Source organism: Paraburkholderia kururiensis JCM 10599 = LMG 19447, assembly GCF_003986935.1.
Taxonomy (GTDB): Bacteria; Pseudomonadota; Gammaproteobacteria; order Burkholderiales; family Burkholderiaceae; genus Paraburkholderia; species Paraburkholderia kururiensis.
The window spans coordinates 1-55293 of the sequence record NZ_RJZE01000019.1; the positions used below are offsets into that span (position 1 = coordinate 1).

54 protein-coding genes and 1 tRNA gene (1 of these 55 only partly in view) are annotated in these 55293 nt (G+C 65.5%); 28 read left to right on the forward strand and 27 right to left on the reverse strand.

Going from position 1 to position 55293, the window contains the following annotated elements:
* Window positions 1–127, forward strand: a 127-nt coding sequence (locus PKKP23_RS22045; RefSeq protein WP_138721040.1) for an AAA-associated domain-containing protein, incomplete at its 5' end; no start/stop codon positions are given.
* Between the two features lie 200 nt (window positions 128–327).
* Here PKKP23_RS22045 and PKKP23_RS22050 read toward each other — a convergent pair.
* The 3 genes from PKKP23_RS22050 to PKKP23_RS22060 form a co-directional block, all read right to left on the reverse strand.
* A complete protein-coding gene (locus PKKP23_RS22050; RefSeq protein ID WP_240659095.1) occupies window positions 328–912 on the reverse strand; it encodes a hypothetical protein in 585 nt (194 codons plus the stop codon).
* Window positions 909–1421, reverse strand: coding sequence for a hypothetical protein (locus PKKP23_RS22055; RefSeq protein ID WP_240659104.1), 513 nt, complete (start codon window positions 1419–1421; stop codon window positions 909–911). Before PKKP23_RS22055 ends, PKKP23_RS22050 begins: the two co-directional genes overlap by 4 nt.
* Before the next feature lie 310 nt (window positions 1422–1731).
* Complete coding sequence (locus PKKP23_RS22060) at window positions 1732–2772, reverse strand: sigma-54 interaction domain-containing protein (RefSeq protein WP_126878441.1); 1041 nt, start codon at window positions 2770–2772, stop codon at window positions 1732–1734.
* A gap of 493 nt (window positions 2773–3265) precedes the next feature.
* Between PKKP23_RS22060 and PKKP23_RS22065 the strand changes: the two genes are divergently transcribed.
* The 6 genes from PKKP23_RS22065 to otsA all read left to right on the forward strand — a co-directional run bounded on the left by PKKP23_RS22065 (window position 3266) and on the right by otsA (window position 8069).
* The gene (locus tag PKKP23_RS22065; RefSeq protein ID WP_126878442.1) at window positions 3266–3583 is read left to right on the forward strand and encodes an ElaB/YgaM/YqjD family protein; all 318 of its coding nucleotides are present in this window, start codon (window positions 3266–3268) and stop codon (window positions 3581–3583) included.
* 96 nt (window positions 3584–3679) lie between these two features.
* Complete coding sequence (locus tag PKKP23_RS22070; RefSeq protein ID WP_126878443.1) at window positions 3680–3943, forward strand: hypothetical protein; 264 nt, start codon at window positions 3680–3682, stop codon at window positions 3941–3943.
* A gap of 344 nt (window positions 3944–4287) precedes the next feature.
* Window positions 4288–5691: a sigma-54-dependent transcriptional regulator gene (locus PKKP23_RS22075; protein WP_126878444.1), complete on the forward strand. Its 1404-nt coding sequence runs from the start codon at window positions 4288–4290 to the stop codon at window positions 5689–5691.
* A gap of 166 nt (window positions 5692–5857) precedes the next feature.
* Window positions 5858–6070 (forward strand): hypothetical protein, encoded by a 213-nt coding sequence (locus PKKP23_RS22080; protein ID WP_240659096.1) that lies wholly within the window; start codon window positions 5858–5860, stop codon window positions 6068–6070.
* Between the two features lie 150 nt (window positions 6071–6220).
* Complete coding sequence (locus tag PKKP23_RS22085) at window positions 6221–6448, forward strand: hypothetical protein (protein WP_026121335.1); 228 nt, start codon at window positions 6221–6223, stop codon at window positions 6446–6448.
* A 184-nt stretch (window positions 6449–6632) separates the two neighbouring features.
* Window positions 6633–8069 carry an alpha,alpha-trehalose-phosphate synthase (UDP-forming) gene (otsA, locus tag PKKP23_RS22090; protein WP_026121336.1) on the forward strand — a complete coding sequence of 479 codons (1437 nt, stop codon included), beginning with the start codon at window positions 6633–6635 and terminating at the stop codon, window positions 8067–8069.
* A 224-nt stretch (window positions 8070–8293) separates the two neighbouring features.
* Here the strand turns inward: otsA and PKKP23_RS22095 are convergent, their stop codons facing one another.
* From PKKP23_RS22095 to PKKP23_RS22120, 6 genes are all read right to left on the reverse strand, one after another.
* The gene (locus tag PKKP23_RS22095; protein ID WP_126878445.1) at window positions 8294–9799 is read right to left on the reverse strand and encodes an MFS transporter; all 1506 of its coding nucleotides are present in this window, start codon (window positions 9797–9799) and stop codon (window positions 8294–8296) included.
* Between the two features lie 71 nt (window positions 9800–9870).
* Window positions 9871–10374 carry a YbhB/YbcL family Raf kinase inhibitor-like protein gene (locus PKKP23_RS22100; RefSeq protein ID WP_017774289.1) on the reverse strand — a complete coding sequence of 168 codons (504 nt, stop codon included), beginning with the start codon at window positions 10372–10374 and terminating at the stop codon, window positions 9871–9873.
* 318 nt (window positions 10375–10692) lie between these two features.
* Window positions 10693–11175: a very short patch repair endonuclease gene (locus PKKP23_RS22105; protein WP_126878446.1), complete on the reverse strand. Its 483-nt coding sequence runs from the start codon at window positions 11173–11175 to the stop codon at window positions 10693–10695.
* A gap of 54 nt (window positions 11176–11229) precedes the next feature.
* A complete protein-coding gene (dcm, locus tag PKKP23_RS22110) occupies window positions 11230–12504 on the reverse strand; it encodes a DNA (cytosine-5-)-methyltransferase (protein WP_168724590.1) in 1275 nt (424 codons plus the stop codon).
* A 153-nt stretch (window positions 12505–12657) separates the two neighbouring features.
* Complete coding sequence (locus tag PKKP23_RS34600; RefSeq protein WP_240659097.1) at window positions 12658–12987, reverse strand: hypothetical protein; 330 nt, start codon at window positions 12985–12987, stop codon at window positions 12658–12660.
* A 221-nt stretch (window positions 12988–13208) separates the two neighbouring features.
* On the reverse strand, window positions 13209–13451 hold the full coding sequence (locus PKKP23_RS22120) for a hypothetical protein (protein WP_126878447.1): 243 nt from the start codon (window positions 13449–13451) through the stop codon (window positions 13209–13211).
* Window positions 13452–13757: 306 nt separating this feature from the next.
* Here PKKP23_RS22120 and PKKP23_RS22125 point away from each other — a divergent pair, with 306 nt between their 5' ends.
* The gene (locus PKKP23_RS22125) at window positions 13758–14006 is read left to right on the forward strand and encodes an energy transducer TonB (protein ID WP_126878448.1); all 249 of its coding nucleotides are present in this window, start codon (window positions 13758–13760) and stop codon (window positions 14004–14006) included.
* A 55-nt stretch (window positions 14007–14061) separates the two neighbouring features.
* Here the strand turns inward: PKKP23_RS22125 and PKKP23_RS22130 are convergent.
* Window positions 14062–14136: transfer RNA gene (locus PKKP23_RS22130), tRNA-Arg, on the reverse strand.
* 107 nt (window positions 14137–14243) lie between these two features.
* Between PKKP23_RS22130 and PKKP23_RS22135 the strand changes: the two genes are divergently transcribed.
* Window positions 14244–15008, forward strand: coding sequence for a class I SAM-dependent DNA methyltransferase (locus tag PKKP23_RS22135; protein ID WP_240659098.1), 765 nt, complete (start codon window positions 14244–14246; stop codon window positions 15006–15008).
* A gap of 61 nt (window positions 15009–15069) precedes the next feature.
* On the opposite strand, the gene PKKP23_RS22140 is transcribed toward PKKP23_RS22135, so the two are convergent.
* Window positions 15070–15282, reverse strand: coding sequence for a rubredoxin (locus PKKP23_RS22140; protein ID WP_017774302.1), 213 nt, complete (start codon window positions 15280–15282; stop codon window positions 15070–15072).
* 229 nt (window positions 15283–15511) lie between these two features.
* On the opposite strand from PKKP23_RS22140, the gene PKKP23_RS22145 reads away from it, so the two are divergent.
* From PKKP23_RS22145 to PKKP23_RS22160, 4 genes are all read left to right on the forward strand, one after another.
* Window positions 15512–17437, forward strand: a complete 1926-nt coding sequence (locus PKKP23_RS22145) for an ATP-binding cassette domain-containing protein (RefSeq protein ID WP_126878449.1) — start codon at window positions 15512–15514, stop codon at window positions 17435–17437.
* A 327-nt stretch (window positions 17438–17764) separates the two neighbouring features.
* On the forward strand, window positions 17765–19750 hold the full coding sequence (locus tag PKKP23_RS22150) for a DNA topoisomerase IV subunit B (protein WP_017774304.1): 1986 nt from the start codon (window positions 17765–17767) through the stop codon (window positions 19748–19750).
* 68 nt (window positions 19751–19818) lie between these two features.
* The gene (parC, locus tag PKKP23_RS22155) at window positions 19819–22149 is read left to right on the forward strand and encodes a DNA topoisomerase IV subunit A (protein ID WP_126878450.1); all 2331 of its coding nucleotides are present in this window, start codon (window positions 19819–19821) and stop codon (window positions 22147–22149) included.
* Between the two features lie 136 nt (window positions 22150–22285).
* Window positions 22286–22744, forward strand: a complete 459-nt coding sequence (locus tag PKKP23_RS22160) for a DUF4149 domain-containing protein (protein WP_017774306.1) — start codon at window positions 22286–22288, stop codon at window positions 22742–22744.
* Window positions 22745–22819: 75 nt separating this feature from the next.
* Here the strand turns inward: PKKP23_RS22160 and PKKP23_RS22165 are convergent, their stop codons facing one another.
* The 7 genes from PKKP23_RS22165 to PKKP23_RS22195 form a co-directional block, all read right to left on the reverse strand.
* Entirely contained in the window at window positions 22820–24046 is a 1227-nt protein-coding gene (locus PKKP23_RS22165; RefSeq protein WP_126878451.1) for a chromate transporter, read from the reverse strand.
* Between the two features lie 210 nt (window positions 24047–24256).
* Window positions 24257–26617 carry a bifunctional diguanylate cyclase/phosphodiesterase gene (locus PKKP23_RS22170; RefSeq protein ID WP_126878452.1) on the reverse strand — a complete coding sequence of 787 codons (2361 nt, stop codon included), beginning with the start codon at window positions 26615–26617 and terminating at the stop codon, window positions 24257–24259.
* Window positions 26618–27270: 653 nt separating this feature from the next.
* Entirely contained in the window at window positions 27271–28167 is an 897-nt protein-coding gene (locus PKKP23_RS22175) for a PhzF family phenazine biosynthesis protein (protein ID WP_126878453.1), read from the reverse strand.
* A gap of 3 nt (window positions 28168–28170) precedes the next feature.
* A complete protein-coding gene (locus PKKP23_RS22180) occupies window positions 28171–28635 on the reverse strand; it encodes a RidA family protein (RefSeq protein WP_017774310.1) in 465 nt (154 codons plus the stop codon).
* A 67-nt stretch (window positions 28636–28702) separates the two neighbouring features.
* On the reverse strand, window positions 28703–29899 hold the full coding sequence (locus PKKP23_RS22185) for an aminotransferase-like domain-containing protein (RefSeq protein ID WP_126878454.1): 1197 nt from the start codon (window positions 29897–29899) through the stop codon (window positions 28703–28705).
* Between the two features lie 118 nt (window positions 29900–30017).
* Entirely contained in the window at window positions 30018–30902 is an 885-nt protein-coding gene (locus tag PKKP23_RS22190; RefSeq protein WP_126878536.1) for a DMT family transporter, read from the reverse strand.
* Window positions 30903–30979: 77 nt separating this feature from the next.
* Window positions 30980–31687 carry a VOC family protein gene (locus tag PKKP23_RS22195; RefSeq protein ID WP_126878455.1) on the reverse strand — a complete coding sequence of 236 codons (708 nt, stop codon included), beginning with the start codon at window positions 31685–31687 and terminating at the stop codon, window positions 30980–30982.
* 120 nt (window positions 31688–31807) lie between these two features.
* Here PKKP23_RS22195 and PKKP23_RS22200 point away from each other — a divergent pair, with 120 nt between their 5' ends.
* From PKKP23_RS22200 to PKKP23_RS22215, 4 genes are all read left to right on the forward strand, one after another.
* On the forward strand, window positions 31808–33280 hold the full coding sequence (locus PKKP23_RS22200; RefSeq protein WP_126878456.1) for an aminotransferase-like domain-containing protein: 1473 nt from the start codon (window positions 31808–31810) through the stop codon (window positions 33278–33280).
* A gap of 81 nt (window positions 33281–33361) precedes the next feature.
* Window positions 33362–35260, forward strand: coding sequence for a molecular chaperone HtpG (htpG, locus tag PKKP23_RS22205; RefSeq protein WP_126878457.1), 1899 nt, complete (start codon window positions 33362–33364; stop codon window positions 35258–35260).
* A gap of 103 nt (window positions 35261–35363) precedes the next feature.
* On the forward strand, window positions 35364–36140 hold the full coding sequence (locus PKKP23_RS22210) for a chorismate--pyruvate lyase family protein (protein WP_126878458.1): 777 nt from the start codon (window positions 35364–35366) through the stop codon (window positions 36138–36140).
* A 12-nt stretch (window positions 36141–36152) separates the two neighbouring features.
* Entirely contained in the window at window positions 36153–36653 is a 501-nt protein-coding gene (locus PKKP23_RS22215; protein WP_126878459.1) for a DNA-deoxyinosine glycosylase, read from the forward strand.
* Window positions 36654–36861: 208 nt separating this feature from the next.
* Here PKKP23_RS22215 and PKKP23_RS22220 read toward each other — a convergent pair whose 3' ends face one another.
* Complete coding sequence (locus tag PKKP23_RS22220; protein WP_126878460.1) at window positions 36862–37146, reverse strand: hypothetical protein; 285 nt, start codon at window positions 37144–37146, stop codon at window positions 36862–36864.
* Between the two features lie 504 nt (window positions 37147–37650).
* Here PKKP23_RS22220 and PKKP23_RS22225 point away from each other — a divergent pair.
* The 7 genes from PKKP23_RS22225 to PKKP23_RS22250 all read left to right on the forward strand — a co-directional run bounded on the left by PKKP23_RS22225 (window position 37651) and on the right by PKKP23_RS22250 (window position 43553).
* Entirely contained in the window at window positions 37651–38190 is a 540-nt protein-coding gene (locus tag PKKP23_RS22225; RefSeq protein ID WP_126878537.1) for a hypothetical protein, read from the forward strand.
* Window positions 38191–38509: 319 nt separating this feature from the next.
* On the forward strand, window positions 38510–38782 hold the full coding sequence (locus PKKP23_RS34605; RefSeq protein WP_240659099.1) for an O-linked N-acetylglucosamine transferase family protein: 273 nt from the start codon (window positions 38510–38512) through the stop codon (window positions 38780–38782).
* Entirely contained in the window at window positions 38721–38927 is a 207-nt protein-coding gene (locus PKKP23_RS34610; protein WP_240659106.1) for a hypothetical protein, read from the forward strand. Before PKKP23_RS34605 ends, PKKP23_RS34610 begins: the two co-directional genes overlap by 62 nt.
* A 170-nt stretch (window positions 38928–39097) precedes the next feature.
* Window positions 39098–40066, forward strand: a complete 969-nt coding sequence (locus PKKP23_RS22235; RefSeq protein WP_126878461.1) for a class I SAM-dependent methyltransferase — start codon at window positions 39098–39100, stop codon at window positions 40064–40066.
* 297 nt (window positions 40067–40363) lie between these two features.
* Window positions 40364–40603, forward strand: a complete 240-nt coding sequence (locus PKKP23_RS22240; protein WP_017774320.1) for a DUF3311 domain-containing protein — start codon at window positions 40364–40366, stop codon at window positions 40601–40603.
* Window positions 40600–42150, forward strand: a complete 1551-nt coding sequence (mctP, locus tag PKKP23_RS22245) for a monocarboxylate uptake permease MctP (protein WP_017774321.1) — start codon at window positions 40600–40602, stop codon at window positions 42148–42150. The genes PKKP23_RS22240 and mctP overlap by 4 nt, the downstream gene beginning before the upstream one ends.
* A gap of 242 nt (window positions 42151–42392) precedes the next feature.
* Complete coding sequence (locus PKKP23_RS22250; RefSeq protein WP_168724591.1) at window positions 42393–43553, forward strand: FUSC family protein; 1161 nt, start codon at window positions 42393–42395, stop codon at window positions 43551–43553.
* A gap of 108 nt (window positions 43554–43661) precedes the next feature.
* On the opposite strand, the gene tal is transcribed toward PKKP23_RS22250, so the two are convergent.
* From tal to PKKP23_RS22265, 3 genes are all read right to left on the reverse strand, one after another.
* Window positions 43662–44615 (reverse strand): transaldolase, encoded by a 954-nt coding sequence (gene tal / locus PKKP23_RS22255; protein WP_017774323.1) that lies wholly within the window; start codon window positions 44613–44615, stop codon window positions 43662–43664.
* 208 nt (window positions 44616–44823) lie between these two features.
* On the reverse strand, window positions 44824–45999 hold the full coding sequence (locus PKKP23_RS22260; RefSeq protein WP_126878462.1) for a vWA domain-containing protein: 1176 nt from the start codon (window positions 45997–45999) through the stop codon (window positions 44824–44826).
* Between the two features lie 63 nt (window positions 46000–46062).
* A complete protein-coding gene (locus PKKP23_RS22265; RefSeq protein ID WP_126878463.1) occupies window positions 46063–46905 on the reverse strand; it encodes an AAA family ATPase in 843 nt (280 codons plus the stop codon).
* A gap of 369 nt (window positions 46906–47274) precedes the next feature.
* Between PKKP23_RS22265 and PKKP23_RS22270 the strand changes: the two genes are divergently transcribed.
* The gene (locus tag PKKP23_RS22270; RefSeq protein WP_017774326.1) at window positions 47275–47640 is read left to right on the forward strand and encodes a c-type cytochrome; all 366 of its coding nucleotides are present in this window, start codon (window positions 47275–47277) and stop codon (window positions 47638–47640) included.
* A 46-nt stretch (window positions 47641–47686) separates the two neighbouring features.
* On the forward strand, window positions 47687–48073 hold the full coding sequence (locus tag PKKP23_RS22275; protein WP_126878464.1) for a c-type cytochrome: 387 nt from the start codon (window positions 47687–47689) through the stop codon (window positions 48071–48073).
* 151 nt (window positions 48074–48224) lie between these two features.
* Here the strand turns inward: PKKP23_RS22275 and PKKP23_RS22280 are convergent, their stop codons facing one another.
* From PKKP23_RS22280 to rsxB, 3 genes are all read right to left on the reverse strand, one after another.
* Complete coding sequence (locus tag PKKP23_RS22280; protein ID WP_126878465.1) at window positions 48225–48659, reverse strand: DUF1841 family protein; 435 nt, start codon at window positions 48657–48659, stop codon at window positions 48225–48227.
* Window positions 48660–48785: 126 nt separating this feature from the next.
* Window positions 48786–49430, reverse strand: coding sequence for an endonuclease III (gene nth / locus PKKP23_RS22285; RefSeq protein ID WP_126878466.1), 645 nt, complete (start codon window positions 49428–49430; stop codon window positions 48786–48788).
* Between the two features lie 50 nt (window positions 49431–49480).
* The gene (gene rsxB, locus PKKP23_RS22290) at window positions 49481–50377 is read right to left on the reverse strand and encodes an electron transport complex subunit RsxB (protein ID WP_275094584.1); all 897 of its coding nucleotides are present in this window, start codon (window positions 50375–50377) and stop codon (window positions 49481–49483) included.
* A gap of 297 nt (window positions 50378–50674) precedes the next feature.
* Here rsxB and PKKP23_RS22295 point away from each other — a divergent pair, with 297 nt between their 5' ends.
* Complete coding sequence (locus PKKP23_RS22295) at window positions 50675–51307, forward strand: TetR/AcrR family transcriptional regulator (RefSeq protein WP_126878468.1); 633 nt, start codon at window positions 50675–50677, stop codon at window positions 51305–51307.
* A gap of 92 nt (window positions 51308–51399) precedes the next feature.
* On the opposite strand, the gene PKKP23_RS22300 is transcribed toward PKKP23_RS22295, so the two are convergent.
* Both PKKP23_RS22300 and PKKP23_RS22305 read right to left on the reverse strand, forming a co-directional pair.
* Window positions 51400–52677 (reverse strand): polyhydroxyalkanoate depolymerase, encoded by a 1278-nt coding sequence (locus tag PKKP23_RS22300; protein WP_017774332.1) that lies wholly within the window; start codon window positions 52675–52677, stop codon window positions 51400–51402.
* A 224-nt stretch (window positions 52678–52901) separates the two neighbouring features.
* Window positions 52902–54782, reverse strand: coding sequence for a glycoside hydrolase family 15 protein (locus PKKP23_RS22305; protein ID WP_126878469.1), 1881 nt, complete (start codon window positions 54780–54782; stop codon window positions 52902–52904).
* Window positions 54783–55125: 343 nt separating this feature from the next.
* Here PKKP23_RS22305 and PKKP23_RS22310 point away from each other — a divergent pair, with 343 nt between their 5' ends.
* Window positions 55126–55293: the 5' portion of a hypothetical protein gene (locus PKKP23_RS22310; protein ID WP_017774334.1), read on the forward strand. Its footprint extends 72 nt past the window's final position; the window shows 168 of its 240 coding nt (coding positions 1–168); it begins with the start codon at window positions 55126–55128; its stop codon lies off the right edge, out of view.

Consider the following 55293-nt stretch of genomic DNA (forward strand, 5'->3'; position numbering starts at 1 on the left):
AGACTTCCTGTCGGACCAGGCGGCGGAGGAGACGCTCGATACGGTGATCGACTGGAGCCGTTATGCGGAGATCTTCTCGTATAACGACCAGACCGAAATCTTCAGTCTGGAGGATGTGGAGGCTTGAGGGGGAGGCTAAGGCCGGACCCGCGCGGCGATGCGCTCACCCGTAGCGAACGCGAACCGCGCGTGCTTCGTGTGGCACGGCACCAACCAGGGAAGGGCTGCACGCCGTAACGTCGTACACGAGCAGCCCCTTTGCTCTATCCGGCTCTTCGCGGAGTGGTCACCATCGGCAGGACTGCGGACCCATCGAAGTGGGCCTCGTTATTGCAACGCGCCCCAGCGCTCCACAGCCGGTTCTGCCGACGCCCATTTCCAACCCTTGTCTTGCAGACATGCGCTGCCGGTGAACCAGTGCGTCGGCGCGTTCGCGTCGTCGCCGTCCACCACCGAGAACACGAACTCCTTGCAGATAGCGAGCGCCGACGTGAACGCCCGCGTGACGCGTACTTCGCCGTGACCATTCTCGATGGGCAGCGTGTGCTTCACGCGCCATGGCTTCGCATTGCCGACCGGCATCGAACCCACGAGCGACGCAATCATGTTCTGCTGGTCGCCGTGCATTTCGCGCAGGTAGCGGTTCACGGCTTCGTCGGTGGCCGCCTGAACGGCAATGCCCACACCGATACCCACCGCCGGGTTGGCCGTGACGAGGCCCGACGCGGCACCCGCCGCCGCACCGCTCGCGGCGCCAATCGATCCGCAGCCGCTTACGACCAGCGTCGCGCCTGTGCATAACGCGGCTGTGGCCGCGATGCGAGCGAGGCGTATCGCGCGCGCCGTGCTTCCTCTTTCTTCGTGTCCGGCCGCAGGTGCCTGACGATGCCATCGGGGCAGGCCGCGCGTCATTGCAGCGCGCCCCAGCGTTCGGTGGCGGGCTCGGCAGAGGCCCACTTCCACGTGTTGCCGTCGCGGCAGATAGAGGCCACGTAGAACGCGCTTGACGCAGGCGCATTCTGTTTCGCCTCCGTATCGACCGAGAACACGATCTCCTTGCAATCGAGCGTGCCGCTGCTGATGGTGCGGCTCACCGTGACGCGGCCACGCTCGTCGTCTTCGATGGGCACCGAATGCGTAGCCGACCACGGCGCGACGGCGCCCACGTCGAGGCCGCCTGCTGCACGTGCAATGGTGTCCTGCGTGTCGCGATGGACGATGCGTTCGGAGTACTGGACGCCTGCCTTCGCGGCTGCCACGGTGCCGAGGCCGATGCCCGTCGCGACGGCCGCGTTGCGCGTCACCTTGCTGGCGAGCGCGGCACCTGCGATACCGGCGCCCGCTGTGGCGCCTTCGGAATACATCGAGCTGCAGCCGCTGAGCATCGCGGTGCCGAGTGTGGTGCAGAATGCGCCGGCCATCAGGGCGCGGCGCAGGGCGTGCGGCGTGTTGCGACAGCGCGTGATGCGCTGCATTGGAAGGTTTCTTTTTAACATTTCCCGTGGCCGTATCGTGCGCGCGGGCCTTGTTTTACAGGCTCAAATGCATGAGCCGGTATGCCGCGCACTTCTCACGGTGCAGCATTGTGCAATACGCGAAGTGTGAGCGACATAGAAAAAATGCAAGCAATTGCAAAAGGGCGTGCATTGCACACGCGCGTGTGACCGCGGACCGCTGCGTTTCACAAAAGTGCGGCGCGGTGGGCAGCCGCTCCGCATCTTTTAAACACCTTTACGCTTCTTCTTCGCCCTCGCGTTCCTCGCTGCCGTACGCGCCGAGCCGGTTGTAGAGCGTCTTCAGACTGACACCGAGCGCGCGCGCCGCGCGCCGCTTGTCGCCGCCGCAATACTTGAGCGTGCCGAGAATGATCTGCTTTTGCGCGTCGGCGAGCGGCGTGCCGATCCACACGCTCATCGCGTCGCCCTGCGTGACGGGCTTCTTGACCCGCGATACGAGATGCGGGTGCGGAATCTCCACGACCTTCTCGGCGAGGATGAATGCGCGATACACCGCGTTCTTGAGTTCGCGCACGTTGCCAGGCCACGACCAGCTGCGCACCGTCTCGAGCGCCCGCTTGCTGAACACCTTCTGCGTGTTTTCGCGCTCGTTGAGTTCGTTGAGGAAGTGCTGGGCGAGCAGTTCGCGATCGCCGTCGCGTTCGCGCAGCGGCGGCGCGCGCAGCGGGAACACGGCGAGCCGGTACATCAGGTCCTCGCGCAGGCCGTTCTCTTTCACCGCCGTCACGGGGTCGCGGTTGGTGGCCGCGATCACGCGCACGTCGCTGTAACTCGCCTCGCTGCTGCCCACGCGATAGAACGTGCCGGTTTCCAGCGCGCGCAGCAGCTTGACCTGGCGCACCGGCGTCATTTCCGTGACCTCGTCCAGAAACAGCGTGCCGCCGTTCGCATGTTCGAAGTAGCCCACGCGGCCCTGAATCGCACCCGTGAAGCTGCCCTTCTCGTGGCCGAACAGTTCGGCCTCGATGAGCTCGTCCGGAATTGCGCCGCAGTTCACGGCGATGAAGGGCGCGTCCTTGCGCGTGCTCTGCTCGTGGATCGTGCGCGCAATCAGTTCCTTGCCCGTGCCCGATTCGCCGATGATGAGCGCCGTCGCATCGGTGCTCGCCACGCGTTCGATCTGCTCGTACAACTCCTGCATTGCCGGCGACGAGCCGTACAGCAAGCCGTACGACTGCAGCGCTGCGGCGCGCGGGTTCGCCGACCCGGCCGCTGCGCGGTCGGTGATGGGCGTTTCCAGCTCGATTGACGGCATGGTGAAGGTATTCCGCATAAAAGGGTTCTTGCCGCGACGCATCGTCACTGTCGTTTCTTCGTGGCGTCTGCGCGGCATTCGCGGGCGCGGCGGCGGGCCGGGATCGTTCCTTGCCTCTTCGGCATGGGCGGCTTGCCGCGCGAATCTCGTAAACATTTAACCACTGGCCAGACGCGCGCCGCAACGTACCGTCTCCGCGGCGCGAACGAAAGGCGACGCGCGAACGCGAAAGGCCGAATCGTTGCAGCGCGGTGCGGCAACATTGACTGCGCGGCGTTCTGCGCTTAGGCAAGGTTTGCCGTTTTGGCGTGCCGCACAGGGGTGAGGGTGCCCTCGTGCGGAACTCGTCACGCGCAAAACGATCGACAGAAAAGTACCGGACACGTTCGCCGGCACATGTGGCAGGCGCAGGTTCTGCTGCAACGCGGCTACTGAAACAACGACTGAAACCGAACGAAGGAGGAGCCCGATGTCCGCCACGATGTCATCCCCGATGTCCCCAACCACCGAGCAACTCGCGCTGGGCAGGCAGAAGGTCGTCGACGACCTTCGCGTTTTGCTGACCGACTCGGAGGAGATGCTGCGGCTCACCGCGTCGCTCACGGGCGAAGGCGTGGAGGCGCTGCGTGAACGTCTGCGCATGCACGTCGAGTCGCTGCAGGACACGCTCGCCACCACGCAGTCCGCGGCGCAGCGCCAGTATCGGGCGGCCACGGTGCGTACCGAGCGCTATGTGCGCGGCAACCCGTGGCAGTCGCTGGCCATGGCGGCCGGCGCCGGCTTTTTGCTGGGCGTGCTCGTGGCGAGTTGAGTGCGTGTCGGCAAGGCCGGTTGCTTCCGGCTCACCGCTACATGCACGCGGGCTCATCCGATATCGCACACGAAGGAGCAAGCGATGGCCAGACCCATGGCTCGACAGAAAATCGGCATATTCGGCGCCCTGGTTGCCGTGGGCGGCGTGCTGGCGTGGCGGTGGGCGCAGAAGCATCGCGCCTCGCAGGCGTGGCTCAATCGCGACCTGAGCCGCTGGGAGGAAGAGGGCGGCGCGCTCGTCAATACGACGGACGCAACCCAGCAGGCGCCAGCCCATTCGATGGCAGCGCAGCACGCGATGGCAAACGGCGAAGATCACTCGGCGCGCAGGGACGCATGGCCGTTCCCGCGCGGCTGAACGAGCGCTGCGACAACATCGCGAGAACGCAGCGCCGTTCGGTACGCGGGGTTGTTACAGCCCCGTCGATATCGTCTTACAATGTTTGAGTTCGTGGCGCTGCATGCTGTGGTGCATGCCGTTTTCGCGAATTCATTGCTGAAGTGATGCGCCGAACGGGGCGAATTTTCGCAAATCGCGACGTCCCGAAACCGCCGCGCGGCCACCGCTGCCGCGCGTTTCAAGAGCCGAAGGCGGCAACGCTTCAGTTGGGCGTGGAAGCATCCGGAGCCTGTCCGGATGGCAGGTTTCCGCGCTGCCGCCGCATCCCGGTTCGCTCATGTTCACAACACTGACGAGAAGCGATGTCACACGTACTGATTGTCGACGACGATTCCGATACCCGCGAGGCGCTGGCCGCCATCATCGCGCAAGACGGTCTGACGACCGCGCTTGCCGGCGACCTGCGCGAGGCCCGCATCCAGCTCGTGCGCCAGACCCCGGACGTGGTGTTCACCGACCTCAAGCTGCCCGACGGCAGCGGCGTCGATCTGTTCGAAGACCTCGATCCCACCTCGGGTGTCGAGGTCATCGTCATCACCGGCCATGCCACGGTGGAGTCCGCCGTGAGCGCGCTGAAAATGGGCGCGACCGACTACCTGGTCAAGCCCATCAACATGCAGCGCGTGAAGGCGATTCTGAGCCGCCTGCCGCGGCCCGGCGACCTCAAGGCCGAAATCGGCACGCTGCGAGGCGAACTGCGCCGCATGGGCCGCTTCGGGCTGATGCTCGGCAGCTCGCCCGCCATGCAGGAGGTCTACGACCAGATCAGCCGGGTGGCGCCCACCGCCGCGTCGGTGATGCTCGTGGGCGAGTCGGGCACCGGCAAGGAAGTGGCCGCGCAGACCGTGCACCAGTTGAGCCTGCGTCGCAAGCATGCGTTTCTCGCCGTGAATTGCGGCGCCATTTCGCCGAACCTCATCGAGTCCGAGATGTTCGGCCACGAGCGCGGCTCGTTCACGGGCGCGGACCGCCAGCACAAGGGCTACTTCGAGCGTGCCAACGGCGGCACGCTGTTTCTCGACGAGATCACCGAGATGCCCGTGGAGCTTCAGGTGAAGCTCTTGCGCGTGCTCGAAACGGGCATGTTCATGCGCGTGGGCACGACAAAGGAAATCGAGACGGACGTGCGGCTGATCGCGGCCACCAACCGCGACCCCGAGCAGGCCGTCGTGGAGGGCAAGCTGCGGCTCGATCTCTACCACCGGCTCAACGTGTTTCCAATCAGCCTGCCGCCGCTGCGCGAGCGCGGCAAAGACGTCGAGCTGCTCGCCCAGGCGTTTCTCGACGAGCTCAACGAGCGGTACGGTACGCGCAAGCACTTTCCGCCCGCGGTGAAGGAGATGCTGCTTTCGTACCCGTGGCCCGGCAACGTGCGCGAACTCAAGAACTACGTGCAGCGTGCCCACATCATGTCGAGCGCGGATTCGGACGCCACCGCCGTCGTGCCGTTGCAGATCTCCATTGCGAAGCCTTCGGCGGGTACCGCGATCACGATTCCGTTCGGCACGTCGCTCGCCGAAGCCGACCGGCAACTGATTCTTGCCACGCTCGAGCAGTGCGGCAGCGTGAAGACGCGCGCGGCAGAGATTCTCGGCATCAGCCTGAAGACGCTTTACAACCGGCTCGTTGAGTACGGCAACGACACGAAGCCCGCGGAAGGCGAAGCAGGCGACGAATCGCAGACGGTGGGGCGCGCCAACGTGTGAGCGTTGCGCGCGGCACGTTTGCATGAGCAGCGTGCCGCGCGTCGTCTGGGGCACGCGTCGTGCATCGCTCAGTTCACCGACGACGGACACGACGAAGGAGCCCGACATGCTGCGTCACCTTCCATTGCCTCGCATGCCACAACCGGCGTGGTGGCCAGGATCCGCATTGGCCACAACGCCCCTGCGTGCGCATACCCCGCAGCCCGAAGACCCGCCCGAGCCCGGCGAGCCCTCGCCCATGCCGCCTGAACCCGCCCACGAGCCCGACGAACCCGAGGCGCCGCCCATCGGCGACCCGCCCGCCCAGCCGGGAGAGGTGCCGCACGCTGCGCCGACAATCGGCGGAGTCGATAGGGGCGCTGAACTTCGCGTTGTGTAAATGCTGGTGTGGCCCCATCGGCCCTCGGATGCGAATTGATGTACTTGTTACAAAGCAGCCCAACTTTTTTACCGGCAATTTCGCGTGCCGCACCTAGACTGAAAGGATGTCACCCGCGTGGGTGACCGCTTCCATCTGGAGGCTTCAATCATGAGACACCCTGCATTGCGGCGTTCCGCACGCCATTCGGGCAAGCGCAACGCGCGCGACGGCGCACAACAAGGTGTACTGGGCGGCCCGCCGCCGGAGCTGAGCGACCCGGCGGCGCAAAACCGCCCCGCGCCCGGTGTACCTGCGGACGGCGAGCACAACCAGGGCGGGGCACGCCCCGAAGGTCTCGACTACCAGCGGGATCTGGGCTCCGAGCAGGACGCCTGAGCTGTATTCGCGTTTCAGTCGTACCCGTAGAAAATTATTGTCACCCTGCGCGGCGGCGCGGCACGAATCCGCTTGGGCGTGCCCGCGCCTTGGGGTTTTATTTTTCTTTCTCGGGCAAGGCGGCACGCGAATTGCGTGTGTTCGGCGGGCATCCCGCATGCAACGAGAAAGGAGGTACTGCTGCATGGGCAGACTAATCGTGGTATCGAATCGTGTTGCGCCGACTCAGGAGGGGCGACCTTCCGCCGGCGGTCTTGCTATCGGCGTGCTGGACGCGCTCAAGGAAACGGGCGGCGTCTGGTTCGGCTGGAGCGGCGAGATCGTCGGCGAATCGTCGGAGCCTGTCATCGAGCAGCAGGGCAACGTCACGTACGCGACCGTGGGACTCACGCGGCGCGACTATGACCAGTATTACCGCGGCTTTTCCAATACCACGCTGTGGCCGACGTTCCACTACCGGAACGATCTCTCGCACTTCGAGCGCGAGGACTACGCGGGGTATCTGCGCGTCAACGAAACGCTTGCGCGACGCCTCGTCGCGATGATTCGCCCGGACGACATCATCTGGGTGCACGACTATCACCTGCTGCCGTTCGCTCGCTGCCTGCGCAATCTGGGCGTGACCAACCCCATCGGCTTTTTCCTGCATATTCCGTTTCCCGTGCCCGAGGTGCTGCGCACCGTGCCGCCGCACGAGGAACTGGTGCACTTCATGTGCGACTACGACGTGGTCGGCTTCCAGACCGAGGCGGACCGCCAGTCGTTCATCGACTTCATCGAGCGCGGACATCACGGCTCCGCGAGCGAGGACGGCATGCTGCACGCCTACGACCGTCTGCTGAAGGTGGCCGCGTACCCCATCGGCATCTATCCGGATGCGATTGCGAAGGCCGCCATGCAGTACAGCGACCGCAAGGCGGTGCGCAGCCTGCGCGACGGCTTGCGCGGCCGCAAGCTCATCATGAGCGTGGACCGGCTCGACTACTCGAAGGGTCTCGCGGAGCGCTTCCAGGCCTTCGAGCGGCTGCTGCAGAACGCGCCGGGCTGGCATGGGCGCGTTTCGCTCGTCCAGATTGCGCCGCCTACGCGCTCGGACGTGCAGACCTACCAGCGCATCCGCCAGAACCTGGAGGGCGAGGCGGGACGTATCAACGGACGTTTCGCGCAGCTCGACTGGACGCCGATCCAGTACCTCAACCGCAAGTACGAACGCAACCTGCTGATGGCGCTCTTCCGTACCTCGCAGGTGGGCTACGTGACGCCGCTGCGCGACGGCATGAACCTCGTCGCGAAGGAGTATGTGGCGTCGCAGGATCCGTCGGACCCAGGCGTGCTCGTGCTTTCGCAGTTCGCAGGTGCGGCCGAGCAGATGCCGGGCGCGCTCGTGGTAAATCCGTTCGATCTCTCGCAGACGGCCGAGGCGCTGGAACGTGCGCTCTCGATGCCGCTTGCCGAGCGTCAGGCGCGGCATGCCGACATGATGACTTCGCTGCGCGAGAACAATCTCTCGGTGTGGCGCGATACCTTCCTCGCGGACCTGCGCAACGTGGCGACGGCGGCGTCGGTGACGGCGAAGGCAGTCAAGCAGCCCATCAAGCTCGCTCACGCCAAAGCGGCTTGACGCTCGCGTGATGGTCGCTTGATAGATAGGCGCTTGATAGGCGCTCTATAGCCACGTAACGGCCAGCAACGGGCTACCCAAAGCCCCAGCGAACAGCCGGCACGATGAAAGGCCAGGTGCCTTCCACCGTGCCGGCTCTTTTCATCTTTGTGTTGCCTTTCACTCAGTCCGCCGCGCGCGGTCGCGACAACTCGGCCGCCGCGACAACCCGCCCCCCGACCGTGTCATGCCCCCGCGCCGTTCGCCGGTTGCCGCAACCGCAGCAGGCTCACCATAGCGGCGAGCACCGAAAAGCCCGCCGCGAGATACAGCGCGATGACGGGCCCATGGGTCGGCGACACGCCGAAAATCAGCGCGACCAGCGCGGCGCCGAGCGTCTGCCCCGTGAGCCGCGCGGTGCCCAGCATGCCGCTCGCGCCGCCGCTGCGTTCGCGCGGCGCCGAGGCGAGCATCTGCCGGTTGTTCGGTGACTGGAACATGCCGAAGCCCGCGCCGCAGAGTGCCATGCGCCAGGCGATGTCGACGGCTGAAGGATGGGCCACGAGTGTGGCGAGCAGCAGCAGGCCCACCGTCAGCGTGGCAAGCCCGATGCCGCCGAGGATGCCGGCCGGGTAGCGGTCCGAAAGAATGCCCGCGAGCGGCGCGGCGCCCACGATCACGAGCGGCCACGGCGTCATGAGAAAACCGGTCTCGACCTGCGAGAGCCCGAACGTTTCCTGCATCAGGAACGGCAGCGAAACGAAGGCGAGCATCTGGGCACAGAACGAGCAGACCGACGTGCCCACCGACAGCCCGAATGCGGGAATGCGCAACAGGTCGACGGGCAGAAGCGGCGCGGGGCGTGTCAGTTGCCGGCGCACGAAGAACCAGCCGGTCACCGCGGCCACGACGAATTGGGCAGCCACCCACGCGCGCGACTCTCCGTGGCCCAGACCGTCCACCGCGAAGATCAGGAGCCCGAATACGACCGCGTTCATCACGGCGCTCACGTAGTCGTAGGGCGCGCGGTGTTTCACGTTGACGGGCAGCGCGCGCAGGCCCAGCGCGAAGGCCGCAATACCGATCGGCACATTGATGGCGAAGAGCCACGGCCATGGCGCCACCGAAAGCACTGCGGAGGCGACGGTTGGCCCCACGGCCGACGAAATGGCCACCACCATCGCGTTGATCGACACGCCGCGTCCGAGCAGCTTCGGCGGATAGATCATGCGCACGAGCGCCGTGTTGACGCTCATGATGCCGGCCGCGCCGAACCCCTGGATCACGCGCGTCATGGCGAGCACCGGCAGCGAGCCCGACACCGCGCAGCCCAGCGACGCAACCGTAAACAGCGCGAGCCCCGCGAGATACACGCGCCGGTAGCCGATGCGGTCGCCTAGCGAGGCGAGTGGCAGCAGCGAAATCGTGACGGCAAGCTGATACGCGTTGACCACCCAGATGGACGATGCCGCACTCGCGTGCAGATTGCGCGCGATGGTGGGCAGCGCCACGTTGGCGATCGCGCTGTCGAGTACGGCGAGCGTGATGCCGAGCGCCACGACGACGATGGCCGCGTAGCGCTGCGGCAGCGGCAGTCCGGGCTCGGGCTCGCGGCCCTGCTGCGGACGTTGCTGTGCATCGGTGCCGCGGCCGGCATGTGCTTCGCCGGATGGAGCGAGCGTGTCTTCGCGCGCGGCTGCCGCGCCAAGGGTTTCGGAAGAGGGTGCGGATGAAATGGATGAGGTGCGCATCGATGGTATCGAAGCGGCGCGGCGGCTGCGTGCCGCCACGCCATCTCGCGGGCCGGCAGCGCAGTCGCGGGCTACTTCAGTTCGTAGAGTCCCGTGTAGGTTGTCGAGTCGATTTCGTTCAGGTGAATCATGAAGCGCGCCACAGCGTTCGTCGTATCCGCGGTAATGGGCAACTGAGGCACCTTGAGCGCGTGAATACGGAAGATGTAGCGATGCGGCTTGTCTCCGCGTGGCGGCGCTGCGCCGCCGAAACCCACCGTGCCGTAGTCGTTGCGCACCTGCACCGCACCGTGCGGCAGCAGACTGCCGTCGGCTTTGCCCGCGTTGCGCGGCAGCGCCCGCGCGTCGGGCGGCAGGTTGGCCACGACCCAGTGCCAGAAGCCGCTGCCGGTCGGCGCATCGGGATCATAGACGGTGACGGCGAGACTTTGCGCGTCGCCGGGCGGTGCGTCCCATTGCAGCGCTGGCGAGATGTTTTCGCCGGCGGTGCCGAACGCGGGTTCGTTCAGTTCCTGCGCCTTCGGCATGAAGCCGTTGGCCGGAAAATCGTCGGACCAGATCCGGAAATCAGCCATTGGACGTCTCCTCAAGAACGGTTCAGCGCGCAATGAACCCGGAGGCCACGTGGTGCTTGCGCTTTCACTCGCACTTCCACGCCGCTGTTTGCTGCCTTGTTGCTGCAATCGCGGCGACGGATGCAGGTGGCCGGCGGGATCGATCGAGTTTAGCGCAGCGGCGCGGATGGCGCTTTCACGGCGCGTGACCGCCTCGTTTACCTCGCTGGCGGCTTGCGGGATCGCATTGCGCCCGCCTGCCAGGGGGCACGAATCGTTCCCGTCACGGTTCGCGGCGCACGTTGAGGCCAGGTGCCGCCGGGGCCGCGGCGAACAATCTCAGCGAGACACCTGCAACGGCTGTGCCGCACGCGGTCCCCGTGCTTCGAAGAGGGTGAACGCGCCGCTGCGCAGCCACGTGTCCAATTGTTCGATGAGGGCGCCCACGTCACGGTCTGCGCCGCGAATCGCGCATTCCCAGACGATGGCGATGCGCCAGCCCTGGGCCGCGAGCGCGGCGAGCGCCTTCGCGTCGTTGGCGCGGTTGCGCGCGATCTTCTCGCGCCAGAACTCGGGGCGCGTCTGCGGCCACTTGAAGAGCGGGCAGTCGTGGCCGTGCCAGAAGCAGCCGTGCACGAAGATCGCCGCGCGATAGCGGGGCAGCACGATGTCCGGCCGGCCCGGCAGCTCGCGCACGTCGAGCCTGAAGCGAAAGCCGCGCCGATGCAGCAGCCGGCGAATCAGGATCTCCGGCTTCGTGTTGCGTCCGCGAATGCCGGACATCATCCGGCTGCGCGTTGCGGCGTCGACGACATCCACCATGTTGCGTGGCTCCTCTGCTGCCTGCGGGCGCAAGCGGCGGGCAGCGAATGGCGCTCAGGCCGCGAGCGCCGCGGCGGTGCGGGCGGACTTGCGTTTGACGGCTACCGGGCTGGTGGCGACACCCAGATGCGGCAGCATGATGCGCGCCACCTCGCGCATCACAGGCATCACGACGCTGTTGCCGAACTGGCGATAGGCCTGGGTGTCGCTCACGGGAATGCGGAAGGTGTCGGGAAAGCCCATCAGGCGCGCGCACTCGCGCGGCGTGAGGCGGCGCGGACGCTGCGCCTTGCCCTGATGCACGAGGATCTCGGAGCCGTCCTTGTGGTAGCGCGCCGATAGCGTGCGCGTGACGCTGTCGGCCGTCGCCATGCCGAAACCGAAGCCGTTGCCCGCTGCGCGATGCTTTTCGGCATATTGCTGGAGGTATGTCCAGAGGCCCGGCGTCAGCGTGTAACGCGGCTGCACGCAACGGGCCGTGTGATCGAAGAAGCGGTCGCCGTCCCAGGGCAGCAGGGGTTCGCTGCCGTCCGTGCGATGCAGGATGGCGCCGAGCCGCGGACCGTCGCCGGGCAGCCGCAGGTCGTCCCACGAGAACGCGGTGGGTTCGCGAAAGCCCACGAGGATGATGCGTTCGCGATGTTGCGGCGTGAAGTGGCTGCCGTCGACAACGCGATAGTGGACTTCGTAGCCCAGCTCGTCGCGCAGCGTTTGCAGGATCACCTCGAAGGTACGGCCGCGGTCGTGCGAGAGCAGGTTCTTCACGTTCTCGAGCAGGAACGCGGCGGGCCGCCTTGCCGCGATGATTCGCGCGACGTCGAAGAAGAGCGTGCCTTGCGTCGTGCACTCGAAGCCGTGCGGGCGGCCGAGCGCGTTCTTCTTGCTCACGCCCGCAATCGAGAACGGCTGGCACGGGAAGCCGGCGAGCAGCACGTCGTGGGCGGGCACGTCGGCGGCCGGAAACGAGACGATGTCGCCGATGAAGCGATGGTCGGCGCCGTGGTTCTCGATATAGGTCTTCTTCGAGAACTCGTTCCACTCGCTCGTGAACACGCACTGGCCGCCGTGCGCCTCGAAGCCCATGCGGATGCCGCCGATGCCGGCGAAGAGGTCGACGAAGCGAAAGCGCGGCGCCTCGGACGCGCGGTTCGCCGCGGGCGTGCGCATCAGTTCGCGAAGGGCGGCTTCGAGCATCGCGGGGCAGGGCGTTTCGCCTTTTTCCCAGCGACGCACGGTCTTGACGTCCTTGCCGACGTGGTCGGCGATCTGCCGCTGGGTGAATCGGGTGCGTGCCTGCTTGAGCAGGTCTGGCAGGGGAGCCGGGGTCACGGAAGGTCCTCGCTGGGAATTTTGGCGGACATTATGACCGATAGACGACCCACGGTCGCGCTTTGGTTCTCAAGCGAGGGAATTTTGCTACGTTGCGCGGGAAATGGAGGGGAGTCCTCGGGCCCGGCACGGGATTGGCGCGCCAGCGCAGGGTTATTGACCCTGGCGGCGCAGCGGCACGACCGCCGAGGTTTCCTCGATGGTCTCGGCGCGCGTCGGCGCGGCCTTCAGCCGGCGCGCAGCTTCGGCTTCGAGCCGGTCGAGCTGCAGCAGCAGGGCGTCGATGCCGCGCAACTGCGCCTTGTTGAGATGCACGGTGTCCAGCAACTGGTGCAGGCGCCTGCGCCAGTACCCAGCGGGCAGCACGTTGCTGTCGCAATCGGGGGCGAACGAAAGCCGCATCGCCCGCTCGATATGGGCGATGTCTTCGTCTATCAGGCTCGCCATATACGAGCCCATCTGCGATTTTTCGAGATCTGCCATCTCTGTTTTACGGCATGTTGGGCGGATACTTGAGATCGGGGTGTCCCGATATTGCGGTATTTCGGTGCGGGGGGGTGGTGCAGGGCGGCGGCGCGGGAGCCGGACGGCGACCGTCACAGGCGCTTTGGCGCCTTCGGTACAACGGCCCCCGGCGTCGGCACGAGCGTATCAGCCGCATGGTGATCTTGCGGCGGGCGTATCGGCCAGCGGGCGACCCTCACTCAACTGGCCTTGGCGTGAACTTCATGGGCGGGCGGTGTGGTGTGGTCGAAGGCGTCAAGCTGGACGAGCAGGCCGTCGATCGCGGAAAACTGCTGTTGGGTGATGCGCTTGCCAGCGACCAGCCGCTGCAGGCGGTGCCGCCAGTAGCTGGGAGGCAGAAGCGCGCGGGTGGCATCGAGTGCCAGCGATGCTCGCATCACACGTTGAATGTGTGCGATTTCCTGGTCGAGAAGGCTGACCATGGTGTGTCCCCCGTGATGGATGTTGCGTGTCTGTCGGCGTTCGGGACGTCGCTGCTTGCTATGTTCCTAATGTATGACGTTTTGGGACTCCCGTTACCTGTCAGTTTTGATAGGGAGCGGTGCGCTGCATCAGCCTGGCGCAGGGTGGCGTCACCGTCGCGCCGCGGCGACGATTGTCAAGAACAGCGGCGGCGGTTTTGACATTGGTGGGCACCTCGGCGCGAACTGCTCACAATTGCCGTTCGCACATGGCCCGATGGGGCCGTTTTGGAATGGAAGAATGGAACAGTGGGGGAGGACGTAACGATGAGCCTGCTGGACAAACTACTCGCGAAAACCAATCCGGAGCAAAGCCTGCGGTGGCGGGTACTGGCGCGGGTGCTGCTGGACGATGCCGGCCGGGTGCAGGCCGTTCAGCTCAAGCGCGGCTGCGGCGATCCTGCAATCGACGAGCGAGCGCTCACCGAACTCCAGAGCGGTCACTATCCGCCCACCAGGCTGGGGTCGAAGACCTCGCGCCGATGGCACGACGTGGCGTGGACGATGGAAGCGTAACGGAGTGGATTGAAGGGATGACGGTTGCTGCGGGGAAAGGCGTGCGTGGTGTTGCTGGTCCCCCCGACAGGAATCGAACCTGTATCTAGCGCTTAGGAGGCACTTGTTCTATCCATTGAACTACGGGGAGAGGGACCGGGCGCCGCAGGGCCAAGAGTATAACAAAGCCGCCCGGGCCGGAGAATGGCCGTTCGGACGATGGTGCAGACGCCAGTGTGCCGCTACGATTTCCACCACATGACTACGCCTGAGACCACTTCCCTCTACACCGATGTGCGTCTCGTCGCGCTTTACGACGCGCTGAATCCGTTCGCCGCCGACACGGCGTTCTATCTGGACCTTGCGGCAACGTTGCCGCGGGCGCCGATCGTCGACATCGGCTGCGGCACCGGACTGCTTGCCAGTGAATTGGCACGGCGTGGCCACGACGTGACGGGCATCGATCCTGCCCACGCCATGCTCGAAGTCGCGCGGCGGCGGGCCGGCGGAGCGCAGGTGCGCTGGATCGAGGGCGACGCGAGTGCGGCGACGCCGTCAGGTGCCGGCCTTGCGCTCATGACCGGGCACGTCGCTCAGGTTTTCGTGAACGACGCCAGTTGGCGCGCCACGCTTATTGCCATTCGTCGCGCACTGTGTCCGGGCGGCTGGCTCGCGTTCGAGAGCCGCAACCCGCAGGCACGGCCGTGGGAACAATGGACACCGGAGCGATCGCGACGAACCGTCGATCATCCGGTTGTCGGCCCGACAGACGTGTGGCAGCGATTGATCGAAGTGCGAAGCGACGGAGTTGGACCGCGTGTGCGCTTCGACACGCACTACCGGTTCTCGCTGACGGAAGACGAGGTTGTCGTCCCGAGCGAGCTGCGATTCCGCACGAAGGAAGAACTCGCGGCCACGCTGGACGAAGCCGGATTCAACGTGACGCAGTGGTATGGCGACTGGTCGGGCGCGCCATTGAGTGCCGACGCGCCTGAGCTGATCGTCGTCGCGACAAGATCATGAAGTCATGGCTTTGCGTCGCGAGGCGTGAGACCAACCGCGCGACACAGTTCAGCAAGCTACTTCAGAACTCCACCACCGCGAAGTCGCCCTTGCCCACATCGCAAAGCGGGCAGCGCCAGTCGTCGGGGATATCGGCGAAACGTGTGCCGGCCGGGATGCCTTCGTTCGGCAGCCCTTCTTCTTCGTTGTAGATCCAGCCGCAAATCAGGCAGACCCAGCTTTTGTATTCGACAACTTCACTCACGGCGTACTCTTCGTTCCATTCAATGCACATTCAGTGCGATTGCCGCGAGGCGCGACCGGCTCTGTGCCTCGCCGGGCGGCGGCGAGCCGCAATCTTACCGGAATTCGTCGCGCGGGCGTCTGCCGGCCCCTCTAGGCCGGTTCTCACGTTGTAGCAGTCGCGAGCGCCGCGTTCGCTGCCCATCCGGCCAGGCTGTCGCGGCTGCGCCGCCCGGTACAATGAGCGATTCCGGTCCAACGCAGCTTTTTCGGTCTCTTCCATGTCGCTTTACACCATCACCGGCGCGCAGCTCGCGTTCGGCCACGTTGCGCTGCTCGACCACGCGGACTTTTCGCTGGAGGCGGGCGAGCGCGTCGGCCTGATCGGCCGCAACGGCGCAGGCAAGTCGTCGCTCCTCAAGATCGTTGCGGACCTCACGAAGCCCGACGACGGCCTCGTCACGCGCCAGCAGAACCTCACGACGGTCTACGTGCCCCAGGAGCCCGAGTTCGACGCCGAAGCCACGGTGTTCGACACCGTGGCTTCGGGCCTCGCCTACGCGCAGCAACTGCTGGACGAGTACGACACGGTTGCACACCGCCTTGCAGAGACGCCCGAAGGCGCGGAGCACCACGCGCTGCTTGCGCGCATGAACGTGTTGCAATCGTCGGTGGATGCCGCGGATGCCTGGAACTGGCGCACCCGCGTGTCCACCACGCTCGCGCAGATCGGTCTTGACGGCGAGGCGCGCGTGGGCGCGCTCTCGGGTGGCATGCAAAAGCGGGTGGCGCTGGCGCGCGCGCTGGTCGTGCAGCCTGACATCCTCCTGCTCGACGAACCGACCAATCACCTCGACTTCGACGGCATCCGCTGGCTCGAAGAGCTGTTGCTCTCCCAGCGCGCAAGCCTCTTCTTCATCACGCACGACCGCGCGTTCCTCGACCGTGTGGCGACGCGCATCGTCGAGCTGGACCGTGGCCGGCTGCTCTCGTATCCCGGCAACTTCTCCGCTTATCAGGAGCGCAAGGCGCAGCAGCTCGAAGTGGAGCGGATCGAAAACGCGAAGTTCGACAAACTGCTCGCCCAGGAAGAAGTGTGGATCCGCAAGGGCGTGGAGGCGCGCCGCACGCGCAGCGTGGGGCGCATTGCGCGGCTCGTGCAGATGCGTCGCGAGCGCGAGGAACGCCGCAACGTGCAGGGCAACGTGAAGCTCGATGTCGCGCAGGGCGAGAAGTCGGGCAAGATCGTCGCGGAACTGACGGACGTGACGAAGCGCTACGGCAGCCGCACCGTGGTCGACCGTTTCTCGGCCACGGTCATGCGCGGCGACAAGATCGGCTTCGTCGGCCCGAACGGCGCGGGCAAGACCACGCTGCTCAAGCTGATTCTCGGGGAGATCGAGCCGGACGAAGGCCAGGTGCGCGTCGGCACCAATCTGCAGGTCGCGTATTTCGACCAGATGCGCGCGCAGCTCGACATGGAAAAGACGCTCGCCGACACCATCAGCCCCGGCAGCGACTGGGTCGAGATCAATGGCGCGCGAAAGCACGTCATGAGCTACCTCGGTGACTTCCTGTTCGCGCCGGAGCGCGCCCGTTCGCCCGTGAAGTCGCTCTCCGGCGGCGAGCGCAATCGTCTGTTGCTCGCGCGCCTGTTCGCGCGGCCTGCGAACGTGCTGGTGCTCGACGAACCCACCAACGACCTCGATATTCCCACGCTCGAACTGCTCGAAGAGCTGCTCACCGATTACGACGGCACCGTGCTGCTCGTGAGCCACGATCGCGCGTTCCTGGACAACGTGGTGACCTCCGTGATCGCGGCGGAGGGCGAAGGCCGCTGGCGCGAGTATGTGGGCGGCTTTACGGACTGGCAGGTCCAGCGCGATCGCGCTGAACAGCTGCGCGAGGCCCAGGCGCCGCGCGAGAGCGCGAAGGAAGCGCCGAACAAGGAGAGTGCGGCGGCGCGCAGTGCGCCGCGCGCCGTCAAGCTGTCGTTCAAGGAGCAGCGCGAACTCGACGCGCTGCCGGAGCGCATCGCGTCGTTGGAAGCCGAGCAGAAGACCATCGCGGCGCAACTCGAAGACGGCTCGATCTTCGCGAAAGACGCTGCCGAGGGCACACGTCTTACCGAACGCTATGGGGCGATCGAAGAGGAACTGCTGATTGCGCTCGAGCGCTGGGAAGAGCTGGAGAGCAAGCGCAAGTGAGCGCAAGTGTCGAGCACGGGCGAGAGCAGGCCGCACGTGCAGCGCGTTGTAAATTGCCGCCCAGGGCGAAATCAGTAAAATACCCCGCGAACCCGCCAGCCGGCGGGCCTGCGCCGTGCCCGGCACCTGTCGCGAACGCCTTGGCAGGCGCGCCATGCGGCATGGCAAGCCGAATGAGGCGGTAAACCGCAGGTCCGCCCGCGTAGCGAGCAACCCAATCCAGCCCGTTGTTTCGTATCGGATATTTTGAAAACTCAACGCCTTGTCCACGCAGATGTCCACAGAACATGTGGACAACCACGATGAACGGACGGACCCAAATCCACCATGTCTACGAAGAAGTCAAGCGCGGCCTATAGCGAAGCGTCGATCAAGGTGCTCAAAGGCCTTGAACCGGTCCGGCAGCGGCCCGGCATGTACACGCGCACCGAGAATCCGCTGCACATCATCCAGGAAGTTATCGACAACGCGTCCGACGAAGCGCTCGGCGGCTTCGGCAAGCAGATCATCGTCACCCTGAACGCGGACGGCTCCGTGTCGGTGGACGACGACGGCCGTGGCATCCCGTTCGGCCTGCATCCCGAAGAACGCGTGCCCGTCGTCGAAATCGTCTTCACGCGGCTGCACGCGGGCGGCAAGTTCGACAAGGCCGCGGGCGGCGCGTACACGTTCTCCGGCGGCCTGCACGGCGTGGGCGTGTCGGTCACCAACGCACTTTCGAAGCAGCTCGACGTCACCGTCTGGCGCGACGGCAAGGTGGCCGACATCGGCTTTGCCCACGGCGACGTCGTGAAGCCGCTGAAGACGCGTGGGGCTACCCGCGACGACAAGAAGAGCGGCACGCGCGTCACCGTCTGGCCCGACGCGAAGTACTTCGATTCGGCGAACCTGCCGGTGGGCGAACTGCAGCGGCTGTTGCGCTCGAAGGCGGTGCTGCTGCCCGGCGTCGAGGTCGTGCTCGTCAACGAGAAGACCGGCGAGCGCCTCAACTGGAAATACGAAGACGGCCTGCGCGGCTATCTGCTGGAAGGGCTCGCGGGCAGCGATCTCGTGATCCCGCTCTTCGAGGGCGAGCGCTACGCCGAAGGCTCGCGCGCGAGCGACGACACCTTCGCCGAAGGCGAGGGCGCCGCCTGGGTCGTCGCGTGGAGCGAGGAAGGTTCGCTCATGCGCGAGTCGTATGTGAACCTGATCCCGACGCCCGCCGGCGGCACGCACGAAGCGGGTCTGCGCGAAGGCCTCTTCCAGGCCGTGAAGAGCTTCATCGAGCTGCACAATCTGCAGCCCAAGGGCGTGAAGCTGCTGGCCGAAGACGTGTTCGCGCGCGTCTCGTTCGTGCTCTCCGCCAAGGTGCTCGATCCGCAGTTCCAGGGGCAAATCAAGGAGCGTCTGAACAGCCGCGATGCGGTCAAGCTCGTCGGGTCGTTCACGCGGCCCGCGCTCGAACTGTGGCTCAACCAGCATGTCGAGCACGGCAAGAAGCTTGCGGACCTCGTCATCAAGCAGGCTCAGGCGCGCACGCGCGCGGGTCAGAAGATCGAGAAGCGCAAGAGTTCCGGCGTGGCCGTGCTGCCCGGCAAGCTCACGGACTGCGAATCCACCGACATCTCGCGCAACGAGCTTTTCCTCGTGGAGGGCGACTCGGCGGGCGGCTCCGCGAAGATGGGCCGCGACAAGGAATACCAGGCCATCCTGCCGCTGCGCGGCAAGGTGCTCAACACCTGGGAGACCGAGCGCGACCGCCTTTTCGCGAACAACGAAGTGCACGACATTTCGGTGGCGATCGGCGTGGATCCGCACAGCCCCGACGACACCGTCGATCTCTCCAACCTGCGCTACGGCAAGATCTGCATTCTTTCGGACGCCGACGTGGACGGCGCGCACATCCAGGTGCTGCTGCTCACGTTGTTCTTCAAGCATTTCCCGCAACTGATCGAGCGCGGCCACGTGTGCGTGGCGCGCCCGCCGCTCTTTCGCGTCGATGCGCCGGCACGCGGCAAGAAGCCCGCGCAGAAGCTCTACGCGCTCGACGAAGGCGAACTCGACGCCATTCTCGACAAGCTGCGCAAGGACGGCGTGCGCGAATCGCAATGGACCATCAGCCGCTTCAAGGGCCTTGGCGAAATGAGCGCCGAGCAGTTGTGGGACACCACGATGAACCCGGACACGCGACGCCTGTCGCCCGTGGCGCTCGGCGACCTCGACTTCGATTCCACCGTCGCGCGCATGACCATGCTGATGGGCAAGGGCGAAGCGGCCGCGCGGCGCAGCTGGCTCGAAGAGAAGGGCAACGAAGTCGAAGCGGACATCTGAGCGCGGCGCGCGTGCACGTGTGAGACCCGCGCACCACGCAGGACAGGACCAGAACACGGATTGATTCAATGGACCAACAGGACGATCTTTTCACCGAGCCGGCCGCCCCCGCGGGCGAGTTCCTGACGCTCGGCCACTACGCGGAGCGCGCGTATCTCGACTACGCCGTGAGCGTGGTGAAGGGCCGCGCGTTGCCCGACGTCTGCGACGGCCAGAAGCCGGTGCAGCGCCGCATCCTGTTCGCGATGAACGAGATGGGGCTGGGCGACAACGCCAAGCCCGTGAAGTCGGCGCGCGTGGTGGGCGACGTGCTCGGCAAGTACCACCCGCACGGCGACCAGTCCGCCTACGACGCGCTCGTGCGTCTCGCGCAGGACTTTTCGATGCGCTATCCGCTCATCGACGGCCAGGGCAACTTCGGCTCGCGCGACGGCGACGGTGCGGCGGCCATGCGCTACACCGAGGCACGGCTCACGCCCATTGCGAAGCTCCTGCTCGACGAAATCGATCAGGGCACCGTCGACTTCATGCCGAACTACGACGGCTCCTTCCAGGAACCGAAGACGCTGCCCGCGCGTCTGCCGATGCTGCTCCTGAACGGCGCATCGGGCATCGCGGTGGGTCTTGCGACCGAGATCCCTTCGCACAACCTGCGCGAAGTCGCCGCGGCGGCCGTGGCGATGATCCGCAATCCGAAGATCTCGCACGCGGAACTGATGGAGAAGGTGCCCGGACCCGACTTCCCGGGCGGAGGCCAGATCATTTCGAGCGAAGCCGAGATTGCCGCCGCGTACGAAACGGGCCGCGGCAGCCTCAAGGTGCGCGCGCGCTGGAAGATCGAAGACATGGCGCGCGGCCAGTGGCAGCTCGTCATTACCGAGCTGCCGCCGAACACCTCGGGCCAGAAGGTGCTCGAGGAAATCGAGGAGCTCACCAACCCGAAGATCAAGCTCGGCAAGAAGTCGCTCACGCCCGAGCAGTTGCAGGTCAAGCAGTCCATGCTCGCCTTGCTCGACACCGTGCGCGACGAGTCGGGCAAAGACGCGCCCGTGCGGCTCGTGTTCGAGCCGAAGTCGAGCCGCATCGACCAGACCGAATTCGTGAACTCGCTGCTCGCGCATACGAGCCTCGAATCGAACGCCACGCTGAACCTCGTGATGATCGGCGGGGACGGCCGGCCGCGGCAGAAAGGCATCAGCGAAATCCTCGCGGAGTGGGTCGGCTTCCGCTTTGCCACCGTCACGCGGCGCAGCCAGCATCGGCTCGCGAAGGTGAACGATCGCATCCATATCCTCGAAGGGCGGATGATCGTTTTCCTGAACATCGACGAGGTGATCCGCATCATTCGCGAGTCGGACGAACCGAAGGCCGCGCTGATGTCCGCGTTTGGCCTCTCCGAGCGCCAGGCCGACGACATTCTCGAAATCCGGCTGCGCCAGTTGGCCCGGCTCGAGAAGATCAAGATCGAGAAGGAGCTCGAAGAACTGCGCGACGAGAAGGCGAAGCTCGAAGAACTGCTCGCGAACGAGTCGTCGATGAAGCGGCTCATCGTGAAGGAAATCGAAGCCGACGCGAAGCAATACGGCGACGAGCGCCGCACGCTGATCCAGCAGGAAAAGCGCGCCACGTTCGAAGCACGCGTGGTGGACGAGCCCGTCACGGTGGTGGTGTCGCAGCGCGGCTGGGTGCGCGCGTTGAAGGGCCACGGGCTCGATCCGGCCGGCTTCTCGTTCAAGGCCGGCGACGGCCTCTACGCGGCGTTCCAGTGCCGCACGCCGGACACGCTCATCGCGTGGGGCAGCAACGGGCGCGTCTATTCGGTGGCCGTGGCGCTGCTGCCGGGCGGACGCGGCGACGGCGTGCCGGTGACGTCGCTGATCGAACTCGAATCGGGCTCGCATCTGATGCATTACTTCGCGGCGCCCGCCGACCAGGCGCTGCTGCTCGCGTCGAGCAACGGCTTCGGCTTCATCGCGAAGGTGGGCGACATGGTGAGCCGTGTGAAGGCGGGCAAGTCGTTCATGACCATCGACGAAGGCGCGATGCCGCTCGCGCCCATGCCGATGTTCCCGGGCGTGACCCAGGTGGCGTGTCTTTCGGGCGGCGGCCGGCTGCTGGTGTTCGGCCTCGACGAGATGAAGACGCTCTCGGGCGGCGGCCGTGGCGTGACGCTGATGGCGCTCGATCCGCAAGAGACGCTGACCCAGGCGCTCGCAATCGGTAAGGCGGGCGTCGTGCTCATGGGCACGGGCCGTGGCGGCAAGGTCGCCGAAGAGACGCTGGCAGGCGCGGCGCTCGCCCCGCACGTCGGCAAGCGCGCACGCAAGGGCCGCGCGCCGGAGACGCGGCTCAAGGTGAGCGGCCTGCGGCCTGCGTTGCCCGCGGGCGCAGGAAACTGAGCGATGCATTCTGCGCGGCGCGGTGCAGTGCCGCCGTGCAGCGCCTTCGATTGCATCGATGCCCTGAACTGCGCCGCGCGGGAATGGTCGAAAGCTGGCCTGCGCGGCGGTTCTATATCACGAGAGGAAGACACATATGGGCAAGGCGATCGACATCGCGCTCTTTTTGCATTTGCTGGCCGTCGCCGTCTGGGTGGGCGGCATGGTATTCGCGAGTTTCTGCCTGCGCCCCGCGCTCGAAGACCTGTCGCCGCAGCTGCGTCTGCCGCTCGTCGCTTCGGTGTTCGGGCGCTTCTTCAACTGGGTGGCGGGCTCGGTGCTCGTGATTCTCGGCACCGGCGGCTTTCTGCTCGTCAAGTTCGGCGGCGGCCAGGCGTCGTGGCCCATGCATGCCATGGCCGGCATCGGCGTCGTGATGATGCTGATCTTCGGGCACATCCGTTTTGCCGTATTCCCTCGTATTCAACGCGCCGTACAGGCGCAGAAGTGGCCTGACGGCGCGCGCGCCGTGGCCACCATGCGCCAGCTCGTAATCATCAACATCGTGCTGGGCGTGGTGACGGTGGGGATGGCGGTGCTGGGGCGAGGCTTCTAATCCTTCCGCAAGGCGTTTCCTGGAGGCGCATTTCATGCGGCTCTTCTCATGCGCCTCATCTCATGTCGCATGCCGTCACAGCACGTGTGCGTAGAAGAGCCACAAGCCGCACGCCACGGCAACGGTGCCGTACACCAGATAGACCGGCAGCTTGAGCCGCGCGAAACACACGCATGAGAACGCGGCGGTGACGAGGTAGGCAGGCTGCATCGGCACATGGCGGGCAATGCGCAGCACGGCCACAGCGAGAAATGCCGTGGTGGCGGCGCGCAGAAGGCGCAGTCCGTGCTCGAAGCGGGCGTTGGTTTTCAGCTGGAGCAGGTGGCGCCGTGCGAGCACGACAAGACATCCCGACGGCACAAAGAGCGCGAGTGTGGCGATCAATGCGCCGGGCCAGCCATCCACGAGGTAGCCGAAGAACGGCACGACGTTGAGCAGCGGTCCCGGCGACAACGGCGAGAGCGAGAACGCGAGCGTGAAGTCGCTGTCGGAGATGCCCACGCCGGGCGTGACGAACAAGGTCTTCAACACGGGCAGCGCCGAAAAACCGCCGCCGAACAGCGTCATGCCGGCGCCCGCGAGCCGCGGCCACAGCAGCGCGAGTTCGAAGCGATGCGGCAACGGCACGGCAAACACGACGATCAACACGGCGAGCCCGGCAATCAACTGCCAGTCGCCGCGCGTCACGGCGAACTTCAAACGCGACTGGCGTTCGGGACTCGCCAGCCAGCCTGCGCCGAAAGACGCACAGAGAATCACCACGTAGGCGGCCGCTGCATGGGCGTAGGCGAGTGCCACGGTGGCCGCGAGCATTGCCGCCCATTCGAGCCGGCCGCGCACCAGCGCGCGCGTCTGCTTGTACCAGGTCACGAGAATCAGCGACGCCAGCACCACGCTGAAGTGATTGATGAGCGTGGGCGACACGATCGCCTGCATCGCCGGTGTCTGGTAGAAGGTCGCGAAGAGCGTCATCAACAGGAAGAAGGGCAGCACGCTGGCTACGCCGGCGACCCAGGCGCCTGCACTGCCGCGCAACGCGTGGCCCAACTGCACGGCGACGTTGCAGCCCACCGGGCCCGGCACCATCCACGCGAGCGCGATGAGGTCCGAGAACGCCACGCGCGAAAGCCGGCCCTCGCGCTCCACGTAGTGATGCTCGAGCTGGGCCATCAACGCAAGCCCGCCCCACGACATTGCCGAAAGCACGAACACCACGCGAAACAGCGCCCAAAGCGGTTCCTGCCGATGCTCGGCGGCTCCCGTGCTCACGGTAGTGTCGACAGTCTGGCTTGTGGTTGGCATGGCTGCGGCGCGCTGGTGTTGCGCGCGCCCCTCGTTCGGCCGGACGGTTGTTGCTGCCTTGCACCGTCAGGCCAGACGGCGCAGGTCAAAGGGTATCGGTTGCGTGTGTTGTCGTTATTGACGGCTATCGGTGTACGTGGTGTTGCCGAGCGGGCGAAAAACCGGCAACGCCGCGCGGCGATACCCAGCCGCTCGGCCCCTTCAGCCCACTCAGCCCGCGCTGGACGCGTCGCTCACGTCGACGTGACCTTCGTGCGCAATCGGATGCCGTTCGGTGCCGCAAACGCCGAAGCGTTCGAGCAGTGCGGGAATGCCGTCTGCGGGCACGGGTTTCGAGAACAGGAAACCTTGCGCTTCGATCTGGCCGAGTTGCGCGAGCCAGGCAATCTGCTCCTCGGTTTCCGTGCCTTCCACCACGACCGTGAGGCCGAGCGAGCGGGCGAGATTCACGATGGCGCTCACCATCACGCAGACGCTGCGGTCGCCCGGAATGGCCTGCACGAAGGTGCGGTCCACCTTCAACGTGTCCACCGAAAAACGGTTCAGGTAGGAGAGCGACGAGTAGCCGGTGCCGAAGTCGTCCAGCGCGATGCGCACGCCGAGGCGCTTCAACGCGAAGATCTTTTCGGACACGAGTTCGGGGTACTCCATCATCGCCGTCTCGGTAATTTCGAGTTCGAGGCGCCGCGCGGAAATGCCCGTTTCTTCGACGGCCTGCGACACCGTTTCATAAAGGTCGCCACGCCAGAACTGCACCGCCGAGATGTTCACCGCGAGCGAGAGCGTTTCGTACCCTTGCTGCTGCCACTCGGCGAGCTGACGGCACGCGGTCTGAATCACGAAGTCGCCGATCGGCACGATGAGACCCGTGGATTCCGCAACCGGAATGAATTCGTTGGCCGGAATGAGCCCGTATTGCGGATGGTTCCAGCGCACGAGTGCCTCGAAGCCCGTAATGCAGCGCTGCGCGAGGTCGATCTTCGGCTGGTAGGCGAGAAAGAGCTGCCCTTCGGCCAGCGCGACGCGCAACTGCTGCTCCCACTTCATCAGGTGATCTGCACGATGCGAAAGCTGCGGCGAGTAGAACTGGTAGCAGTTCTTGCCGGCGTCTTTCGCGCTGTACATCGCGAGGTCCGCTTTCTTGAGCAGGTCGATTTCGCTTTCGTGCGCCACCGAATAGAGCGCGATGCCGATGCTCGCGTGCAGGACGAACGAACTGCCGCGCACCTCGAAGGGCTTCGAAAACACGCCGGCAATCGCGCCGGCCAGATCGACGGCGCGCTTCTCGACGTTGTCGCCTTTCACCACCACCACGAACTCGTCGCCGCCGATGCGCGAGAGCGTACCCACGTCGCCCACGGCCACGGCGAGGCGCGTCGCCGTCATCTGTAGCACGATGTCGCCCGCGTTGTGGCCGAGCGTGTCGTTCACTGCCTTGAAGTCGTCGAGGTCGATGAAGAGGATCGCTAGGTGCCCCAGGTTCGCTGGCAGCGCCACGTCGTGACGCAGGTTCTGCAGCGTGGCGTAGCGGTTGCGCAGGCCCGTGAGCAGGTCGTATTCGACGAGATGCGTCATCTCGCGCTCGCGCCCCAGCAGCTTGCCGATCAGACCCGTGGCCACCGCGAAGAACGACAGCATGGCGAGCGAGATGAACGTCGCCATCAGCAGGTACACGTTGCGCGTGTGGTTGTAGTCCGCGAACTCCTCGGCCTGCGAAAGGCCCACCAGCACGCCGAGCGGATAGCCGTCGATATGCCGGTACGAGACGATGCGCGTCACGTGATCGATCGGGTCGACGTAGGTGCCCGAGACGTGCTCCGAAGTCGGATAGATGCCGCTTGCCGTGAAGGCGCCCATCGCCCGCTCGGCGCTGCCGGTGCGGCGCGCAAGCACGGTGCCGTTGTCCGAGATCACCGCGATCACGCCGTCGCGGCCAATGGCGGCGTTGTTGTAGAAGTCGCTCGTGAAGTAGCTCGGGTCTTCGGACACCACCACCACGCCCGCGAACGAGCCGTCGGTATGGTTGAGCCGGCGCGTCATCTGCAAGGTCCAGTGGCCCGACACGCGGCCCAGCACCGGCTTGCTGATGAAGAGCTGGTCGTCGTTCTCGTGCTCGTGCACGCGGAAGTGTTCGCGGTCGGAGAGGTCGATGTGCTTCGCGTTCGGGTCGGCGGTATTGGCCACGAGCTTGCCGTGCTCGTCGATCAGGGAAACCTGGATCAGCGTGTCGCTCTGCACCACGCCTTTTTCCACCGTGCTGGACAGATCGAAACGGTCCGGCGATTTCTCGAACTCGAACTTGACGAAGCGCGTGATCTGGTCGACCTGGTGAATCGCCTTCACCGTGTGCTGCTCGAGCGCCGACGACAGAATGGCCGCCGACGCCATGGCCTCCCGATAAGCGGAGTCTTTTTCCACCGAGAGCCGCGCGAAGATCACCGCCCACAGCAACACGAGAATCAGGACGCCAAGCGCGGGAATGACAAGCAGCGCCCGCCGGCGTGACAAGGCGGAGGCCGGGTCACGCCAGGACAGGGCGTCGCGCGTCGCGGGGAACCGAAGAGGATTCATCGTGCTGGCCGGCGCCCCGCATGTCGGGCCAGTGGCTCCGTGTACGTCGACCGCGCGTGTTGACTGGTTGGCTGCATGGTGATCAGAAGTACCGGACGGAGCGAGGAGAAGTGCACAACCCCGTGCTCAAACCGTGACGTGCAAACCCTGCATGAAGGTCTGGACTGGAACGCAAAGTCTGCACGGGAACGTGAACGAGAAGGCGCCCGCCCCAGCCAGGCGCCATATACGGCCCGATATTACTGAATGGCAATGGAATAAGGAAGCGTCGCCGCTTCGGGTATACGCGCCCCCGAAATGGCACGCGAAAACGTTGCCGTGCCCGGGCTCCCCGGGAGGCGGTCAAACCCAGATACCGCGCGGCTTTTCGAGGATTTCGTCCACCGCTCGCGGCGTGCCGTGCCCGCCATGTTTTCTTTCTTTGCCTTATCGTTTTGTGCCGTTCCTACCCAGTTTGCATTGTTTTGTCATGCCGCGGCTTTTGGCGGATATGAATAGTGGATAGGGCGGGATTGCGTGCCTCGAAAAGCGTGGCAAGGCGGGTATGCGGGCTTGTTACGTCAGGTCGCGACGCGCTCCTCGGGACGGGGCGGCGAGGCGCGTTCAACGGCGTTCGTGTCGGCTGCGAGCCCGGCACGAACGCCGCTGCACATTCATGGCAGCCTGAACGTGCCTTCGATTACCGTGAAGGATTCGCCGCCAATCCAGGTTTTGCCGCCGGCCTGGTCGTAATCCACGTAGATCCGACCGTCGCGGCCAAGCGCGGTGCCCTGACGCGCGGTATAGGACCGTCCCGGCTGTTTCTGCCGCAGCGACAGAAGCTGGGCGATGGCGGCATTCGCGCTGCCCGTGACCGGGTCTTCGCCTACGCCGAAACCGCCGCCGGACATCAGGCAGCGCACCTCGAACGTAGCGGGGCCACCCGCGGGATGAGGCGCGTAGAGCGCGACCCCGTGCGTGCCCGCCGCGCGCGTGACCGGCCCCAGCGCGGCAGGGTCGGCGTTCACCGCAAGGCAAGCCTCGGGCGACGGCAACCGGACGACGAGCCACGGCGCACCGTTGTCCACGGCGAAGGGCGGCTCACCCGTCGTCTCGACGGCCTGCGCTACGTCGATGCGGAGCGCAGCAGACAGCTCCGCATAGTGCTCGGCCGGCAGTGGCGTGACGCGCGCCGGCGGCGCCGCGAAGGCCCAGACGCGCTCGCCGCGCGCCGTCAGCTCGATCAGGCCCGCGGCGCACTGCTGCACGAGCCGGCCCGGCTGCTTCGGCTGGTAGCCGCTCTCGCGTACGGCGTGCGCGCTGCCGAGCGTCGGATGTCCCGCGAACGGCAGTTCGGCGCCCGGCGTGAAGATGCGCACGCGGTAGTCGGCGGCGGGGTCCGTAGGTGCCAGCAGGAACGCTGTCTCGGAGAGATTGGTCCAGCGCGCGATCTGCTGCATCTGGTCGGTCGTGAGCGTGTCGGCGTCGAACACCACGGCGAGCGGGTTGCCCTTGAACGGCACCGCGGTGAAGACATCGACCTGCGCAAAGCGCACGGTTTGCGCCGGCATCGCTTACTCGACTTCGGCCACGAGTTCGATCTCGACGCACGCGCCCAGCGGAATCTGTGCGACGCCGAATGCCGAGCGCGCGTGCTTGCCACGCTCGCCGAACACTTCGACGAAGAGTTCGGACGCGCCGTTCGTCACGAGATGCTGTTCCGTGAACGTCAGCGTGGAGTTCACGAGGCTCATCACCTTCACGATGCGCGTGACGCGGTTCAGGTCGCCCACGTGCGCGTGCAGTGTGGCGATGAGGTCGATGGCGATGGCGCGCGCGGCGGCCTTGCCTTCTTCGGTAGCGAGCGTGTCGCCGAGCTTGCCGGCCCACACCTTGCCGTCTTTCTTGGCGATATGGCCGGAGAGATAGACGGTGTTGCCGGTCTGCGCGCTCATGACGTAGGCGGCAGCGGGTGCGCCGGCCACGGGCAACTCGATGCCGAGTTCCTTGAGACGGTCGTAGACGTTGGATTGAGCCATGGTGAGAAGTCCTCGTTCGGTTCGGTCAAAAAATATCGGGCAGTGAGCGCTTTACAGGCTTGCAGCCTCACAGGTGCGTACGCACGAGCGCCGCGAGCTTCGCCACGCCTTCGTCGATCTTCGCGGGCGGCACGGTGACGAACGACAGGCGCAGCTTGTTGTGCTCGGGGTGGTCCGCATAGAACGGCGCGCCCGGCACGAAGGCCACGTTGTTGGCCACAGCCTCTTCGAGCAGCTTCATGCTGTCGATGTGCGCAGGCAGCGACACCCAGATGAACATGCCGCCCTCCGGCCGGTTCCAGCTCACGCCTTCGGGCATGTAGCGTTCGAGCGCGGCCAGCATCGCGGCGCACTGGTCACGATACAGCGCGCGAATGGTGGGCACGTGACGGTCGAGGAAGCCGTCCTTCACGACCTCGTGCACGATGCGCTGCGTGAAGCTGGGCGTGTGCAGGTCCGTTGCCTGCTTGGCCTGCACGAGCTTGAAGTGCAGCTCCTCGGGCGCGACGATGTAGCCCACGCGCAGGCCCGGCGCGAGCACCTTCGAGAACGAACCGAGATGCACGATGTGTTCCGGCGCCATCGAAAGCAGCGTGGGCAGCGGCTCGCCAGCGTAGTCGAGTGCGCCGTAGGGGTCGTCTTCCACCACGGGGAAGGGCGCGTTCATCGCGAATTCGGCCAGCGCGCGGCGGCGTTCGAGCGGCAGGCGCCGGCCCGTCGGATTCTGGAAGTTCGGCTGCGCGTACAGCAGGCGCGCGCCGGCCGTGAGTTCCGGCGTGAGGCCGGCGGGGATCAGACCCGCCTCGTCGGTGGGCACCTGGACGTAGTGCGGCTCGTACAGCGAGAAGGACTGGAGCGCGCCGAGGTAGGTGGGCGTTTCCACGAGCACCGGGCTTTGTGGACACACCAGCACTTTGCCGAGCAGATCGAGCGCCTGCTGCGAGCCCGTCGTAATGAGCACCTGCGTCGGGCGAATCTGCACGCCGCCCACCGAGTAGCGTGCGGCCACCCACTCGCGCAGCGGCAGGTAGCCTTCGGTGGCGCTGTACTGGAGCGCGGCGGCGGGCGCATCGCGCAGGATGCGCTCCGAGGCTTCGCGCATCTCTTCCACCGGGAACGTGGCGGGCGAGGGCAGGCCGCCTGCGAACGAGATGACCTCGGGCCGCTCCGTGACCTTGAGGATTTCGCGAATCGCCGAGCTGGTGAGCTTGCGGGCGCGTTCGGACAGTTGCCACGTGGGGGCGCGAAGGTCGCTATGGTCCATATGTCTCCTCGTTCGGTGGGGCGTGACTGGCGATGTATGAATCGGGTGGCGCGGATCTGCGGGCACGAATGGGCAGGCGCAGATCCGCGATCAAGACTGCAATTATGACGCGAGTTCTTCAGGCGGCGCGGGCGGGCTTGAGTGCCGTATGCACGGCAGCCCGGCGACCGAGCACCACCGTGACGATCACGGCGGCCGCGTAGAGCCAGGTCGAGGCCGCGACGGCTTCGCCGAAGAACAGCGCCGAAAACGCCATCGTGAAGAAAATCTGCAGCAGTTGCACCTGGCCCACGCGCGCAGTGCCGCCCATGGCGAGACCGGCGTACCAGGCGAAGAAGCCGATGAACTGGGAAAACAGCGTCACATAGCCGAACGCGAGCCAGGTTTTCAGCGCAACGGGTTCGGGATGCTGGAGATGATGCTGCCACGCAAGCCAGCCCACCGGCACGATCAGGATGGGCGCACAGAGCACGAGTGCCCAGCAGATCACCTGCCAGCCGCCCATCTGCCGTGCGAGCCGTGCGCCTTCGGCATAGCCGAGCGCGCCGATGCCCACGGCCACGAGCATCAGCAGATCGCCCGCGGCGGGCCGTCCGCCGCCTGCCTGCAACGCGAAGGCGACGACGATCGCGCTGCCCGCCAACGCGCTGGCCCAGAACGCTTTCGACGGCCGTTCGTGCGAAAGCCAGGCGGCATAGAGCGCGACGCAAAGCGGCTGGAGCCCGCCCACCACGGCGCCGTGCGAGGCCGGCACGGTTTTCATCGCCCATGCCGAGAACACGGGGAACGCGACGATCACGCCCAGCGCCACGAGCGCGAGGCCTTTCACCTGCTGCCACGTCGGCGGGCGCTCGCGCCGCCATGCGAGCAGCACGCCGGCCGGCACGGCGGCGACGAGCGCGCGGCCCAGCCCGTTGAGCAGCGGATGAAACTGCTCGACGACGATGTGCGTCATCGGCAGCGTGAGGCTGAAGATCACGACGCCCACGAGCCCGAGCAGCATGCCGCGGGATTCGCGTGCGTGAGTGGCTTTTGCCGTGGCCTCGCCTGCGCTTGGGTGGGAAAGCGTGTCGCGAGAGTTCATCGCGTCGGCCCACCGAGCGTGCGCAGACCGTCGCGCGTTTCGAATTCGGCAGCGAGCGAGGGCAGCGCGTCTTCGGCACACTCGTTCAGCTCGATCAGATGCGCCGCACCGAGCCATTCCAGTTGCTCGCGCAGCGTCGCGAGCTGCGACTGCGGACAAAAACCCTTCAGCGAACGCAGCGCAATGCCGGTCTCGGGCAGCACCGCGGTGGGGTGCCGCGGTGTGTCCCACTGGATCAGCGACGGCACGATGCCGTCGCCCGCGCCGTGCCAGGCGGGGAATGCGCCGTCCGCGGGAACCGTGAGCGCCCAGCTGAAGTCGCCGCGCGTCATGGGCACAACGGACGCAATGCGCTCCGGGTACTGCGCTTGCCACAAGACGAGGTTGCGCGGCCGCTCGACACGCGCCACCCAATGTGAGAGATACGGACCGTTTTCGAGGCGCGCGTGCGTGAGCGGGTCGTCGAGCGCGAAGAGCCGGGGCCGGGCGCCTGCTGCCGGGGCCGCCGCGTTCGGGTCGATCGCGATCACTTCGAGGTACATGCCGCCCCACAGGTTGACGAGCCGGTTGTGCGTGCGCATCAGCGGATGCGCGCCGCCGCCGGCGAGTTCCACGCCGAGTGTGTCGGCGACATAGCGGGCGCCCTCTTCGAGGGTGCGGGCGGTGATGACGAGGTGGTCGAGACTGAGCTTCGGTGCGGTCATGAGCGTTCGGAGGGCAAAAGGACGCCAGGGTAAGCAGCGTGTCCGGTCAAATGTAACGGTTCCGACCTGCACAGTAACGGTACAATCGGCCGGGTAATGTTCGGTACAGTTGGAGCCGCCATGTCCGTCCCGCTCGACCAGATTCCCGCGCCCCACGACGCAGCCACGCTCACGCTCGTCGACCAGCTCGTGCAGTGGGGCCGCCGCCGCATCGAGGAACGCGTGTTCCGGCCCGGCATGCGCATGCCCTCCATCCGCAAGCTCGCGCTCGACAAGGGCGTCTCGCGCTTCACCGTGGTGGAGGCCTACGAGCGGCTCGTCGCCCAGGGGTATCTGGATTCGCGGCGCGGCTCGGGGTTCTACGTGCGTGAGCGGCTCATCGCGCCGGTGGCGGGCGAGCGGCGGGCCGCGGGCGGCGCGGCGAACGCTGCCGACGCCGGTCCGGCGCCGAGCACCATCGATGTGGTGTGGCTCCTGCGTAACATGCTGCACACCTCGACGCGGCCGGAGAAAGGGCCGGGGCTCGGCTACCTGCCCAACCGCTGGCTGGACGGCGAACTGATTGCGGGCGCGCTGCGGTCCCTGGGCCGCCAGAGCGGCGGCCAGCTGCTCGGCTTCGGCACACCGCAGGGCTTTCTGCCGCTGCGCCAGCAGTTGCAGACGCGGCTCGAGGAACTGGAGATCGGTGCGTCGCCGGAACAGATCGTGCTGGTCTCCGGCATCACCCAGGCAATCGACCTGCTCGCGCGACTCTACGTACAGCCGGGCGACACAGTCGTGGTGGGCGACCCGGCGTGGTTCCAGATGTTCGGCCGCTTCGTCTCGCAGGGCGCGCGGCTGGTCGGCATGCCGTACACGCCCGAAGGGCCGGACCTCGACGCGCTCGAAACGCTGGTCCAGACGTGGCGGCCGCGCATGCTCGTCGTCAATTCGGTGCTGCAGAACCCCACGGGCACGTCGCTCACCGCGGCGCAGGCGTTTCGCATTCTGCGGCTCGCCGAAGCGTACGACTTCATCGTGGTGGAAGACGACATCTACGGCGACCTGTGCCCGCCCGGTTATCCGGCCACGCGGCTCGCGAGCCTCGACCAGCTGCGGCGCGTGATTTACCTCGGCAGCTATTCGAAGACGCTGGCGGCGAATCTGCGGGTCGGATTCGTTGCAGCCGCGCTGCCGGTGACGAGAGCCGTGGCCGACCAGAAGATGCTGGTCGGCATGACGACGCCCGAACTGAACGAGCGCGTGCTGTACAAGGTGCTGACCGAAGGGCACTACCGGCGCCACGTGGAGCGCCTGCGCGCGCGGCTGGACGGCGTGCGCGACAAGGCCGCGCGGATGCTGGAAAAGACGGGGCTGCGGCTTTTCTCGGCGCCCGGCGCGGGCATGTTCCTGTGGGCCGACACCGGCGTGGATTCCGACGCGCTCGCCGCGGCAGGGCACGAGGCTGGCTTCCTGCTCACGCCGGGCAGCCTGTTCTCGCCGAACCAGTCGCCCTCCACCTGGATGCGCTTTAACGTCGCCAACTGCGGCGACCCGGCGCTGCCCGCCTTCCTCAATCGCTATCTGGAAAGCGTGGTGCGCCGGGCCTCTTGAAAAGAGCGGGCGCCGGCCCCATTTCGGCGCTCGCGTGATCAACGACACTGGCCAAACCAGCAACCGAAGGGAAATTCGACCATGGCACAAGAAACCATGAGCTTTCAGGCAGAAGTGAAGCAGCTTCTGCAACTGATGATCCATTCGCTGTACAGCAACAAGGAGATCTTTCTTCGCGAACTGATCTCGAACGCCTCGGACGCGGTGGACAAGCTGCGCTTCGAAGCCCTTGCCAACAGCGCGCTCTACGAAGACGACCCGAACCTGCGCATCCGTGTCTCGTACGACAAGGCCGCGCGCACCGTCACCATCGACGACAACGGCATCGGCATGAGCCGCGACGAGGCGATCTCGCACCTCGGCACTATCGCGCGCTCGGGCACCAAGGAGTTCTTCAGCAAGCTCTCGGGCGACCAGCAGAAAGACGCGGCGCTGATCGGCCAGTTCGGCGTGGGCTTCTACTCGGGCTTTATCGTGGCCGACCGCATCACGGTGGAAACGCGCCGCGCCGGCCTGCCGGCTTCCGAAGGCGTGCGCTGGGAAAGCGAGGGCGAGGGCGACTTCGCGGTGGAGACCATCGAGCGCAAGCAGCGCGGCACGACCATCACGCTGCATTTGCGCGAAGGCGAGGACGAACTGCTCTCCACCTTCAAGCTCAAGTCGATCATCCAGAAGTACTCGGACCACGTGGCGCTGCCCATCCTCATGAAGAAGGAGGAATGGGACGCCGAGAAGAGCGAGATGGTCACGAAGGACGAAGACGACACGGTCAACCAGGCGAGCGCGCTGTGGACCCGTCCGAAAAGCGAAATCACCGACGAGCAGTACACGCAGTTCTACCAGCACCTCTCGCACGACCATCAGGACCCGCTCACGTGGACGCACAACCGCGTGGAAGGCCGCAGCGAATACACGCAGCTGCTCTACGTGCCCGCGCATGCGCCGTTTGATCTCTGGAACCGCGACCATCGCGGCGGCCTGAAGCTCTACGTGAAGCGCGTTTTCATCATGGACGACGCCGAGCAGCTTCTGCCAGCCTATCTGCGTTTCGTGAAGGGCGTGGTGGATTCGAGCGATCTGCCGCTCAACGTGTCGCGCGAAATCCTGCAGGAAAGCCGCGACGTGAAGGCGATTCGCGAGGGCGTGACCAAGCGCGCGCTCTCCATGCTCGAAGAGCTGGCGAACGCGGAGACCGATGAGGGCAAGGCGAAGTACGCCACCTTCTGGAACGAGTTCGGCCAGGTGCTCAAGGAAGGCATTGGCGAAGACTTTGCCAACCGCGAGCGCATCGCGAAGCTCGCGCGCTTTGCGTCGACGCACAACGACTCAGCCGAGCAGAACGTGTCGCTGGCCGAGTACGTCGGCCGCATGAAGCCCGAGCAGACGAAGATCTACTACGTCACGGCCGACACGTGGCAGGCGGCGAAGAGCAGCCCGCACCTCGAGGTGTTCCGCAAGAAGGGCATCGAAGTGCTGCTGCTCACCGACCGCGTGGACGAATGGATGCTCTCGTTCCTCACCGAGTTCGACGGCAAGCCGCTGCAAAGCGTGGCGCGCGGCGACCTCGACCTGGGCGCGCTCGACGACGAGGAAAAGAAGCAGCAGGAGAAGGTCTCCGACGAACTCAAGCCGCTCGTCGAGAAGATGAAGGAAGCGCTCAAGGACAAGGCCAAAGACGTGCGCCTCACGTTCCGCCTGACCGATTCGCCCTCGTGCCTCGTGGCCGACGAGGGCGAGATGAGCGGCTACCTGCAGCGCATGCTGAAGGCGGCGGGCCAGCAGGCGCCCATGTTCCATCCGATCCTCGAAGTGAACCCCGAGCATGCGCTCGTGAAGGCACTGCGCACCGACAGCGCGGACTTCGACGACTGGTGCCATCTGCTCTTCGACCAGGCGCTGCTGGCCGAGGGCGGTGCGCTCGACGATCCGGCGGCTTTCGTGAAGCGCACGAACGCGCTGTTGATCGGGCGAGCGGGGTAAGGGGGTAAAACGGGGTAACAGGGCAGCGGGGCGGCGTGCCGCCCCGCGCCGTTGCTGGCGGCTTGCCCCTTGCCGTGCCGCGCCCCGTCCTATAATGCCCGCCATGGTTATTCGTCTCGATGCTGCCGACGCGCACTGGCGTGTCGCGCCCATGCCCGGCTTCACTTCCCATCAGAAAGACTGGCTCACCCGTGGTGGTTCGCTCACCGCGCATCTGCGCACGCTCGGCACGGTGGCGGTGCACGTGACGCGCGAGGCCGTGGCGTTGCCGTGGTCCGACGAGCATGTTCCGCTTGGGCTCGCGCCGCGTGCGCCCGTGTGGGTGCGCGAGGTCGTGCTGGCTGTCGATGGCGTGCCGTTCGTCGCAGCGCACAGCGTCGCGCCGCTCGCCGCGAGCATTGGCGTGTGGCAGGCCATGCGGCGGCTGCGCACGCGGCCGCTCGCCGAACTGCTCTACAGCGACAGCAGCGTGGCGCGATCGGCGCTCGTGAGCCGTCGCGTGAACGCTCGGCATCTGCTCTATCGGCTGGCCGCGGCGCAGGGCGACGAAGAGCGGCGGCCGCACGCGCTGGTCGCGCGGCGCTCGGTTTTCACGCGATACGGCGCACCGCTCATGGTGACCGAATGCATGCTGCCGGCGCTGTGGGCGCACCTCGATGCAATGACGGCGGCTGTCTCGCGCGGGGTGTATTCGTCGCGCGGGCGCGGTCCACTCGATCACGTTGCTTCGCGGGCGCATACAGCACATGGCTTGCATGCGGCCGATGTGCCGCCGGTGCCGTTTGTGTCGCTGGTGCCGCATGCAAGCCATGAGGCTCGCGCACTGGAGTCTCGCGACGCGATGGAATCGTCGCTGCGGCAGCGGCGCCCCCGTTCTTGAGCGCTCGATCCCATGTCACTCAAACACTGCTTTGCCCCGGTCGTGGACAGCAACACGCGGCTGCTGATACTCGGCAGCCTGCCTGGCGAGATGTCGCTCGCGCAAGGGCAGTACTACGCGCACAAGCAGAACCGGTTTTGGCATTTGATGGGGGATGTGATTGGCGAGGCGTTGCCGCACATGAATTACGACGAGCGGCTGCAAGCGCTGCTCGATCATCGCGTCGGGCTTTGGGATGTGATTGCGAAGGCGCGGCGGGAGGGCAGTCTGGATAGCAACATTCGCGATCATGCGACGAACGATCTTGCCACGCTCGTGGCAGGGTTGCCGAATCTTGCCGCCGTCGCATTCAACGGCGGCACTGCCGCAAAGATAGGTATGCAGGCGCTGGCGGAGAGCCGTCCGTCGCTCGATCTCGTCAAGCTTCCTTCAAGCAGCCCGGCTTATGCGGCCGTGCCCTATGCCCAGAAATTGAGGGCGTGGGAGGCGTTGCGTAAGTGGTTGGTGGAGTAGGCGCAGCGCGGGGCTGATGGGGCGGGAATGCCTGCACCCGCGGTATAAGGGGGTGCAGACATTGATCTTTCGATCGAACAGGAACGCGTGGGAATAGCGTGTCTGGCGGCCATCCGCGTCTTCGCCCATGGCCTCTCGAGCTTGTCCCTAAGTCACTGACGTGCTTTTGCGCATTCCCGACCGGCAAGCTTTTGCCTATTCGCCGTGGCTAATCGTGGGCTGCGGGTGATTTCGTGGTCGGTGTCGCCAGCGTGTTGTTGACACCGAACGAGGGTAACGCTGAACCCGTGTTCGTCGCACTCGACTGGTTCGAGTTCTGCGACGCACGACCGCTGTCCGAACTGGTGTCACCCGGCGTGCCGTAGCCGCTCTTTGCATCGGCCGGCGACTTTGTAGTCGGGGTCGCAAGCGTGTTGTTGCCTTGTGCATAAGCACCGCCCGACAACATGAGCGCAATACCGGCTGCGACCAGTGTGCTGGTTGTCTTGTTCATGACTCGCTCCTCTCTCTGATTGGATCAGAATTTTCGACGCAGACGAAAACGGCTCAATTGCTACTCAATTCAAGCCATGCACGATAAGGCTTATCGGGCCGGTATTGCGCGGTATCGACGCGTTGCCGCCGGCCGACCCTACCAGATCGAGTCTGCGCCCATAGCGCAAAGGCTAGGAAAGCGGTCACCAAAAACCAAGCGTGTTGTCCGCAATGGTGAATTTCGTTTTTCGCGGCCAATTCAGGTCGAGTTCCCGTGGTGGTACGGGCCTGTCATTGCAGGTCTCGAGCAAAACGGCATTCATTACGTACATGGGTTTCGGCGTAATGCGGCTACCTGCTTGCGTTCAGCAGTGTGCGGGCATCGTGTGGCAATGGGTCGTCCGGCTGCGCGGCAACATCGGTGTCTTATCCGTTCGTCATAGCGCGGCGTTTGCCGCGCGCCCTGGCAGGTAGAATCGCATGCATTGTGCCTAATGCGCCGTACGAAATCAGCGAGCCCGAAATGACCAATACGTCTCTTCCATCACCTGACTGCGCCATCGATTCCGCAGCCGAAAGCCATGACGCAGACGTGCCCGAAACAGTTCACGAGGACTGTCTGTGGCGCGACGGCGGCTGGACCGCGCGCGTTATCAAGAACGAGGACGACGATGGCTGGGCCGTCGAGATGATCAAGGACGGCGAGCAGGAGCCTGCTCTCGTCGGCCCATGGACCATGGGCCGCAACAAGAAAGATCCGAAGCCGCTCGACACCGCGGCATTCAATACGCTGGTGAAAACTGCCTCGGAGGTATTGCGTCGGCACGAGCAGCAACTACGCGCGCAGTTGCATAAGAGCGTGACGGTCGCGGCGGCAGCGGGCGATGGCGAATTGGAGATCACGCTGGATATCGTTCCCGACGAGGACGAGCCGTACGCGCTCTTGACCGCGCTGGACGCCTTTGGCGAGCAGCTTGCTCAAGTGCAGGTGGCGCCGAACTTCAAGCTGAGCAAGGCGAGCGCGGTGAGCTGGGTGGAAAACGAGTTTCGCCGGCCGGGCTGAAAGCGCGCGCGGCGTTGCGCAAGTAAGCGGCTGGGCTGGCCGGCCGATGCGGCGAGGGCGTCAGGCCGCGTCCGCTCGTTGCCGTCGGGCAACCCGCGCTTCGAAGTGAGGCCGCGAATACGACTTCGATCTGGCCTTGTCGTGGGACGCTTGCCGCTGCCGCTGCCGCTGCCGCTGCCGCTGCCGCTGCCGCTGCCGCGTTCGATTTCGATCATCACTTCGCTCGCGATGTGGGCGCCTGTCATGCGCGCCGTACCCGAGGCGCGGCCGGTTCTGATGGCGCCGCCGGGCCTGATGCGCGAGCGCTTCGCGGCGCGGCTTGCGGCGCATTGCATCGATATCGGGCGCGTCGCGTTCTCTGCTTTCCGTCCGCGAGAACAAGTATCTCGAAACGTATCGCGAAATCGACCTCGCGCTCGACACGTTTCCGTACAACGGCCACACCACGAGCCTCGATGCGCTGTGGATGGGCGTACCGGTCGTCACGCGTTGGGGCCGCTCGGTGGTGGGGCGGAGCGGCTTGAGCCAGCTTGCGCGGGCTTGCCGAACTCGCCGCTTCCACCGACGAACAGTTCGTTCAGCTTGCCGTTGAACTGGCTCACGACGCGCGTCGGCTTGCGGCGTTGCGTGCGAGCCTGCGGCCGCGCATGACGCAGCCGCCGCTGATGGATGGCGTGCGCTTCGCTACGAATAGGGAGCGCGCGTATCGGCAGATGTGGGCGCAATGGTGCGCTTGATGCGCCACAGGCGCAGACGCACTGCGACGGCAGCCGAACCCGTGCGGCGATGGCATGCGCGCCGGGGCACGCGGACCGTCCGACGCGGCGGCCTGAGAATGGGCGCCTGGCCGCCGGATGCTATCCTCTCGATCCTTTGAAATTTCGGCACTTCAGCCCGGCCTTCCTTCATGACCACGCTCATCAAACGCGCCTCCGCCGAGGCCCGCGCCTCTCGTTCCACTCGCGACAGCCGCGAAACCCGCGCCGGCCTCGCCATCGCGGCCCCGGGCCTGAAAGCCGGCAAGCGCCACGAGACGGCGCGCCCGAAGCGCATGCAGCGCCACGCCCTCGCAGCCGACACCGCAGCAGACAGCGCGTATTTCATTGAGGCGCCGCGCAAGCCGCGCTTCGCGCCGGTCACGTTTTCCGAAGAAGGCGGCGTGCGTTACCTGCACTTCGGCACGGAATGGGTGCAGGGCGCGATGCGGCTCAGCAAGCCGGACGCCATCGAGCTGGAGTATGCCGAGCAGATGATGGCGTGGCTGCTGTTCCTCGGTACGCCGAAGCGCATCGTCCAGCTCGGGCTCGGCGCCGCGGCGCTGACGAAGTTCGCGTACCGCTTCCTGCGTCCGGCGAAGGTGGAGGCGGTGGAAGTGAATCCGGCCGTGGTGGTGGCCGCCCGCACCATGTTCGCGCTGCCGCACGATGACGCCCGCCTCACCGTGCACGAGCGCGATGCGTGGGAGTTCGTCAACGACCGCGCCAACCACGGCACCATCGGCGCCATGCAGATCGACGTCTACGACGCCACGGCGCGTGGCCCGGTGCTCGACAGCGTCGGCTTTTACCGCGCGGTGCGGGCGTGCCTCACAGAGGCGGGCGTCGTCACCATCAACCTGTTCGGCGACCATCCGAGCTTCGTGCGCAACATGAAGCATCTGAAGGCCGCCTTCGATGGCCGCGTGGTCGCGTTGCCGGAAGTGCACGAAGGCAACCGGATCGCGCTCGCGTTCTCCGGCCCTGCGCTCGAAGTGCCGTACGCGCAGTTGGAGCAGCGCGCGAAGCTGATCGAGGCGAAGCTCGGGCTGCCCGCGCGCAAGTGGATAAAGGGCCTGCGGGAATCGACGGGGCAAACGGGCACGTCGTTCAGCATTTGACGCGTGGGCTGGCGGCCGATCTCGTCGACCTGCTCATCGGCCCCCCCCATCGGCCCCTCCATCGGCCCCCGCGCGGGCCGGCTGCCGCCGTCCCCGGCAAGATAAGCCCTCAATTACCGCCGCCCGCCCGGGAAGCCGCGCGCGGCGCGGCGCTCCGGGTCGCCCCTGCTTGACCGCCCGTTCGGCGCTCCTATACTCTGTCCAGGTTTCGGGGTATCCCGCGGGCTATCCGCTTGCAGGACGGTTGCCCACCCCAAGCGATGCGGCAACTCAATATAAAAGGAAAAAGGAGACGTCATGGCACACGACGCCGACGCGAGCAAGTCACGCAAAGCGTGGCTCTGGTTGCTGGTGCTTCCCTGGATCGCAATGATCTGGGTCCCCTCGTACAACAAGGTCGAGCCCACGCTGTGGGATTTCCCGTTCTTCTACTGGTATCAGCTGCTGTGGGTGCTGATCAGCGCTGTGATTACCGCGCTCGTCTATCACAAGACCAAGGCGCGCAAGGGTAGCGGCACGGCGGGAGGCGCACGATGAACCTCACTGCCACTTTCGTCTTCGTTCTGTTTTTCATCGGCGTCACCATTCTCGGCTTCGTCGCGGCGCACTGGCGCAAGGGCGACCTCGCGCATCTCGACGAGTGGGGCCTGGGCGGTCGGCGTTTCGGCACCATCGTGACCTGGTTCCTGCTGGGCGGCGACCTTTATACGGCCTACACCTTCGTTGCCGTGCCGGCGCTGGTGTTCGGCGCGGGCGCGACGGGCTTCTTCGCGTTGCCGTACACCATCCTGATCTACCCGTTTGCGTTCGTGGTATTTCCGAAGCTCTGGAGCATCGCGAAGCGCCACGGCTACGTGACTTCCGCGGACTTCGTCAATGCGCGTTACGGCAGCCGTTCGCTGGCGCTCGCGGTCGCCGTGACGGGCATCGTGGCGACCATGCCGTATATCGCGCTGCAGCTCGTCGGCATCGAAGTGGTGATCGGCGCGCTCGGCTTCGACACGACGGGCTTTGTCGGCGACCTGCCGCTCATCATCGCGTTCGCGATTCTCGCGGCATACACGTACACGTCGGGTCTGCGTGCACCGGCGATGATCGCCATCGTCAAAGACCTGCTCATCTACATCACGATCGCCGTTGCGATCATCGTGATTCCGGCCCAGATGGGCGGCTTCGGCCACATCTTCAGCGCCGTGCCGCCGGCCAAGCTGCTGCTGAAGGCACCGGATGCCGCGAGCCTGAACGGCTTCAGCGCCTATGCCACGCTCGCCGTGGGCTCGGCGCTGGCGTTGTTCCTGTACCCGCACTCGGTGACGGCGATCCTCTCGTCGTCGTCGGGCAATACCATTCGCCGCAACATGGCGATGCTGCCCGCGTACTCGCTCGTGCTCGGTCTGCTCGCGCTGCTCGGCTACATGGCGCTTGCCTCAGGCGTGAAGGACATGCCGGAATTCGCGCCGTACTTCAAGGCGTTCGGTCCGAACTTCGCGGTGCCGGCACTGTTCCTGCACTTCTTCCCGTCGTGGTTCGTCGGCGTCGCGTTCGCGGCCATCGGCATCGGCGCACTGGTGCCGGCGGCGATCATGTCGATTGCCGCAGCGAACCTCTACACGCGCAACATCCACAAGGAGTTCGTCAACCGCAACATGACGCACGAGCAGGAGACCAACGTCGCGAAGCTGGTCTCGCTGATCGTGAAGGTGGGCGCGGTGGCGTTCATCCTCGGGCTGCCGCTCACGTACGCGATCCAGCTGCAACTGCTGGGCGGCATCTGGATCATCCAGACGCTGCCGGCCATCGTGCTCGGTCTCTACACGCGCGTACTCGACTATCGCGGCCTGCTGATCGGCTGGGCGGTCGGCATCGTGACGGGCACGTGGATGGCGGTATCGCTGAAGCTCGCCAGCTCCATCTTCACGGTGCACCTGTTCGGGATGGCGATTCCGGGCTATGCCGCCGTGTGGTCGCTCATCGTGAACCTCGTGGTGGCCGTGGTGGTGAGCGTGCTGATCCACGTGGCAGGCGTGAAGAAGGCTGAAGACCGCACGCGCCCCGAAGACTATCTGGACGTGGTCGAAAGCTGAGCTGCTTTGTAGTGGCTTCAGGCTGGCCTCGCGCTGACGGCGCGCCGGCTTCAAGGCGCTGACACCGATGCCCGCACCGCAAGGTTGCGGGCATTTGTTTTTCCGGTGCACGATAACGGGCGTCGCGCTGCTTGTCGTCCGCTCGTTGTGGCGTGCTGCCCTCGTGTTGCGTCTCGGCTTGTGCATGCGACTCGCGGCATTTCCGTTGCTGTGTAGCGCCCGATAACGCGCATTGCCCATCCATGGCTTCATCCGATCCTGACCGTTCGCATTCCCCCGCAGCCTTGCGACGCCGCTCGCCGCGCTCGCATGCGGCGCGTGCCTGGCGCGCGGTGACGTCGCCGTACTACCGCTATCGCAATGCGGCCGTGATTCACAGCGTGCGCGTGGGACTGGCGATGCTCGTCTCCATTCTCGCCACGACAGGCATCAACGTGCCGCACGGCATCTGGGCCTCGGTCACGCTGCTCGTGGTGATCGGCGGGCTGCAACACCAGGGCAATATCCGCAAGAAGGCGGCGGAGCGCGCCATCGGCACGCTGCTTGGCGCGGTGATCGGTCTCGGGGTGATCCTGCAGGCGAACGCCATCGGCTCGCCTGCGCTCACCTATGCGCTGATGTCGATCGTGGCCGGCGTGTGCGGCTATTACGCGATCGGCAAGCCCGCCTATGTCGCGCTGCTCACGGCCATCACGATGTGCATTGTGGCGGGCCACGGCGACAACCTCATCTCGGTTGGCCTCTGGCGCACGCTCAACGTGCTGGTGGGCATCGTGATCGCGCTCGCGTTCTCGTTTGCGCTGCCGCTCTATGCGACGTACTCGTGGCGCTATCGATTTGCGGAGAATCTGCGCGAGTCCGCGCGCGTCTACGCGAAGATCATGAGCGGCGAGGCGCTCGACGCCGAAGCCCAGGTGCAGATCTTCCTGCGCCTCGGCAAGCGGCTCGTGCAGTTGCGCTCGTTGATGCCGTCCGTGACGAAGGAGACCGGCGTGCCGATGAGCACGCTGGAAGAGATCCAGCGGTTGCATCGCTCGCTCTTGAGCGCGCTGGAGATGCTTTCCACCGCGGCGCTCGGGCAGACCGGGCCTGCTGCGCGCGCGGCCTTTGCAGGCGCGGCGAACGTCGATGCGCCGGAGGTCAGAGCGGCTTTGCTCGCGATGGCGAGAGCCTTGCGGTTTGCGGGGGCGAAAGGGCTGCGAATGGCGAACACGCCGGCGCTCGGGCTGCCGGAACGCGTGGGCAACGCAGCGGAGGCCGGATCGTTAGCCGGTGCTTCACTCGATCTGTTGGGCCCGTGCTGGCTCGGACGACGCATTGCCGGACAGGTCGATTGCCTGCGGGCCTTGCTGGTAGAAACGGAGCCGCAATGGAATATCGAGCGGCACGCTGGGGCTTCGTGACCTTCAGCGGCGCTGGGGCTGACGAAGCAGCTTTCCCGCATCGCGCGGATCACGGCGCCGCGAAGGGCACCGTGATCCGCTCACCGACGCGCGTGAGCGTGAGTGGGATCAGCGCAGCGCTTCGATCAGCTTCTCGAGCTTGATCGCGTCGGCCGCGAAGGCGCGAATGCCTTCGGCCAGCTTTTCCGTGGCCATCGCGTCATCGTTGACGAGGAAGCGGAACGACGGCTCGTCTACCGGCACGCGGTCGATCTGCTCGCCCTTCGCGCTTTCAGGCGACAACTTGCGCTGCACCGGTTCCGTGCTGTCGTGCAGCTTCTGCAGCAGGTCGGGGCTGATGGTGAGCAGGTCGCAGCCGGCCAGTTCGACGATCTGGCTCGTGGTGCGAAAGCTCGCGCCCATCACCTCGGTCGTGTAGCCGAACTTCTTGTAGTAGGCGTAGATGCGGCGCACGGACTGCACGCCCGGGTCGTTGGCACCGCCGTCCTTTGCTTCGTCCCAGTTGCTGCCGGCGGCCTTCTTGTACCAGTCGTAGATGCGGCCCACGAACGGCGAGATCAGCTGCGCGCCCGCTTCGGCACAGGCCGCGGCCTGTGCGAGCGAGAACAGCAGCGTCATGTTGCACTTGATGCCGTCCTTCTGCAGCACTTCGGCGGCGCGAATGCCTTCCCACGTGGACGCGAGCTTGATGAGCACGCGCTCGCGGCCAATGCCGGCCGCTTCGTAGAGCTTGATGATTTCGTGGGCCTTGTCGATGGAGGCCTTCGTGTCGAACGAAAGGCGCGCGTCGACTTCGGTCGAGACGCGGCCCGGAATGATCTTGAGAATTTCAGTGCCGAAGGCGATCAGCAGGTGGTCGATGATCGCGCCGACCGGCTTCGACGCGTGGTCGCGCACGGTTTTTTCGAGCAGCGGCTTGTAGTCGTCCTTCTGGACGGCCTTGAGAATCAGCGACGGATTGGTGGTTGCATCCTGCGGCTTGTACTGGGCGAGCTGCTGGAAGTCGCCGGTGTCCGCGACGACGGTCGTGTACTGTTTCAGCTGGTCGAGTGAGGTAGTCATGTCGAGCCTTGAAAAGCGCGTAAGCGCCGGGGTCCAGAGGAGTTGAAAGGACGGCCGCCTTAGGTGGTTCGTTGGGCTGCGTGTTGTTTTACCGGCGTGTTACCGGGGTTTTGCCGGGTCGGCCAGTATGGCTTGAGGCGCCGCTTTACGCTGCTATTTTATGGCGAATCGGATGATGCTGTTTTGACACCGCAGCCGCCGTGCCGCGTCACTTCGAGAGCACGCGCATGGCGGCTTCGAGTCCGGCGAGCGTGAGCGGATACATGCGCTGACCGAGTACTTCGCGAATCACGGAGACCGACTGCCGGTACGGCCACAGGCCTTCGGGCTCCGGGTTCAGCCACGCGAAACGCGGGAAATGGTCGGCAAGCCGGCGCAGCCAGACCGCGCCCGCTTCGGCGTTGTTGTACTCCACCGACCCGCCCGGCTGCAGCACTTCGTAGGGGCCCATCGTCGCGTCGCCGACGAAGATCAGCTTGTAGTCTGGCGTGAAGCGGTGCAGCACGTCCCACGTCGGCGTGCGTTCGGTGTGGCGGCGCCGGTTGTTCTTCCAGAGGAAGTCGTAGACGCAGTTGTGAAAGTAGTAGAACTCGAGGTGCTTGAACTCGGTCTTCGCCGCCGAGAAAAGCTCTTCGGTGCGGCGGATGTGATCGTCCATGGAACCGCCCACGTCGAGCAGCATCAGCACCTTCACGTTGTTGTGCCGCTCGGGCACCATCTTGAGGTCGAGCCAGCCGGCGTTCGCGGCGGTGCTGCGAATCGTGTCGGGCAGGTCGAGTTCCTCGGCCGCGCCTTCGCGCGCAAATCGCCGCAGCCGGCGCAGCGCGACCTTGATGTTGCGCGTGCCGATCTCCACCTTGTCGTCGTAGTCGCGATACGCGCGCGCCTCCCACACCTTCACCGCGGAACGCTGCCCCGCCGCATCGCCGCCGATACGCACGCCCTCGGGGTTGTAGCCGCCATGGCCGAACGGCGACGTGCCGCCCGTGCCGATCCATTTGCTGCCGCCTTCGTGGCGTTCCTTCTGCTCGTCGAAGAGTTGCTTCAGGCGTTCCATCAGCTTGTCGAGCCCGCCCATCGCTTCGATCTGCGCCTTCTCCTCGGCGGTGAATTCGCGATCGAGCTTCTTCTTGAGCCAGTCGTCGGGTATCTCGAAGGCGAGCGCCGACTTCGCCTCGGCGCCGTGGAAGTACGCGCCGAACGCTGCGTCGAAGCGGTCGTAGTACTGCTCGTCCTTCACGAGAATCATGCGCGCGAGGTAATAGAACTCGTCGAGCGAAGGCGCGATCACGTTCGCCTTGAGCGCCTCGATGAGCGTGAGGTACTCCTTCACCGAAACGGGCAGCTTCGCTTCGCGCAGCGAGTAGAAGAAATCGATCAGCATGCCGGAACTCCGTTCGTGGCCCACCCGTGGCCAACCCGTGGCCGCTGTGTCGCGGCACAACCCTTAGCGGTTGTTGCGGTTCATGAAGATGAGCCGCTCGAAGAGACCCACGTCCTGCTCGTTCTTGAGCAACGCGCCCGCGAGCGGCGGCACGATCTGGCGGTTGTCGGGCGAGCGCAGCGCTTCGGGCGGAATGTCTTCGGCGAGCAGCAGCTTGAGCCAGTCGAGCAGTTCGGACGTCGAGGGCTTCTTCTTCAGCCCGGCCACGTTGCGCAATTCGAAGAAGCTTTCGAGCGCCGCGCGCAGCAGTGTCTTCTTGATGCCGGGGTAGTGCACCTCGACGATCTGTTCCATGGTGGCCGGATCGGGGAAGCGGATGTAGTGAAAGAAGCAGCGACGCAGGAACGCGTCGGGCAATTCCTTCTCGTTGTTCGACGTGATGATGACGAGCGGCCGATGCACGGCGCGCACGAGTTCGCGCGTCTCGTACACGTAGAACTCCATGCGATCAAGTTCGCGCAGCAGATCGTTCGGAAACTCGATGTCGGCCTTGTCGATCTCGTCGATGAGCAGCACCGTGGGTCGATCGGCTTCGAACGCCTGCCACAGCACGCCCTTCACGATGTAGTTGCGGATGTCCTTGACGCGCTCGTCGCCCAGCTGCGAGTCGCGCAGACGCGAGACCGCGTCGTATTCGTAGAGGCCTTGCTGCGCTTTCGTCGTGGACTTGATGTGCCACTGCAGGAGCGGCATGTCCAGCGCCGCGGCCACTTCCTCGGCAAGCATCGTCTTGCCGGTGCCCGGCTCGCCCTTGATGAGCAGCGGCCGCTTGAGCGTCACCGCGGCGTTGACCGCGAGTTTGAGATCGTCGGTGGCGACGTAGTGAGAAGAGCCTTCGAAGCGCATGGCGGCTACCTGGGCGAAAAAAATTCAGTATAAGTCAGATGCCCTGTTGCCTTGGGCGGGGCTCCGATATCGTTCACCTCGCGTTCAAAGGCGCGTTCGCCTGCGCATTCGCGCCAGTATCGGGTGACGATTCGCGGACCGCTTGCGCGTGCGCCGGCGGGTCCCGGGGCTATCGCCGGCGAGCTTCGGGACAACCCGCAGGACCCGTGCCCGGCGGGCCGCCGCCCTTGTTGGCCGTGTGGACGTGCGGCACGGCGTCGCGGTACAATCGGGTCGATTTTTTTGGCCTGCGTCCGGCCTTCGAAGAAATAACGGCGCGGGCCGTGGCCTTTTCGGGCGTCCGTTTCCCCTCAAGCCAGGTTACATGCTATGAACAAATTCGTCGGCAAACACGTCGTGATCGCAGCCATGTCTGTGCTCGCGGGCTTCGCCGCCAACGCGAACGCGGACGTCGTCGGCAACGCGAAGGCGGGCCAGGGCAAGGTCGCGATGTGCATTGGTTGCCACGGCATTCCGGACTACCGCACCGCGTACCCCGAGGTCTACCGGGTTCCCATGCTCGGCGGCCAGAACCAGAAATATCTCGAGAACGCGCTGCACGGCTACAAGAAGGGCGATCGCCACTTCGACACGATGCACGCCATCACGGCTTCGCTGTCGGATCAGGACATCGCGGACATCGCGGCTTACTACGCGGCCCAGTCGTCCACGTCGAAGAACAATCCCGAGAAGTGACCGGCGCGGTCACCCGGCACTCTAATTTCACGGGACAGGAGAATTCATGAACAAGCCCCACACGGCTCTTCATACCCTTCAAGCGATGCTCAAGACGGCTTGCGCCGCGCTCGCACTGGCCGGTTTCGCTGCCGGCGCCCACGCGGCGGACGCCGCGAACGGCAAGGTGCTCGCTGACAGCCACAACTGCGCGGCCTGCCACGGCGCGGGCCTCAACAAGCCGGTGAGCCCGGAGTATCCGAAGCTCGCGGGCCAGCACGCCGACTACGTCTACTGGGCACTGCGCCAGTATCAGATGGGCAACGGCAACCCGCATCTGGGCCGCAACAATCCGATCATGCAGGCGCAGGTGCAAAGCCTTTCGCAGGGCGACATGAAGGACATAGCGGCCTACGTCGAGTCGCTCTCCGGCGACCTCGTGCAGAAGAAGTAAGCTGCGCGAAGCCCGGTCACCGGGCAGCCGGCGAATACGATGGCAGAACGACACCCCGCTTTCCGGCGGGGTGTCGTTTTTTTATGTGCGCGTGGCGGGGCGAGGGCGCCCAGGCACGGCGTCCTTAGTGCCCTTACTGCCCTTACTGCCATTAGTCCCTTGTGGCCCGGCGCTCGATACGGGCGAGATACGCGTCGGTGTCCGGCGGCGTGTTGGTGCGCTGGGCTTCCCAGAGCGTTTCGCCGAGGCATTCCATGATCGCGTGATGGGCGTCGTGGCTCGAGCCGAGCCTTGCCGCAAGGCGCTCGTGCGCGGCGCGAATACCGGGCGGCTGGTCGATGGAAAGCTGCTCGCTGATGGCGAGGTGCATCGAAAGATGCAGGAACGGGTTCGTCTCGCCGCGCTCGGGCGAGTAATGCTCGGCACTCGCGCTGTCTACGTCGGCGAGCGCGGCATGGTACTCCGGGTGCTCGACGATCCAGTCGGCGGCGATGGCTTCGAGTGGCGTCAGGATTTCCCCGGCGCGCTGTTTGCGCCAGGTTTCGGTGAAAAAGCGGCGGACTTCGTCACGGCTGGGATTGAACATCGTGGGTGACCGGATGGGGAATGCGTTGCGGGATTGGGACGGTTGCGGCGGGTTGGCGGGGAAGGGCGACAATTTGTCGCAGGTCTTCTGCCAGGGACGCCGAAAGCGCCGCGGCTCACATCTGCGTCACATCTGCGGCGGCGGGGTCTTCTGCTTGAACTCGCATAGCGGTTCGATCACGCAGTGCCAGCATTCCGGCCGCCGCGCCTTGCAGACATACCGCCCGTGAAGAATCAGCCAATGATGCGCGTCGTGGCGGAACGGCTCGGGTGTGAACTTCTCGAGTGCGGCCTCCACGGCTCGCACGTCCTTGCCGGGAGCAAGCCCTGTTCGATTCGCAACCCGAAAGATATGCGTATCCACCGCGATCGTGGGATGACCGAACGCGGTGTTGAGCACCACGTTGGCCGTCTTGCGGCCCACGCCCGGCAGGCTCTCCAGCGCTTCGCGATCAGCAGGCACTTCGCCGTCGTAGCGCTCGATCAGGATGCGGCTCGCTGCCACGACGTTCTTCGCCTTGGTGCGGTACAGCCCGATCGTTTTGATGTATTCGGCCACGCCCGCTTCGCCCAGCTCGACGATCTGCTGCGGCGTGTTCGCGACGGGGAACATCTTGCGCATGGCCTTGTTGACCGATACGTCCGTGGCCTGCGCCGACAGCATCACGGCGATCAGCAGCTCGAATGGCGTGGTGTATTCGAGTTCGGTGGTCGGATGCGGATTGAGGCTTTGCAACGTCTCGAAGATGGCGCGGCGTTTGTTCGCGTTCATGCGGTCGGTAAGTGCGGAGGTAGATGCTGGGATGAGCGTTGGCTGGCGGGTCAGTCGGTATCGGGCTGCGAGGGCGCGTCGCCTTGCTCGCCGGAGGCGATGCGAAGACGCCGCCGGCGCGCTTCGGCTTCGTCGATCTGCGCCTGTACGTCGGCGGTGACATGGTCGGTGTTGCGCGGACCCAGTCCTTTCGCGACCAGCTCTTCCTTCTTCTTGCGGGCGCGGTCCAGCGCGGCCTGGATGATGGCGCGCTTCTTCGCTTCGGCATCGCTGGCGGGCGCGGCAGGCGCTGCGCTGGGCACTTCGCTCTGCACAGGTGCCGTGGTTGCCGCGCTGCGCGCGGGCTGCGGTGCGGCGTGCTGTCCCGCACGCTTTGCCACCGCGCGCGCTTCCGCGGCTTCGCGCTCGCGCTCCATGCGCGCAAGGCGTTGGTCATGGCGTTCGCGGGCGGCGTCGGCCTGCTCCTGGGACCAGGCGGCCCAGCCCGTTGCGCCGTCCGTCACGGGCACCATCGCGATGCAATCGACCGGGCAGGGCGCCACACACAGATCGCAGCCCGTGCACAGCGGCGCGACGACCGTATGCATCTGTTTCGGTGCCCCGACGATTGCATCGACAGGGCACGCCTGCATGCACAGCGTGCAGCCGATACACAGCTTTTCGTCGATCACGGCGAGCGGACGCGGCCGTTCGGCGCCGTTGACGGGATTGAGTGGGATGACCGGCTTGCCGAGCAGGCCGGCAAGGCGCGCCACGCCTTCGGCGCCGCCGGGTGGGCACTGGTTGTAGTTCGCGGTGCCGGCGGCGACGGCTTCGGCGTAGGGCCGGCAGCCGTTGTAGCCGCACTTGGTGCATTGCGTCTGGGGGAGCAGATCTTCGATGCGATCTGCGAGTGTCTTCGAATCGGTCACGGTCACGACATGAGGAGCTGGCCGAAACGGTCGCAAAACGGCTGCAAATCAGCCTGCAGAACGGCCCGTTTGCGCCGTGTTACGCGGCCTGTCAGAGGGTGTGCAGGGCCCGGGCAGGCCTTGCAGCCGCGCGCTCGCCAAATGCGGCATTATCGCCGATTTCCCCGATTGCCATTGGCGACCCATGTGCCATAATCAAAACGCTTTACAGGAAAGACCCCAGGAACGGCGGGGCGCGCCAGCCAAGGCGCTCCAGTTCACCGCTGCCGATGCATGGCGAGGAGACGTTCGGCAGCGGCCCGGATAACGCGGCTCACGCAGCATCTTGAGACCATGAACCAGCCAAAAATCAAAAGAGATCCTGAAGGCACGCGTCGCCGTATCCTGCTGGCGGCCGCGGAGGAGTTCGCAAACGGAGGGCTCTTCGGCGCGCGCGTCGATCAGATTGCGAGGCGCGCAGAGACGAACGAGCGCATGCTCTATTACTACTTCGGCAGCAAGGAACAGCTTTTCACGGCAGTACTCGAGTACGCGTTCAGCGCACTCAACGAGGCCGAGCGCTCGCTCGATCTGAACGGCGTGGCGCCGGTGGAAGCAATGACGCGCGTTGCGCACTTTGTGTGGGACTACTACCGGGATCATCCCGATCTACTGCGGCTCGTGAACAACGAAAACCTGCACGAGGCCCGCTACATGCAGAAGTCGTCGCGTATTCGCGAGATGATTTCGCCAATCGTTGCCACCGTCGGCAGCATTCTCGAACGCGGGCAGAAGGCCGGCCTTTTCCGCAGCAACGTCGATCCGCTGCGCTTTTACGTGACGCTCTCCGGCATGGGCTATTACATCGTGTCCAACCGGTTCACGCTGACCGCTACGTTGGGTCGCGATTTCAGCACGCCGACCGAGCGCTCCGAACTCGTGCAGATGAATACGGAGATGCTGCTCGCGTATCTGATGAGGCGCTGACGCGTCTCGCGCGGTGACTCATGCAGTAAGCCCTGCGCGCAGCCGACGTGTGAACCGGCTGCGCAAGCAAGCGTTGTTGCGGCTGGGGGAACTCAGGCTTCGGCGTGTTCTGTCTCGACGCGGGGCGCCTTTGCGTGTTCCTGAATGAAGTCGCGCAGTTGCGGATAGATGATGGTGCGCCAGCGCCGACCCGAGAAAATGCCGTAATGCCCGCACTTTTCCGCGGTGAAATGACGCCGGTGTGCCTCGGGAATGCCACTGCACAGGTCTTGCGCGGCACGCGTCTGGCCGTCGCCGGAGATGTCGTCCAGCTCGCCTTCGATCGTGAAGAGCGCCGTGTGCTTGATGTCTTGCGGACGCACACGCTCGCCGGCCACATCCCACGTGCCTTCGGCAAGACGGAACTCCTGAAAGACGATGCGGATGGTGTCGAGGTAATACTCGGCGGCCATGTCCAGCACTGCGTTGTATTCGTCGTAGAAGTTGCGGTGCGCTTCGGCATCCTCTTCATCGCCGCGCAGGAGGCTCTGATAGAAGTCCCAGTGCGAGGCGGCATGCCGCTCAGGATTCATCGCGACGAAGCCCGCGTGCTGCAGGAAGCCCGGATACACCTGGCGTCCCACGCCCGGATAATTGGGCGGCACCGTATGAATCACGTTGTTCTCGAACCAGTTGTACGAGTGCTGCGTGGCAAGCGAGTTGACCGAGGTCGGGCTGCGGCGCGCGTCGATCGGGCCGCCCATCATCGTCATGGTGCGCGGCGTGTCCTCGCCGCGGCTCGCCATCAGCGAGATGGCCGCGAGCACGGGCACCGTGGGCTGGCAGACCGAAATCACGTTGAGATTCTTCGCGCCGATGTGGCGGATGAACTCCTGGACGTAGGCGATGTAATCGTCGAGATGGAAGGGGCCGTCTTCCACCGGCACCATGCGGGCGTCGATCCAGTCGGTGATGTAGACCTTGTGGTCTTGCAGCAGCGTGCGCACGGTGTCGCGCAGCAGCGTGGAATGGTGGCCGGAGAGCGGCGCGCACACCAGAACAACGGGTTCGTCCTTGAGCTGGGAAACCGCTTCGCTGTCATCGGCGTAGCGCTTGAAGCGCAGCAGCCGGCAGAACGGCTTTTCGATGATGGTCTGCTCGACGATCGGAATGTTGTGGCCGTCTTTGACGATCTGGTGAATGTCGAACTGGGGCTTCTCGTAATCCTTGCCGAGCCGGTACAGCAGTTCGTACCCGGCCGACAGGCGCGACGCCCCCGGCACGTAGGCGAACGGGCTGGCCGGATTCGCAAACGATTTCGACGCGGCCTGAGCCCAGGCGGTCAGCGGACTCAGCAAGGCCCGCTGGAATTCATGAAACTGATAGAGCATGTGGGCGCTCCGGGCGTTGGGGCGGTTCGCACGGGGCCGCGGGGCTGGCGCGGTCCTGGAGGCGGGCCTTCCGGGTTGCTTTAAGGTTGCGTGTGACTTGCTTCTGGCTGGTAAACGGTCAGTGTAATTATCGGCCAGGGGCGTCGATCGATGATATCCGACGGGCACCCATTGTGCAACGCAACAACAGTCGGACAATATAGGGGTAATCCTTCATCGTGCGGTCACTGCGACGTGCTGGCGTCGCTGAACGCACTCTCGCTGGCCAGGCCGCTTTGCTTGCCGTTGTGCGCCGGCTGGCCTGTCGCGGTGGCCATTTCCTGCTCGTGGCGCATCAGGTTCAAGCCGGTGTGAACGAGCGCGACATGCGAGAACGCCTGCGGGAAATTCCCTACCAGCCGGCCGGCCTCCGGATCGTATTCCTCGGCGAGCAGGCCGACGTCGTTGGCAAGCCCGATCAGGCGCTCGTACATGTCGTGCGCCTCCTGAACCCGGCCCTGCAGCGCGAGGTTATCGACCATCCAGAAGCTGCAGGCGAGGAACGTGCCTTCGCCGGGCGGCAGGCCGTCGTCGACGTCGGTGGTGCGGTAGCGCATCACGAAGCCGTCGCGCATCAGATGCTTTTCTATCGCGGCAACCGTGCCCGCCACGCGAGGGTCTTTCGGCGGCAGAAAGCCGAGGAGCGGCAGCAGCAGGGCGCTCGCGTCGAGATCGTCGCCGCCATAGACCTGGGTGAACGCGTTGATGCGCGGGTTCCAGCCGTGCTCGCAGACCGACGCGTGAATTTTTGCGCGCATGGCATGCCAGTGTTCGAGCGGCGCCGGCAGCCCGAACGATTCGGCCGATTTGATCGCCCGGTCGTACGCGACCCACGCCATGACCTTCGAGAACGTGAAGTGCTGCCGTCCGCCGCGCGTTTCCCAGATGCCCTCATCCGGCTGCTCCCAGATGGTTTCCAGGTGTTCGAGCATCGTGCACTGGATAGACCACGCGGTCTCATCGGCCTGCAGCCCGCCCACGCGCGCGAGATGCAGGGCGTTCATCACTTCCCCGTAGACGTCGAGCTGCAACTGGCCGACCGCGTTGTTGCCGACGCGCACGGGCTTTGCACCTTCGTAGCCGGGCAGCCATTCGATCTCCGACTCCGGCAGCCGGCGCTCGCCCGCAATGCCGTACATGATCTGCAACTGCTGCGGCGAGCCCGCCATCACGCGGCCCAGCCAGCTACGCCATGCGCGCGCCTCGTCGTAGTAGCCGCCACGCATGAGGGCGAGCAGCGTGATGGTGGCATCGCGCAGCCAACAGTAGCGGTAGTCCCAGTTGCGGGTACCGCCCAGTTGCTCGGGCAGCGACGTGGTGGGCGCCGCGACGACGCCGCCCGTGGGTTCGTACGCCAGTGCCTTGAGCGTGAGCATCGAGCGGCGGATGGGCGCGGCCCAGCGACCTGTCACCGTGCTGCGCGACGACCACTCGGCCCAGAAGTTTTCCGTGCGGGCGAGCGCCGAGTGCGGATCGCGTGGCGGCGGAAGACGCAGATGCGACTGTGCGTACGCGAGGGAGAACGGCACGCGTTCTCCCTCGGACACCGTGAAGTCCGCCACGGTGTGCATGTTCTCGCCGCGGAGTTCCACGGGCGTGCGCAGCACCACGGTATCGGGGCCGACAATTGCCTTGATGCCGCTTTCGTAGACCAGCCGGCTGACCCACGGCACCGAGAAGCCGTAGTCGAAGCGCAGCGCAAGCCGCATGTGCATGGGCACCCTGCCGCGCCGGCCTACCACGATGCGCACGAGTTCGGACCAGCCGTTGCCGGGCGGCATGAAGTCGATCAGCGTGACGGCGCCTTCGGGCGTCTCGAAGTCGGTTTCGAGAATCAACGTTTCGCTGCCTGCCTTGCCCCGATAGCGGCGTGTGATCTTCACGTCACCTTCCACCGCGGGCGCGATCTGCCAGTGGCCATGATCCTGCGTGCCGAGCAGCGCGGCGAAGCACGCGGCGGAATCGAAGCGGGGCCAGCAGAGCCAGTCGACGGAACCGGAGCGCGAGACCAGTGCGGCGGTATGGCCGTCGCCGATGAGTGCGTAGTCTTCAATGAGTGCGGGCATGGTCGGCAGGTAAGAAATGCGCTCGATGTACGCGCGATGCAGCGAGGTACGACTGATGTTACCGGGAGACCGGCTGCGGGCAGCCGCGGCCGGTCTCAATGAGGCGTGACTCGTCATTTACCCGGTATCTGGACATTTGGCGCTAGCGTTTGACATTTTCACTGCTTACAATCCCTCAGCGGGCGACAGCGAGAGGTTCGAGGAACGACGCCAATATGCCCGCCGCTCTCTCTGTTGTGTCACCTCTTCATCGCAGCGCGCCGCGCACTCGTTGCAGTACCTGTGCCGGTCCCTTTCGCCTCGTCGCTTTGAGCCCCACGCGACGTTTTCGAGGATAGAAGCCATGCTGTCGAAATCCGATTGCATCACGATTCTTTCCGCTGCAAGCGAACTTGCCGACGACTCCCTGCTGTCACTGGACCCGAGCCGCCTGGGGCTGACCCGCAACGGGATGGAAACGGCTGCGGCGTTCCTGATCGAGCGAGGCTGCTTCAAACGTTACCGCGACGGC

Excerpts from the sequence above, each read along its gene's own strand:
- PKKP23_RS22305 (WP_126878469.1), bottom strand. The coding sequence starts at position 54,782 with ATGCCCGCACTCATTGAAGACTACGCACTCATCGGCGACGGCCATACC.
- PKKP23_RS22185 (WP_126878454.1), bottom strand. The coding sequence starts at position 29,899 with ATGGACCATAGCGACCTTCGCGCCCCCACGTGGCAACTGTCCGAACGC.
- PKKP23_RS22070 (WP_126878443.1), top strand. The coding sequence starts at position 3,680 with ATGGCTCGACAGAAAATCGGCATATTCGGCGCCCTGGTTGCCGTGGGC.
- PKKP23_RS22050 (WP_240659095.1), bottom strand. The coding sequence starts at position 912 with ATGACGCGCGGCCTGCCCCGATGGCATCGTCAGGCACCTGCGGCCGGA.
- PKKP23_RS22085 (WP_026121335.1), top strand. The coding sequence starts at position 6,221 with ATGAGACACCCTGCATTGCGGCGTTCCGCACGCCATTCGGGCAAGCGC.
- PKKP23_RS22275 (WP_126878464.1), top strand. The coding sequence starts at position 47,687 with ATGAACAAGCCCCACACGGCTCTTCATACCCTTCAAGCGATGCTCAAG.
- PKKP23_RS22100 (WP_017774289.1), bottom strand. The coding sequence starts at position 10,374 with ATGGCTGATTTCCGGATCTGGTCCGACGATTTTCCGGCCAACGGCTTC.
- parC (WP_126878450.1), top strand. The coding sequence starts at position 19,819 with ATGGACCAACAGGACGATCTTTTCACCGAGCCGGCCGCCCCCGCGGGC.
- PKKP23_RS22175 (WP_126878453.1), bottom strand. The coding sequence starts at position 28,167 with ATGCCGGCGCAAACCGTGCGCTTTGCGCAGGTCGATGTCTTCACCGCG.
- PKKP23_RS22160 (WP_017774306.1), top strand. The coding sequence starts at position 22,286 with ATGGGCAAGGCGATCGACATCGCGCTCTTTTTGCATTTGCTGGCCGTC.
- PKKP23_RS22125 (WP_126878448.1), top strand. The coding sequence starts at position 13,758 with ATGAGCCTGCTGGACAAACTACTCGCGAAAACCAATCCGGAGCAAAGC.
- nth (WP_126878466.1), bottom strand. The coding sequence starts at position 49,430 with ATGAACGCGAACAAACGCCGCGCCATCTTCGAGACGTTGCAAAGCCTC.
- PKKP23_RS22105 (WP_126878446.1), bottom strand. The coding sequence starts at position 11,175 with ATGGTGGATGTCGTCGACGCCGCAACGCGCAGCCGGATGATGTCCGGC.
- otsA (WP_026121336.1), top strand. The coding sequence starts at position 6,633 with ATGGGCAGACTAATCGTGGTATCGAATCGTGTTGCGCCGACTCAGGAG.
- PKKP23_RS22060 (WP_126878441.1), bottom strand. The coding sequence starts at position 2,772 with ATGCCGTCAATCGAGCTGGAAACGCCCATCACCGACCGCGCAGCGGCC.
- PKKP23_RS22135 (WP_240659098.1), top strand. The coding sequence starts at position 14,244 with ATGACTACGCCTGAGACCACTTCCCTCTACACCGATGTGCGTCTCGTC.
- htpG (WP_126878457.1), top strand. The coding sequence starts at position 33,362 with ATGGCACAAGAAACCATGAGCTTTCAGGCAGAAGTGAAGCAGCTTCTG.
- PKKP23_RS22210 (WP_126878458.1), top strand. The coding sequence starts at position 35,364 with ATGGTTATTCGTCTCGATGCTGCCGACGCGCACTGGCGTGTCGCGCCC.
- PKKP23_RS22120 (WP_126878447.1), bottom strand. The coding sequence starts at position 13,451 with ATGGTCAGCCTTCTCGACCAGGAAATCGCACACATTCAACGTGTGATG.
- PKKP23_RS22200 (WP_126878456.1), top strand. The coding sequence starts at position 31,808 with ATGTCCGTCCCGCTCGACCAGATTCCCGCGCCCCACGACGCAGCCACG.
- PKKP23_RS22280 (WP_126878465.1), bottom strand. The coding sequence starts at position 48,659 with ATGTTCAATCCCAGCCGTGACGAAGTCCGCCGCTTTTTCACCGAAACC.
- PKKP23_RS22270 (WP_017774326.1), top strand. The coding sequence starts at position 47,275 with ATGAACAAATTCGTCGGCAAACACGTCGTGATCGCAGCCATGTCTGTG.
- PKKP23_RS22240 (WP_017774320.1), top strand. The coding sequence starts at position 40,364 with ATGGCACACGACGCCGACGCGAGCAAGTCACGCAAAGCGTGGCTCTGG.
- PKKP23_RS22180 (WP_017774310.1), bottom strand. The coding sequence starts at position 28,635 with ATGGCTCAATCCAACGTCTACGACCGTCTCAAGGAACTCGGCATCGAG.
- PKKP23_RS22220 (WP_126878460.1), bottom strand. The coding sequence starts at position 37,146 with ATGAACAAGACAACCAGCACACTGGTCGCAGCCGGTATTGCGCTCATG.
- PKKP23_RS22065 (WP_126878442.1), top strand. The coding sequence starts at position 3,266 with ATGTCCCCAACCACCGAGCAACTCGCGCTGGGCAGGCAGAAGGTCGTC.
- PKKP23_RS22265 (WP_126878463.1), bottom strand. The coding sequence starts at position 46,905 with ATGCGCTTCGAAGGCTCTTCTCACTACGTCGCCACCGACGATCTCAAA.
- PKKP23_RS22055 (WP_240659104.1), bottom strand. The coding sequence starts at position 1,421 with ATGGCCGGCGCATTCTGCACCACACTCGGCACCGCGATGCTCAGCGGC.
- PKKP23_RS22075 (WP_126878444.1), top strand. The coding sequence starts at position 4,288 with ATGTCACACGTACTGATTGTCGACGACGATTCCGATACCCGCGAGGCG.
- PKKP23_RS22165 (WP_126878451.1), bottom strand. The coding sequence starts at position 24,046 with ATGCCAACCACAAGCCAGACTGTCGACACTACCGTGAGCACGGGAGCC.
- PKKP23_RS34600 (WP_240659097.1), bottom strand. The coding sequence starts at position 12,987 with ATGGCAGATCTCGAAAAATCGCAGATGGGCTCGTATATGGCGAGCCTG.
- PKKP23_RS22145 (WP_126878449.1), top strand. The coding sequence starts at position 15,512 with ATGTCGCTTTACACCATCACCGGCGCGCAGCTCGCGTTCGGCCACGTT.
- PKKP23_RS22150 (WP_017774304.1), top strand. The coding sequence starts at position 17,765 with ATGTCTACGAAGAAGTCAAGCGCGGCCTATAGCGAAGCGTCGATCAAG.
- PKKP23_RS22095 (WP_126878445.1), bottom strand. The coding sequence starts at position 9,799 with ATGCGCACCTCATCCATTTCATCCGCACCCTCTTCCGAAACCCTTGGC.
- PKKP23_RS22190 (WP_126878536.1), bottom strand. The coding sequence starts at position 30,902 with ATGCTGCTCGGGCTCGTGGGCGTCGTGATCTTCAGCCTCACGCTGCCG.
- PKKP23_RS22250 (WP_168724591.1), top strand. The coding sequence starts at position 42,393 with ATGGCTTCATCCGATCCTGACCGTTCGCATTCCCCCGCAGCCTTGCGA.
- PKKP23_RS22295 (WP_126878468.1), top strand. The coding sequence starts at position 50,675 with ATGAACCAGCCAAAAATCAAAAGAGATCCTGAAGGCACGCGTCGCCGT.
- PKKP23_RS22300 (WP_017774332.1), bottom strand. The coding sequence starts at position 52,677 with ATGCTCTATCAGTTTCATGAATTCCAGCGGGCCTTGCTGAGTCCGCTG.
- PKKP23_RS22195 (WP_126878455.1), bottom strand. The coding sequence starts at position 31,687 with ATGACCGCACCGAAGCTCAGTCTCGACCACCTCGTCATCACCGCCCGC.
- PKKP23_RS22170 (WP_126878452.1), bottom strand. The coding sequence starts at position 26,617 with ATGAATCCTCTTCGGTTCCCCGCGACGCGCGACGCCCTGTCCTGGCGT.
- mctP (WP_017774321.1), top strand. The coding sequence starts at position 40,600 with ATGAACCTCACTGCCACTTTCGTCTTCGTTCTGTTTTTCATCGGCGTC.
- tal (WP_017774323.1), bottom strand. The coding sequence starts at position 44,615 with ATGACTACCTCACTCGACCAGCTGAAACAGTACACGACCGTCGTCGCG.
- PKKP23_RS22215 (WP_126878459.1), top strand. The coding sequence starts at position 36,153 with ATGTCACTCAAACACTGCTTTGCCCCGGTCGTGGACAGCAACACGCGG.
- PKKP23_RS22225 (WP_126878537.1), top strand. The coding sequence starts at position 37,651 with ATGACCAATACGTCTCTTCCATCACCTGACTGCGCCATCGATTCCGCA.
- PKKP23_RS22260 (WP_126878462.1), bottom strand. The coding sequence starts at position 45,999 with ATGCTGATCGATTTCTTCTACTCGCTGCGCGAAGCGAAGCTGCCCGTT.
- PKKP23_RS22235 (WP_126878461.1), top strand. The coding sequence starts at position 39,098 with ATGACCACGCTCATCAAACGCGCCTCCGCCGAGGCCCGCGCCTCTCGT.
- PKKP23_RS22140 (WP_017774302.1), bottom strand. The coding sequence starts at position 15,282 with ATGTGCATTGAATGGAACGAAGAGTACGCCGTGAGTGAAGTTGTCGAA.